General features: G+C 62.3%; 50 protein-coding genes (2 of these 50 only partly in view). 24 read left to right on the top strand and 26 right to left on the bottom strand.

From position 1 onward, the window contains the following. Positions 1–274 carry the 3' portion of a putative natural product biosynthesis protein gene (locus BOP93_RS15135; protein WP_104503279.1) on the top strand. It extends 272 nt beyond the left edge of the window, so only the last 274 of its 546 coding nucleotides appear in the window; its start codon lies off the left edge, out of view; its stop codon occupies positions 272–274. Between the two features lie 85 nt (positions 275–359). On the opposite strand, the gene BOP93_RS15130 is transcribed toward BOP93_RS15135, so the two are convergent. Next, on the bottom strand, positions 360–836 hold the full coding sequence (locus BOP93_RS15130; protein ID WP_104503278.1) for a hemerythrin domain-containing protein: 477 nt from the start codon (positions 834–836) through the stop codon (positions 360–362). A gap of 279 nt (positions 837–1,115) precedes the next feature. On the opposite strand from BOP93_RS15130, the gene BOP93_RS15125 reads away from it, so the two are divergent. Then, complete coding sequence (locus BOP93_RS15125) at positions 1,116–1,310, top strand: hypothetical protein (RefSeq protein ID WP_104503277.1); 195 nt, start codon at positions 1,116–1,118, stop codon at positions 1,308–1,310. Between the two features lie 64 nt (positions 1,311–1,374). On the opposite strand, the gene BOP93_RS15120 is transcribed toward BOP93_RS15125, so the two are convergent. After that, entirely contained in the window at positions 1,375–1,935 is a 561-nt protein-coding gene (locus BOP93_RS15120) for a type 1 glutamine amidotransferase domain-containing protein (protein ID WP_104503276.1), read from the bottom strand. Between the two features lie 30 nt (positions 1,936–1,965). After that, on the bottom strand, positions 1,966–2,469 hold the full coding sequence (locus BOP93_RS15115; protein WP_104503275.1) for a DUF4142 domain-containing protein: 504 nt from the start codon (positions 2,467–2,469) through the stop codon (positions 1,966–1,968). Between the two features lie 196 nt (positions 2,470–2,665). Here BOP93_RS15115 and BOP93_RS15110 point away from each other — a divergent pair, with 196 nt between their 5' ends. From BOP93_RS15110 to BOP93_RS15100, 3 genes are read left to right on the top strand one after another with little or no spacing between them, the layout of a single operon-like run. After that, positions 2,666–2,875 carry a hypothetical protein gene (locus tag BOP93_RS15110; protein ID WP_104503274.1) on the top strand — a complete coding sequence of 70 codons (210 nt, stop codon included), beginning with the start codon at positions 2,666–2,668 and terminating at the stop codon, positions 2,873–2,875. A 2-nt stretch (positions 2,876–2,877) separates the two neighbouring features. Then, positions 2,878–3,309 (top strand): DNA methylase, encoded by a 432-nt coding sequence (locus BOP93_RS15105; protein ID WP_104503273.1) that lies wholly within the window; start codon positions 2,878–2,880, stop codon positions 3,307–3,309. After that, entirely contained in the window at positions 3,306–4,034 is a 729-nt protein-coding gene (locus tag BOP93_RS15100; protein ID WP_104503272.1) for a DUF72 domain-containing protein, read from the top strand. The genes BOP93_RS15105 and BOP93_RS15100 overlap by 4 nt, the downstream gene beginning before the upstream one ends. On the opposite strand, the gene BOP93_RS15095 is transcribed toward BOP93_RS15100, so the two are convergent. Next, positions 4,002–4,784, bottom strand: a complete 783-nt coding sequence (locus tag BOP93_RS15095; RefSeq protein ID WP_104503271.1) for a DeoR/GlpR family DNA-binding transcription regulator — start codon at positions 4,782–4,784, stop codon at positions 4,002–4,004. The genes BOP93_RS15100 and BOP93_RS15095 overlap by 33 nt on opposite strands. A gap of 120 nt (positions 4,785–4,904) precedes the next feature. On the opposite strand from BOP93_RS15095, the gene BOP93_RS15090 reads away from it, so the two are divergent. Continuing rightward, entirely contained in the window at positions 4,905–6,062 is a 1,158-nt protein-coding gene (locus BOP93_RS15090) for an alpha-hydroxy acid oxidase (RefSeq protein WP_104503270.1), read from the top strand. 194 nt (positions 6,063–6,256) lie between these two features. Here the strand turns inward: BOP93_RS15090 and BOP93_RS15085 are convergent, their stop codons facing one another. Continuing rightward, positions 6,257–7,183, bottom strand: coding sequence for an alpha/beta hydrolase (locus tag BOP93_RS15085; RefSeq protein WP_104503269.1), 927 nt, complete (start codon positions 7,181–7,183; stop codon positions 6,257–6,259). Between the two features lie 180 nt (positions 7,184–7,363). Between BOP93_RS15085 and BOP93_RS15080 the strand changes: the two genes are divergently transcribed. The 7 genes from BOP93_RS15080 to uvrA all read left to right on the top strand — a co-directional run bounded on the left by BOP93_RS15080 (position 7,364) and on the right by uvrA (position 18,750). Then, positions 7,364–7,951 carry an NUDIX domain-containing protein gene (locus BOP93_RS15080; RefSeq protein ID WP_104505295.1) on the top strand — a complete coding sequence of 196 codons (588 nt, stop codon included), beginning with the start codon at positions 7,364–7,366 and terminating at the stop codon, positions 7,949–7,951. Positions 7,952–8,558: 607 nt separating this feature from the next. Continuing rightward, a complete protein-coding gene (lexA, locus tag BOP93_RS15070) occupies positions 8,559–9,176 on the top strand; it encodes a transcriptional repressor LexA (RefSeq protein WP_104503267.1) in 618 nt (205 codons plus the stop codon). Then, entirely contained in the window at positions 9,176–9,790 is a 615-nt protein-coding gene (imuA, locus tag BOP93_RS15065) for a translesion DNA synthesis-associated protein ImuA (protein ID WP_065891791.1), read from the top strand. The genes lexA and imuA overlap by 1 nt, the downstream gene beginning before the upstream one ends. Positions 9,791–9,797: 7 nt before the next feature. Next, positions 9,798–11,213, top strand: a complete 1,416-nt coding sequence (locus BOP93_RS15060; protein ID WP_104503266.1) for a Y-family DNA polymerase — start codon at positions 9,798–9,800, stop codon at positions 11,211–11,213. A gap of 136 nt (positions 11,214–11,349) precedes the next feature. Continuing rightward, entirely contained in the window at positions 11,350–14,421 is a 3,072-nt protein-coding gene (locus BOP93_RS15055; RefSeq protein ID WP_104503265.1) for an error-prone DNA polymerase, read from the top strand. A 100-nt stretch (positions 14,422–14,521) separates the two neighbouring features. After that, positions 14,522–16,234 (top strand): ATP-binding protein, encoded by a 1,713-nt coding sequence (locus tag BOP93_RS15050; RefSeq protein ID WP_065936986.1) that lies wholly within the window; start codon positions 14,522–14,524, stop codon positions 16,232–16,234. After that, the gene (uvrA, locus tag BOP93_RS15045; protein WP_104503264.1) at positions 16,231–18,750 is read left to right on the top strand and encodes an excinuclease ABC subunit UvrA; all 2,520 of its coding nucleotides are present in this window, start codon (positions 16,231–16,233) and stop codon (positions 18,748–18,750) included. Before BOP93_RS15050 ends, uvrA begins: the two co-directional genes overlap by 4 nt. 1,287 nt (positions 18,751–20,037) lie before the next feature. Here uvrA and BOP93_RS15040 read toward each other — a convergent pair. Continuing rightward, positions 20,038–21,120, bottom strand: coding sequence for an LLM class flavin-dependent oxidoreductase (locus BOP93_RS15040; RefSeq protein ID WP_104505294.1), 1,083 nt, complete (start codon positions 21,118–21,120; stop codon positions 20,038–20,040). A gap of 282 nt (positions 21,121–21,402) precedes the next feature. Here BOP93_RS15040 and glsB point away from each other — a divergent pair, with 282 nt between their 5' ends. Further along, positions 21,403–22,311 (top strand): glutaminase B, encoded by a 909-nt coding sequence (gene glsB, locus BOP93_RS15035; RefSeq protein ID WP_065884751.1) that lies wholly within the window; start codon positions 21,403–21,405, stop codon positions 22,309–22,311. Positions 22,312–22,850: 539 nt separating this feature from the next. Here the strand turns inward: glsB and BOP93_RS15030 are convergent. From BOP93_RS15030 to BOP93_RS14995, 8 genes are all read right to left on the bottom strand, one after another. Then, on the bottom strand, positions 22,851–23,090 hold the full coding sequence (locus BOP93_RS15030; protein ID WP_104503263.1) for a DUF6124 family protein: 240 nt from the start codon (positions 23,088–23,090) through the stop codon (positions 22,851–22,853). Between the two features lie 374 nt (positions 23,091–23,464). Further along, positions 23,465–25,105: a BatD family protein gene (locus BOP93_RS15025; RefSeq protein ID WP_104503262.1), complete on the bottom strand. Its 1,641-nt coding sequence runs from the start codon at positions 25,103–25,105 to the stop codon at positions 23,465–23,467. After that, a complete protein-coding gene (locus BOP93_RS15020; protein ID WP_104503261.1) occupies positions 25,102–26,841 on the bottom strand; it encodes a tetratricopeptide repeat protein in 1,740 nt (579 codons plus the stop codon). The genes BOP93_RS15025 and BOP93_RS15020 overlap by 4 nt, the downstream gene beginning before the upstream one ends. Then, the gene (locus BOP93_RS15015; protein ID WP_104503260.1) at positions 26,838–27,926 is read right to left on the bottom strand and encodes a vWA domain-containing protein; all 1,089 of its coding nucleotides are present in this window, start codon (positions 27,924–27,926) and stop codon (positions 26,838–26,840) included. The genes BOP93_RS15020 and BOP93_RS15015 overlap by 4 nt, the downstream gene beginning before the upstream one ends. Beyond that, a complete protein-coding gene (locus BOP93_RS15010) occupies positions 27,919–28,413 on the bottom strand; it encodes a DUF4381 domain-containing protein (protein ID WP_065891781.1) in 495 nt (164 codons plus the stop codon). The genes BOP93_RS15015 and BOP93_RS15010 overlap by 8 nt, the downstream gene beginning before the upstream one ends. Beyond that, positions 28,410–29,342 (bottom strand): DUF58 domain-containing protein, encoded by a 933-nt coding sequence (locus BOP93_RS15005; RefSeq protein ID WP_065887789.1) that lies wholly within the window; start codon positions 29,340–29,342, stop codon positions 28,410–28,412. Before BOP93_RS15005 ends, BOP93_RS15010 begins: the two co-directional genes overlap by 4 nt. A gap of 5 nt (positions 29,343–29,347) precedes the next feature. After that, positions 29,348–30,307: an AAA family ATPase gene (locus tag BOP93_RS15000; protein WP_104503259.1), complete on the bottom strand. Its 960-nt coding sequence runs from the start codon at positions 30,305–30,307 to the stop codon at positions 29,348–29,350. Between the two features lie 464 nt (positions 30,308–30,771). Beyond that, a complete protein-coding gene (locus BOP93_RS14995) occupies positions 30,772–31,125 on the bottom strand; it encodes a hypothetical protein (RefSeq protein WP_104503258.1) in 354 nt (117 codons plus the stop codon). A 484-nt stretch (positions 31,126–31,609) separates the two neighbouring features. Between BOP93_RS14995 and BOP93_RS14990 the strand changes: the two genes are divergently transcribed. Beyond that, on the top strand, positions 31,610–36,478 hold the full coding sequence (locus tag BOP93_RS14990) for an NAD-glutamate dehydrogenase (RefSeq protein ID WP_104503257.1): 4,869 nt from the start codon (positions 31,610–31,612) through the stop codon (positions 36,476–36,478). Between the two features lie 70 nt (positions 36,479–36,548). On the opposite strand, the gene BOP93_RS14985 is transcribed toward BOP93_RS14990, so the two are convergent. The 4 genes from BOP93_RS14985 to BOP93_RS14970 form a co-directional block, all read right to left on the bottom strand. Beyond that, positions 36,549–37,538, bottom strand: coding sequence for a tetratricopeptide repeat protein (locus tag BOP93_RS14985; RefSeq protein WP_104503256.1), 990 nt, complete (start codon positions 37,536–37,538; stop codon positions 36,549–36,551). Positions 37,539–37,658: 120 nt separating this feature from the next. Continuing rightward, entirely contained in the window at positions 37,659–38,342 is a 684-nt protein-coding gene (locus BOP93_RS14980) for a GntR family transcriptional regulator (RefSeq protein WP_104503255.1), read from the bottom strand. A 17-nt stretch (positions 38,343–38,359) separates the two neighbouring features. Next, positions 38,360–39,061, bottom strand: coding sequence for a FadR/GntR family transcriptional regulator (locus BOP93_RS14975; RefSeq protein ID WP_065952375.1), 702 nt, complete (start codon positions 39,059–39,061; stop codon positions 38,360–38,362). A gap of 100 nt (positions 39,062–39,161) precedes the next feature. Continuing rightward, the gene (locus BOP93_RS14970) at positions 39,162–40,472 is read right to left on the bottom strand and encodes a C4-dicarboxylate transporter DctA (RefSeq protein ID WP_104503254.1); all 1,311 of its coding nucleotides are present in this window, start codon (positions 40,470–40,472) and stop codon (positions 39,162–39,164) included. 230 nt (positions 40,473–40,702) lie between these two features. Here BOP93_RS14970 and BOP93_RS14965 point away from each other — a divergent pair, with 230 nt between their 5' ends. Continuing rightward, entirely contained in the window at positions 40,703–41,332 is a 630-nt protein-coding gene (locus tag BOP93_RS14965) for a DNA-3-methyladenine glycosylase I (RefSeq protein WP_104503253.1), read from the top strand. Between the two features lie 15 nt (positions 41,333–41,347). On the opposite strand, the gene BOP93_RS14960 is transcribed toward BOP93_RS14965, so the two are convergent. After that, on the bottom strand, positions 41,348–42,502 hold the full coding sequence (locus tag BOP93_RS14960) for a DUF1624 domain-containing protein (protein WP_104503252.1): 1,155 nt from the start codon (positions 42,500–42,502) through the stop codon (positions 41,348–41,350). A 96-nt stretch (positions 42,503–42,598) separates the two neighbouring features. Between BOP93_RS14960 and BOP93_RS14955 the strand changes: the two genes are divergently transcribed. After that, positions 42,599–43,150: a DUF924 family protein gene (locus BOP93_RS14955; protein WP_104503251.1), complete on the top strand. Its 552-nt coding sequence runs from the start codon at positions 42,599–42,601 to the stop codon at positions 43,148–43,150. 115 nt (positions 43,151–43,265) lie between these two features. Continuing rightward, a complete protein-coding gene (gene yfcF, locus BOP93_RS14950; RefSeq protein ID WP_104503250.1) occupies positions 43,266–43,898 on the top strand; it encodes a glutathione transferase in 633 nt (210 codons plus the stop codon). On the opposite strand, the gene BOP93_RS14945 is transcribed toward yfcF, so the two are convergent. Beyond that, a complete protein-coding gene (locus tag BOP93_RS14945) occupies positions 43,873–44,145 on the bottom strand; it encodes a hypothetical protein (RefSeq protein ID WP_104503249.1) in 273 nt (90 codons plus the stop codon). The two genes, yfcF and BOP93_RS14945, sit on opposite strands and share 26 nt — an antisense overlap. Positions 44,146–44,287: 142 nt before the next feature. On the opposite strand from BOP93_RS14945, the gene BOP93_RS14940 reads away from it, so the two are divergent. Both BOP93_RS14940 and BOP93_RS14935 read left to right on the top strand, forming a co-directional pair. Then, positions 44,288–44,932 carry an ATPase gene (locus BOP93_RS14940; RefSeq protein ID WP_104503248.1) on the top strand — a complete coding sequence of 215 codons (645 nt, stop codon included), beginning with the start codon at positions 44,288–44,290 and terminating at the stop codon, positions 44,930–44,932. A 45-nt stretch (positions 44,933–44,977) separates the two neighbouring features. Further along, positions 44,978–45,319: a hypothetical protein gene (locus BOP93_RS14935; protein ID WP_104503247.1), complete on the top strand. Its 342-nt coding sequence runs from the start codon at positions 44,978–44,980 to the stop codon at positions 45,317–45,319. A 133-nt stretch (positions 45,320–45,452) separates the two neighbouring features. On the opposite strand, the gene BOP93_RS14930 is transcribed toward BOP93_RS14935, so the two are convergent. Both BOP93_RS14930 and BOP93_RS14925 read right to left on the bottom strand, forming a co-directional pair. Then, positions 45,453–46,199 carry a creatininase family protein gene (locus tag BOP93_RS14930; protein ID WP_104503246.1) on the bottom strand — a complete coding sequence of 249 codons (747 nt, stop codon included), beginning with the start codon at positions 46,197–46,199 and terminating at the stop codon, positions 45,453–45,455. Between the two features lie 31 nt (positions 46,200–46,230). Continuing rightward, positions 46,231–46,959, bottom strand: a complete 729-nt coding sequence (locus BOP93_RS14925; RefSeq protein ID WP_104503245.1) for a murein L,D-transpeptidase catalytic domain family protein — start codon at positions 46,957–46,959, stop codon at positions 46,231–46,233. A gap of 39 nt (positions 46,960–46,998) precedes the next feature. Between BOP93_RS14925 and BOP93_RS14920 the strand changes: the two genes are divergently transcribed. After that, on the top strand, positions 46,999–48,600 hold the full coding sequence (locus BOP93_RS14920) for a L,D-transpeptidase family protein (protein ID WP_104503244.1): 1,602 nt from the start codon (positions 46,999–47,001) through the stop codon (positions 48,598–48,600). 124 nt (positions 48,601–48,724) lie between these two features. On the opposite strand, the gene BOP93_RS14915 is transcribed toward BOP93_RS14920, so the two are convergent. Beyond that, the gene (locus tag BOP93_RS14915; protein ID WP_104503243.1) at positions 48,725–50,116 is read right to left on the bottom strand and encodes a sensor histidine kinase; all 1,392 of its coding nucleotides are present in this window, start codon (positions 50,114–50,116) and stop codon (positions 48,725–48,727) included. Beyond that, positions 50,094–50,777, bottom strand: a complete 684-nt coding sequence (locus BOP93_RS14910; RefSeq protein ID WP_010564812.1) for a response regulator transcription factor — start codon at positions 50,775–50,777, stop codon at positions 50,094–50,096. Before BOP93_RS14910 ends, BOP93_RS14915 begins: the two co-directional genes overlap by 23 nt. Positions 50,778–51,120: 343 nt before the next feature. On the opposite strand from BOP93_RS14910, the gene BOP93_RS14905 reads away from it, so the two are divergent. Then, a complete protein-coding gene (locus BOP93_RS14905) occupies positions 51,121–52,026 on the top strand; it encodes a hypothetical protein (protein WP_104503242.1) in 906 nt (301 codons plus the stop codon). Between the two features lie 222 nt (positions 52,027–52,248). Here BOP93_RS14905 and BOP93_RS14900 read toward each other — a convergent pair whose 3' ends face one another. Further along, positions 52,249–53,157, bottom strand: a complete 909-nt coding sequence (locus BOP93_RS14900; protein ID WP_104503241.1) for a MurR/RpiR family transcriptional regulator — start codon at positions 53,155–53,157, stop codon at positions 52,249–52,251. A gap of 82 nt (positions 53,158–53,239) precedes the next feature. Beyond that, the gene (locus tag BOP93_RS27455; protein WP_157943506.1) at positions 53,240–53,443 is read right to left on the bottom strand and encodes a hypothetical protein; all 204 of its coding nucleotides are present in this window, start codon (positions 53,441–53,443) and stop codon (positions 53,240–53,242) included. Between BOP93_RS27455 and BOP93_RS14895 the strand changes: the two genes are divergently transcribed. Next, positions 53,442–55,379, top strand: a complete 1,938-nt coding sequence (locus BOP93_RS14895; RefSeq protein ID WP_104503240.1) for a bifunctional 5-dehydro-2-deoxygluconokinase/5-dehydro-2-deoxyphosphogluconate aldolase — start codon at positions 53,442–53,444, stop codon at positions 55,377–55,379. The genes BOP93_RS27455 and BOP93_RS14895 overlap by 2 nt on opposite strands. An 85-nt stretch (positions 55,380–55,464) precedes the next feature. Beyond that, positions 55,465–56,046, top strand: partial view of a myo-inosose-2 dehydratase gene (gene iolE / locus BOP93_RS14890; protein WP_104503239.1) — the 5' portion only. 306 nt of this gene lie beyond the right edge of the window; only the first 582 of its 888 coding nucleotides appear in the window; it begins with the start codon at positions 55,465–55,467; its stop codon lies beyond the right edge, outside the window.

Genomic DNA, 56,046 nt, shown 5'->3' with positions numbered 1-56,046 from the left:
GTGCCGCTGGCTGCTGAGTTCACCCTACCGCGCTCAGGTCGACGCCGATTTTATTGACGCCTTCATGACTGCCGCCGCCGCGCGCTGGATTCTCACGGACGACAGCCAGGCGCTGGGGATCGTTCTGAGCTGGCGTGGTGGTAACTTGTTCGATTGGAAAGTCGACAAACCGAGCGCCGCAGAGCGGCAAGTATTACCTGTATCCACCTGGGACTTCGCCTGGTGCGCCTTGAGTGAACGAGGCGCGTTCAGTGGGTGGTTGCCGGTGCCGTGAAACGTTGAGATGGATAACGCGACAGGGCCTGTAAACAGGCCCTGTCGCGGGTAATCAAAGCAATGACCGAGGTGATCTATAGGCCTTACGCGGCCATTGGCTTGCTCGTCATGGCTTTTTTATGAGCCGCTTTCATCGCTTCCATCTCTGCGCCCAGGTCGTCGAGCATCGCCTTGCCCAGGAGTTTCTTCGCCTGGGGAAACATCTCGGTTTCTTCTTCTTCGATGTGGTGTTCCAGCAGCTCCTTCACCACCTTCACTCGACCGGAAAACTCGGTGGAGGCAGGGTCGGTCTGCTTCAGGTCGGGCAGCACCAGTGAATCCACGGTGCGGTGCTCTTCCTTGGCCTCGTGGTACATGATGTCCTGTTCCTTGCCGCCGGCTTTTCTGAAGGCAGGGTAGAGAATTTCTTCTTCCAGCCTGGTGTGCAGGGTGATTTCCATCTCCAGCTTGGCCAGCAAGTCGGTGCGTTTTTTCACCCCGCGTTCGGTGGATTCGCTCAGTTGGGTCAGCAGGGTCTTGACACGTTCGTGGTCGGCTTTGAGAAGGTCGATGGCATTCATGTGGAACCTCACGGGTAGTCGTCGGGCATGTCGAAACGCACGCCTCGTGAGTAGGTACTCTGCATCATGCGTACCAACTGTTTCGTCTGAAAATTTATCTTCAAAATCATGGTGTTGCAGTTTTAATGCCGGTTCGTTGTCGTGCAGCTTGCATGATCGGGCCTTGCCGGGATTGCACAAAGCACAACCGTCGCCGCTGTTGGCGTGAGATGCTGAACAATCGGATGGAACCCTTGGCGCATTTGCTTGACCTAACCCTTAGACTTCAGGAGGTGAAGCATGCAAATCGAAACTATCTGGATCGTACTGGCGGTGGTTCTGCTGCTGCTGGAACTGTGGGCAATCAATATCGTATTGCGCAGCACCGGCGGCTGGGAGACCAAGGGGTTGTGGGTGGTGGTGCTGATCTTCGTGCCACTGTTGGGGCTGATCGCGTGGGCGATGTTCGGGCCCAAGCGTGGCGCAACAGCGTAAACACTGAGCGTTCAGCCAGGAAAAAGGCGCCCCATGGGGCGCCTTTTTTATTGCTTTGCAATGATCAGCCCGCGACAGCCTGGGCGATCGCCTCATTGAACGCTGGCAAATCGTCCGGCGTGCGTGAGGTGATCAAGGTCCAGCCATTGGCTTTGCATTCCTGCACCTGAGCATCGACCACGCTGGCGGCGCCGGCGTTTTCCAGGTCGATACGCACGCTTTTATACGCGGTCAACGTCTTGCCTTTGACCACGCCCGCGTCGATCAGCGTCCAGGGGCCGTGGCAGATTGCGGCAATGGGCTTGCCGGCCTGGGCGAACTCGCTGATCAAGCGCAGCGCGGCGCTATCCTGGCGCAGGGTGTCGGCATTTACGGTGCCGCCGGGGATGACCAGCGCATCGAAGTCGGCGCCGACCACGTCTGACAGTTGCACGTCGGACGCCACGGTCTGGTCCTTTTCCGTATCGCCCACGAAGGTCTGGGTGATGCCGCCTTTGCTGGAAGCGTGCGTCACGGTCGCGCCATAACCACGCAAGGCTTGCAAAGGCTTGAGCAGTTCGTCGCGCTCGATGCCGGTGTTGGACGTGATGATCAGGATTTTCTTACCGTTGAGTTGCGCACTCATAAGCGGATATCTCCTGTGTGGGTGAGTTGATTACTTGGCGTATTTGCTTTGCAGCGCCTTGGCTTTTTCCAGATGAGCTTCCAGAGTTGGCAGGGTCTTGGTGGCGAAAGCCTTCAACTCGGCGTTGTCCGAGGACTCAGCTTCCTTCTTGAACAGTGCCACGGTTTTTTCGTGAGCTGCCACTTGGTTGTTGGCGTAGGCCTTGTCGAACGATTCATCGCGCATTTCCAGGATGGCTTTCTTCGCCTTGTCGGTCAGGGCGGCGTCATCCGGTACTTCGATATCGAGTTTTTTTGCCAGCGCCATCAGGTCCTGATTGGCCTTGGTATGGTCGGTAATCATGTGCTGCGCGAAGGTTTTCACGTCGGCCGAGCTGCTTTTTTCCAGCGCCAGTTTGCCGGCTTCCACTTCGGTGATACCGCCTTGGGCGGCATTCTCGACAAAGTCGTTGGAGGTTGCGGCCATCGCAGTGGAAATCGAGCCTGCAACCAGCGCGAAGGTCAGGCCCATTTGTTTCATCAGTCGAGTCGTCATGGTGTCTCTCCTTGGAAATGGCGTGATGCCGTTACGTGACTGTTGAACCGATGCCTGGGCGAAAGGTTTAATTTTTTTTTGTGCGCATTGACCGAACGGCAGACGTGGCAATTTCCTTGAACTAATCCAAATTCGCAGGGTTCTGCTGCATAGGGTCGTCGCTGTGGGCGGCCTGTCATTACCAGGAGATTGCACCGTGACTGATCACAAGCCCGCCGATAAAACCCCCGAACCTATCAGCTCCGAAGACGCACAAAAGGGCAATGCTGATGGCACTAAAGGGCAGACCCTGGAACGTCCGAACCCCAAGACCGAAACCATCGACAAAGTCCTGACGCCGACCTCGATCAAGGACCTCGAACGCCAGACGGATGCTATCAACGAGAAGCTCAGCAAGGGGCAGTGAGCATGGCCCGTTCCATCAGCGCATCGGAACTGGGCATCGAGCTCAAGGCTGACGATGACAGCAGCCTGTTCAAGTGGTTTATCGCCAGCTTTCTGATGGGCAAGCGCATTCAGGCACCTATTGCTGCGCAAGCCTACAAGGTGATCGTTGAAGAGGAGGGCCGCGACACGCCGCGCAAATTACAGCACTGTACGTCGCGGCAGTTGGTCGCCATGTTGGGGCGCGCGCATTATGTGCGCTACGACGAAACCACCGCGCAGCGCCTGCTGGACCTGAGTGCCAAGCTCAATGCCGATTACAGCGGCAAGATCACGCGGATGCTTGAGGCCAGCGATGGCCGCCAGGCGTTCGAAAAGCGTCTGGGTGAGTTCGACGGTGTCGGGCCCAAGACCATCGAGATCTTCATGCGCGATGCCGCCACGGTGCTGTTTTGAGCGCACCGTTGTATGTGGGTTGTGCCGGCTGGAGTTTGCCCCGCGACCATTGGCCGGCCTTCGTTGAGCAAGGCAACCATTTGCAGCGCTACGCCTCGCGTTTCAGTGCGGTGGAAATCAACAGCTCGTTTTATCGACCCCACTTGCCGAAAACCTATGAGCGCTGGGGAGAGTCCGTGCCTGCGGGGTTTCGTTTTTCAGTCAAGGTGCCCAAGCGGATCACTCACGAGTTGCGTTTGCGACAATGTGAAACCGCTTTGGACGAATTTCTCGCGCAATGCCTGCAGCTGAACGACAAACTCGGTTGCCTGTTGGTCCAGCTCCCGCCATCCCTGAGTTATGAGCCGCTGATTGCCCGCGCCTTTTTCGAGGCGCTGCGCCAGCGCTTTGCCGGTGCCGTGGTGCTGGAACCGCGCCATGCCAGTTGGCTCGCGGCTGGGAGTTTGTTGCAGGCATTGGAGATCGGTTGGGTCATCGCCGACCCCGCAGTGATTGCCGCAGGCGACGCCTGGCAGGGCGTGCGTTATTGGCGCCTGCATGGCTCACCACGGATTTACCACAGCGCCTATGGGCCCGAGCGGATGCAGGCGTATGCGCGTTTGTTGCGCCAATCGATTGAAGAGGGCATTCCCACCTGGTGCATCTTCGATAACACGGCCAGCGGCCATGCGGTCGCCGATGCCCTGCACTTGCTAGACCTCCACCCGTCGCACCTCCAGGCCTGATTGCACGTAAGCCTCCATGTTCGGCGCATCCCATTCGGTAATCAGTGTATGGATACGGCTGCATGGCGCCACCACGAATGGCTCCACCGCGCCGAGTTTGTCCGAGGTGGTCACGGCTACCACGTGGGACGCGCTGTCGAGCAAGGCTTGCTTGACCGCTACTTCAGCAAAATGCACTGACGTCATGCCCACTTGCGGGTGCAGTGCGCACACGCCGGTGAACAACAGGTCGGCCTTGATACTCTGGATCAGACGCACCGCTTCATGGCCGCCGGTGGAAAGGGTGACGGGATTGAGTTGGCCACCCGCCAGAATCACCGTCACGTGCGGATGATCCGCCAGGGCGATGGCAATCATAGGCGATGGGCTGACCACGGTCAGGTGGAGTGAGTGGGGCAATGAGCGGGCGATTTGCAGGGTGGTGGAACCGGAATCGAACAGCACGATCTGGCCGTCTTCTACCTGGTCCGCAGCCAACTGTGCCAGGCGGCGCTTGGCCTCGTCGGTCTCGCCGACCCGGGTGAAGAAATCCTTGCCGGTGTCCTTGGGCCGGGGCAGGGCGCCGCCGTGTACGCGTTGCAACAGCCCGGCGGCGGCGAGTTCGCCGAGGTCGCGGCGGATGGTGTCCGGGGATACGGCGAAATGCTCGACCAGTTCTGACGCGGTCACTTTGCCGTCGCGCTCCAGCAACAGCAGAATTTTTTGTTTGCGCAAGGAAGGCAGGTCGACAGGGTGATGAGTGCTTTGCATGTTTGTGCGCTTTATTGCGGTTTTATGCAAGATTAAGCGTCGAGGGCTATAAATGCAACGGCTGGCTGGCTGAGCGATCGCCGGTTACTCTCAGTGTTCAGTTCAGGGAGAGGTGACCCGATGTCGTTGATCACAACCATCGAAGACTTACGCAAGCTTGCGCAAAAACGTGTACCCCGGATGTTCTACGACTACGCCGATTCCGGTTCCTGGACTGAGAGCACCTACCGCGCCAATGAAAGCGACTTTGCGCGTATCAAGTTCCGTCAGCGCGTGGCGCGCAATATCGATGAACGTTCGATTCGAGCCAGCATGATTGGCCAGGACATGGCCATGCCGGTAGCGCTGGCACCTACGGGCCTGGCGGGCATGCAGCACGCCGATGGCGAGATCCTCACCGCGCGCGCCGCTGCGGCATTTGGCCTGCGCTATACCTTGTCGACCATGAGCATCTGTTCGCTGGAAGACATCGCCGAGCATGTCGGCCAGCCCTTCTGGTTCCAGTTGTATGTGATGCGCGACCGGGGGTTTATCGAGCGCTTGATCGAGCGCGCCAAGGCGGCGGGCGTTGATGCGTTGGTGTTGACGCTGGACTTGCAGATCCTCGGGCAGCGTCACAAGGACTTGATCAATGGCCTGTCCGCGCCGCCCAGGCTGACCCTGCCGAACATCCTCAACATGATGACCAAGCCGCGCTGGGTGATGGGCATGCTCGGCACCCGGCGCCGTGGTTTCGGCAATATCGTCGGGCATGTAACGGGCGTGGCCGACATGAGTTCGCTGTCGGCGTGGACCGCCCAGCAATTCGACCCGCGCCTGAGCTGGGACGATGTGGAGTGGATCAAAAAATGCTGGGGCGGCAAGCTGATCATCAAGGGCATCCTCGATGTGGAGGACGCCCGCCTGGCGGCCAATACCGGCGCCGATGCGTTGGTGGTGAGCAATCACGGTGGCCGCCAGCTCGATGGCGCGCCGTCGAGCATCAGCCAATTGCCGGCGATTGTCGAGGCGGTGGGCAATCGCATGGAAGTGTGGCTCGATGGTGGCATTCGCTCCGGCCAGGACGTACTCAAGGCCATGGCGCTGGGCGCCAAGGGCACGATGATCGGGCGCCCGCACCTGTATGGCTTGGGGGCGATGGGCGAAGCGGGCGTGACCAGAGCGCTGGAGATCATCGCCCGTGAGCTGGATGTGTCGATGGCGCTGTGTGGCTATAACGATATACGCGATGTGAATCGCGAGATCCTGCTGCCTGGCACGTTTCCTGACGGCGTTTGATGGGCAAAAAAAACTGAAAAAGTAAAAAGAGTTGTCCACGAAAACCGTGGGTATCTCTGTGGATAACTTTGCAAGGGCCCGGCAGCGTTGGCGATTTAAGCAGCGGTCAATATTTGATCAACTTTCAATGACGGCCAATATGGGCAGGGTTTGCGCTTGACAGGCATTGGCCAAACCAGTGCCGAAAAGCGCATTTATGAGTCGCCATCTCGGCCTGTGGAGTGGGTGACCACTGGTGATGGCATCGTCGTTTGCATGAGCTTGTGCAGTGCCAGGCCATAATTGCGTCCGGCCAGGCTCATGCTGTTGTTATGGCCGGCACCCGGTACCAGTAACAGCCGTTTGGGTTCCTGGGCGGCTTCAAATAATTGCTGGCTGAAACGTGGTGGTACGTAGCGGTCATCGAGACCATGCACCACCAGCAATGGCATATGGATATCAGCCATCTTGTCGATGGAGTCGAATTTCTGCGACAGCAACCAACGCACCGGCAATGAAGTATTGGCAACGGCGGTGGCGACATCCCCCAGGGAGGTGAATGTGGATTCGATCACCAGTCCGCGTACCGGCAGCGGTACCTGCCGGCTCAACTCTGCGGCGAGGTCGATGGCCACCGCACCACCCAGGGAATGGCCGTAGATCAGGCGTTTGCCAGGGTCCGGTTGCAAGGTTTGAAAGCGCTCCCAGGCGATGCGCGCGTCTTCATACACCGTGGTTTCCGAAGGCAGGTCGCCCTGGCTTTTGCCAAAACCGCGATAATCGATGGCCAATACCGAATAGCCCAGGGCATGCAACTGTTCGATGCGAAACAGCTGGCCGGTGAGGTTCCAGCGCACGCCGTGCAAGTAGAGGATGGCGGGCGCGTCTTTCTGCGCGGCCGGGTACCACCAGCCATGGATATTCTGGCCGGATTTGAACGCGGCGGGCTTGATATCGAACTCCTGCACGGTGCTTGGCAGGCCGGTGTACCAGCCTGCGGTGCCCGGCTCGATGCGAAACACCAGTTCGCGCTCCTTGTGTTGCAGCACGGCGCAGCCGACCGGCAGGCCGACGATCAACAGGGCCATGCACAGCAGCACAAACCTGCGCAGGCCCCGGCGGGGCATAGAACGAGATGACATGAAGGTTCCAGGACAAAGGCGAAGCACGGGTTGTATCAGATGGCCTGACCCTGAGAGAAATTAATGCGACGGCCGTAACGCGCGATTGCTTGCAAAGTGTTGCAGCGACGCACGCGGGCAACCTGCTTGACGCTGCGTGACCTGCACGAGATGCTCCGCGTTTTGAACAAAGGCCCGACCATGGACAACAGCCCCGTGCGCATCACCGCCGAAGAAACCCTTTCGGACAACTGGTACCTCTTGAAGAAATACAGCTTCGACCTGCGCCGTCGCGACGGCAGCTGGCAAGCCCAGACCCGCGAGGTGTATGACCGGGGCAACGGTGCAACCATCCTGTTGTACAACCGTGAGCAACGTACGGTGCTGTTGATCCGCCAGTTCCGCATGCCCACGTTCGTCAATGATTACCCCGGTTACCTGATCGAAGCGGCGGCGGGATTGCTCGACAACGCCAGCCCTGAAGAACGCATCCGCCTGGAAGCCGAGGAAGAGACCGGCTATCGCGTGGGGCATGTCGAGAAAATCTATGCGGCGTTCATGAGCCCGGGGTCGGTGACCGAACGCATTCACTTCTTTATCGGCGAGTACCAGGCGGGCGACCGGGTCGGCGTCGGCGGCGGCTTGGCGGAAGAGGGCGAGGATATCGAAGTGCTGGAGCTGGGATTCGAGCAGGCGCTGGGGATGGTGGCCAGCGGGGAAATTGTGGATGGCAAGACCATCATGCTGTTGCAGCATCTGGAACTGCGCATGTTGAAAGAACGGTGGTAGCTCGATCGAGTATGAAGATCAAAAGGTGGGAGAGGGCTTGCTCCCGTGGCGGCCTATAGCTATCTGACTGATGCCCCGCGTTCCAAATGTGGGAGGGGGCTTGCCCCCGATGGCGGCCTGACAGCCGACCAGGATGTTGGATCAAGGCGAGTACATATCCGTTGCTGCGGTAACGGCGGCTTAGGGTTCCGCCCTGACGGCGGCTCACTTTTGAAAAGCGCAAAAGTAAGCAAAACGCTCTTGCCCCACCACTCGGCACCTCGCTTAGGCTCGGTGTGCCCGTAATCCGATATTGATTTGGGGGGCCGCCGCCACGCGCCATCCATGGCGCGGGGCGGCTACACCGGCATCCCTGCCGGTTTACCCCCCAAATCATTATCGGATTACGGCCAGCGTGGTTTAACGGGGCGCTTAAGATCAAGAGCCAGATCAAGAGCGACTCGCTTCGCATCGTGGTTACCGTAAGCTGCTACACAGTTGTGTAGATACCCATGGCCATCGGGGGCAAGTCGAATCGTCGCACCGCCCTCCCACATTCGGACCGAGGTGTATCAGTGGGTCACCGCCGACTGATGGCTATTGTCAGAAATTTCCCACAGGAGTACAAATGTACTCCATGACGACCCTGACCCCCCGCCGTACCGCCATCCTGACCTTCATCCGCGACCGCATCGCGCAGCAAGGCCAGCCCCCCAGTCTCGCCGAGATCGCCGAGGCATTCGGCTTTGCCTCGCGCAGTGTCGCGCGCAAGCATGTGGTGGCCCTGACCGAAGCCGGTTTTATCGAGGTCAACCCCAACCAGGCCCGTGGTATTCGCCTGCTCAACCAACCGCCGCGCCCGGAGTGGCTGGATATCCCGGTGCTCGGCCGTGTGGCCGCGGGCCTGCCCATCGGTGCGGATGCCGAAGTGCACAATCGGCTGCAACTGGACCCGGCCACCTTCGCCAGAACCCCCGACTACCTGCTGCGCGTGCAGGGCGATTCGATGATCGAAGACGGCATTCTCGATGGCGACCTGGTAGGCGTGCGCCGCAGTGCCGAGGCCTTGAACGGGCAGATTGTGGTGGCGCGCCTGGACGGTGAAGTCACCATCAAGCGTTTCGAGCGCACGGGCGACAAGGTGCGCCTGCTGCCGCGCAACCCGGTGTATCAGCCTATCGTGGTCGGGGCCGATCAGGACCTGGCCATCGAAGGGGTGTTCTGCGGCCTGGTGAGGCAAGGCTGATGGGCGCCGTGGTTGCCCTGGACTCGCTGTTCAATGGTGGGCGCGTCTGGAAGGGCCGGCCCGCCGCGCCACCGGCCAGTGTGCATCCCACAGGGCTGGCGGCGCTGGACGCGGTGCTGCCCAGTGGCGGCTGGCCGGAGGCGGCCTTGAGTGAAATCCTGATGGCCCGGGACGGCGTGGGCGAACTGCAACTGGTGCTGCCGACCCTGGCGCGCTTGTCGGCGCTGGGCGAGCGCATTGTGCTGGTGGCGCCGCCCTACACGCCGTACCCCCACGCCTGGCAGAACGCTGGGGTGGATGTGCGCCAGCTCGCGGTGATCCAGGCCCAGGAGCGCGATGCACTGTGGGCGGTGGAGCAATGTCTGCGTTCGGGCAGTTGCGGCGCGGTGCTGTGCTGGCCGCACAAGGCCGATGACCGGGCCTTGCGCCGTTTGCAGGTGGCGGCGGAAACCGGGCAGACCCTGGCGTTTGCCTGGCGCTCCTTGAGTGAGGCGATCAATCCATCACCGGCCGCCTTGCGCCTGGCGGTCGAGTCACGGCCGGCACAAGTGCGCGTGCTCAAATGCCGGGGCGGCCTGGCCCACCCGGCGCCGATTGCCCTGGCGGGGCATTGAGGTTGCCATGCGCTGGGTCTGTATCGTTTTCCCGCAATTGGCGCTGGACGCCGTGCTGCGTGCCCATCCCGAGCCCGATCAGCCGCTGGCACTGCTGGCCGGTACGCCGCAGCGGCGCGTGCTGCAAACCGTCAATGCCGCCGCCCGTGCCCTGGGGTTGCGTCCCGGCCAATCGCTGACGGCGGCGCATGCGCTGACCAAGGCCTTTGCCTGCGCTGAATACGACCCGCTGGACATCGAGCGCTGCCAGCAATTTCTGGCCGCCTGGGCCTACCGCTTCAGTTCCCAGGTCAGCGTGTATTACCCGCGCGCCTTGCTGTTCGAGATCGAGTCGAGCCTGGGCCTGTTCGGGCCCTGGCCGCAGTTCGAAGCGCGCTTGCGCCAGGAGTTGACCGAGCTGGGCTTTCGGCACCGCATCGTCGCCGCGCCCAATCCAGCGGCGGCGCGGGTGTTGGCCAATCGTTACGATGGCCTGGCGGTAGCCGATGACATCGCCTTGATGCAGGCCCTGGCGCCGCTGCCGGTCGACCGCGCCGGGATTGACCCGCAGGCCGCCACCGCCTTGTCGCGCATGGGCCTGCGCACGTTGGCCCAGGTGCAGGCGCTGCCCCGGCATACCCTGGCGCGGCGCTTTGACGCCAGCCTGCTCAAGCACCTCGACGCCCTGGCCGGGCAGCGGCCATTGGCCCTGGGTTTCTATCAACCGCCGGACCGGTTCGATGTGCGCATCGAGTTGAATTTCGACGTGCAATCCCACCAGGCCTTGCTGTTTCCCTTGCGCCGCCTGACCGCTGACTTGTCCGCCTTCCTGTGCGGGCGTGACAGTGGCGTGCAGCGTTTCGACCTGCACCTGGAGCATGCCCAGGCGCCCGACAGTGTGATCAAGGTCGGCCTGCTGAGTGCCGAGCGCGAGCCTTCAATGCTGTTCGAACTGGCCAGGGGGCGCCTGGAGCAGGTGCAAGTCACGGCACCGGTGCGCGGCTTTCGCCTGGTGGCCCAGGACTTGCCGGTGTTCGTGCCGCAGCGCCAGGACCTGTTCGATGACCGCCCGCACCAGACCCTGCCCTGGGAGCAACTGCGCGAACGCCTGCGCGCGCGTCTGGGCGATGAAGCGGTGCAGGGCCTGCGCTTTCACGCCGACCATCGTCCTGAATGCGCCTGGCAAACTTCAGTCGACCGCCAGCCATGCCCGACCTTGAACAAGGTGCGGCGCCCTGGCTGGTTATTGAGCCAGCCGACCTTGTTGGCGGAGCAGGGCGTACAGATCCTGATGGGACCGGAACGCATCGAATCCGGTTGGTGGGATGGCGCCGATATTCGCCGCGACTATTACCTCATCCAGACCCGCACCGGCCAGCAAGGCTGGGCCTACCGCACGGTGGGGCAACAGGATGGTTTGTGGTTGCAAGGCTGGTTTGCATGAATACCAACAGGCCACCATCCCCTGTAGGAGCGAGCTTGCTCGCGAAGAGAGTTAACGATAACGCGGGGCACCTGAATGAATGCGGTGCCCTTGGGTTTTTCGCGAGCAAGCTCGCTCCTGCAGGGACGGGGCAAGCATGAGTTACGCCGAGCTGCATTGCCTGTCCAACTTCAGCTTCCAGCGCGGTGCCTCCAGTGCGCTGGAATTGTTCGAGCGCGCCAAACGCCAAGGCTACAGCGCCCTGGCGATCACCGACGAATGCACGCTGTCGGGCATCGTGCGCGCCTGGCAGGCGGCCAAGGCGCTGGAGTTGCCGCTGATTATCGGCAGTGAAGTGCGCATCGAGAACGGGCCGACACTGGTGCTGCTGGTGGAGAACCTGAGCGGTTACCAGCACCTGTGCCGCTTGATCACCCTGGCCCGACGCCGCGCCGAAAAGGGCAGCTACCGCCTGCTGCAGGAAGACTTCGAGCAACCGCTGCCCGGTCTGCTGGCGTTGTGGGTGGCGCAGGACAGCGACACCCAGGCCAGCATCCAGTGGCTGCGCCGCACCTTTGCTGAGCGCCTGTGGCTGGCGGTGCACCTGCACTGCGGGCAAGACGATGCGCGCCATCTGGAGCAACGCCTGCAACTGGCGGCCAGCCTGCAGATCCCGGCGGTCGCCTGCGGTGATGTGCACATGCATGCGCGCGGCCGTCGTGCCCTGCAAGACACCATGACCGCCATCCGCCATCACGTCCCGGTGGCCGAAGCCGGCCTGCAATTGCACCCCAATGGCGAGCGGCACCTGCGCAGTCTCGATGCCCTGGCCGCGCTGTACCCCCAGGCCCTGCTCGATGAAACCCTGGCCATCGCACGGCGTTGCACCTTCGACCTTGGCCAGTTGCGCTATCACTACCCGCGTGAGCTGGTTCCCGCAGGCCATGATGCCGAATCCTGGCTGCGCACCCTCACCCGGGAGGGCATTGCCCAGCGCTGGCCCGAAGGCATCGACTCCAAGACCCTGGAGCAGATCGACAAGGAACTGGCGCTGATCAGCGAGCTGGGCTACGAAAGTTACTTCCTTACCGTGCACGACATCGTGCGCTTTGCCCGCAGCCGTTCGATCCTGTGCCAGGGACGCGGTTCGGCGGCCAACTCGGCGGTGTGTTTTGCCCTGGGTATCACCGAGATCAACCCGAGCCTGAGCAACGTGCTGTTCGAACGTTTCCTGTCCAGGGAGCGCAACGAGCCGCCGGATATCGACGTGGATTTTGAACACGAGCGCCGCGAAGAAGTGCTGCAATACGTCTTCCAGCGCTATGGCCGCACGCGTGCAGCGTTGACGGCGGTGGTCAGCAGTTACCACGCGACCGGCGCGGTGCGCGATGTGGCCAAGGCCCTCGGGCTGCCGCCTGACCAGGTCAACGCATTGGCCGACTGCTGCGGGCGCTGGAGCGACGACGCGCCGCCATTGGAGCGCCTGCGTGAAAGCGGCTTCGACCCGGACAGCCCGCTGCTGCGCCGCGTACTGACCCTGACCGGGCAATTGATCGGCTTTCCCCGGCATTTGTCCCAGCACCCCGGCGGCTTCGTGATTTCCGAATACCCGCTGGACACCCTGGTGCCGGTGGAGAACGCCGCCATGGCCGAGCGCACCATCATCCAGTGGGACAAGGACGACCTCGACGCCGTCGGCCTGCTCAAGGTGGATATCCTCGCCCTGGGCATGCTCAGCGCGATCCGGCGCTGCTTCGATTTGCTGCGCCGCCATCGCCACCAGGATTGGAGCCTGGCAACTATTCCCAAGGAAGACCCGGCCACCTACGCGATGATCAGCAAGGCCGACACCATCGGCGTGTTCCAGATCGAATCGCGGGCGCAGATGTCGATGTTGCCCAGGCTCAAGCCGCAAACCTTCTACGACCTGGTGATCGAAGTCGCCATCGTGCGGCCGGGGCCGATCCAGGGCGGCATGGTGCATCCGTATTTGCGGCGCAGGAACAAGGAAGAACCCACCACGTATCCGTCGCCTGAATTGAAAGTGGTGCTGGAGCGCACCCTGGGCATCCCGTTGTTCCAGGAACAAGTGATGCAGATCGCCATGGTCGCCGCCGACTACAGCCCCGGTGAGGCCGATCAGTTGCGCCGCTCCATGGCCGCCTGGAAACGCCACGGGGGCCTGGAGCCACACCAGCAGCGGCTGCGCGACGGCATGCTCAAGAACGGCTACACCGAAGCCTTTGCCGCGCAGATTTTCGAGCAGATCAAAGGCTTTGGCAGCTATGGTTTTCCCGAGTCCCACGCGGCCAGTTTTGCCTTGCTGACCTACGCCAGTTGCTGGCTCAAATGCCATGAGCCGGCGGCTTTCGCCTGCGCGCTGATCAACAGCTGGCCAATGGGCTTCTACAGCCCGGACCAGATCCTGCAGGACGCGCGCCGTCATCGCCTGCAGATCCGCCCGGTGGACGTGCAGGCCAGCGACTGGGATTGCAGCCTGGAACCCATCGACGGCGCGCAACCGGCGATTCGCCTGGGGCTGCGCATGATCTCGGGCTTTCGCGAAGACGATGGGCGGCGCCTGGAGGCCGTGCGCCAGCGCCGGGTGTTCAGCGACATCGCCGACCTCGACGCCCGCGCCGGCCTGGATGCGCGTGCCCAGGCCTTGCTGGCGGATGCCGGCGCCTTGCGCGGCTTGGCCGGTAACCGGCATCAGGCCCGCTGGGAGGTGGCCGGTGTGCAGACCCAACTGGGCCTGTTTGCCGGCCTGCCGAGCCCCGATGAAGCCGATGTGGCATTGCCTCAACCCACGGTGAGCGAGGACTTGCACGCCGATTACGCCACGCTCGGCACTACCCTGGGGCCGCACCCTTTGACGCTGCTGCGCGCGGAACTGCGCAAGCGCCGCTGCCGCAGTTCCCAGGAACTGCTGAGCGTGGAGCATGGGCGCAATGTGAGCGTGGCCGGGCTGGTCACCGGGCGCCAGCGTCCCGGCACCGCCAGCGGTGTGACCTTTGTCACCCTGGAAGATGAGTTCGGCAACCTCAATGTGGTGGTCTGGCGCGACCTGGCCGAACGTCAGCGCAAGGCCCTGGTCGGCTCGCGACTGCTCAAGGTGGACGGGCGCTGGGAGGCGGTGGGCGAGGTGCGGCATTTGATCGCCGGGCGCCTGACCGACCTGTCGCCGCTGCTCGATGGCATGGTGGTGCGCAGCCGGGATTTTCACTGAGGCCAGTGGTTTATTCAGCTCAAGTTCGACAAGATGAAACCATCTACCGCCGCCGCGCTCCAAAAGTTGCAACAGCCTTGCCATTGCCCAGAGCCCGATCATGCAATTTTTATCCAACTCCCACGGCTGTGAAGGCTGGGCCGGTGAAATGGCCCAGCGAATTCGCGCGTTTGACTGGTCAGGCACCGACCTCGGCCCGATCGATCGCTGGTCCACCAGCCTGGCCTGTACCGTGCAGATGATGCTCGCTTCGCCCGTGCCGATGGTGATGCTGTGGGGGCGCGCCGGTTACATGATCTACAACGACAGCTACTCGGTGTTCGCCGGCGGTCGCCATCCGTACCTGCTGGGCACGCCGGTGGAGCTGGGCTGGCCGGAAGTGGCCGAGTTCAACCGGCATGTGGTGGACACCTGCCTGGCTGGCGGCACCTTGTCGTTCAATAACAAGGAGCTGGTGTTGTCGCGTCATGGCAGGCCGGAAACCTTGTGGCTGGACCTCTACTACAGCCCGGTGGCCGGGGATGACCAGCAACCGGCCGGGGTGCTGGCGATCGTGGTCGAGACCACTGAACTGGTCAAGTCCGAGCGGGTGCGCCAGGAGCTGACCCATAATCTGGAGCAGCGCGTAGCGGCCGAAGTGCAGGCGCGTTCCGCTGCCGAGGAGCAGTTGCGCCAGTCGCAGAAGCTGGAAGCGATTGGCGGCCTGACCGGCGGCGTGGCCCACGACTTCAACAACCTGCTGCAAGTGATCGCCGGCAACCTGCACCTGCTGGCCCGCCATGAACCGGACAACGCGCAAGTGCAGCGGCGCGTCTCCGCCGCGATTGCCGCCGTGGAACGCGGGGCCACCTTGTCCTCGCAACTGCTGGCGTTTGCGCGGCGTCAGCCCCTGTCGCCGGCGGTGTACAACCCGCAACGTATCTATGCCGGCCTGGGTGAGCTGCTGCAACGCGCGCTGGGTGAAACCATCCATATCGACGTGCAGTTGCCGCAGGATTCCTGGTGCATCAACGTCGACCGCAACCAGCTGGAAAACGCGCTGCTCAACCTGGCGATCAATGCCCGCGATGCCATGCAAGGCGAAGGCGTGATTCGCATCACCGGCGAAAACATCATTCTCAACCCGGCCGAATGCGCGGGCAAAAGCATCAAGCCCGGCGAGTATGTGCGCCTGGCGGTCACCGACACCGGCGTGGGCATGCCGTCGACGGTACTCAAGCGGGCGTTCGAACCGTTTTTCACCACCAAGCGCGAAGGGCAGGGCACTGGCCTGGGGCTGAGCATGGTGTTTGGTTTTGTCCGCCAAAGCGGCGGGCATGTCGACATCTGGAGCGAAGAGAACAAAGGCTCGGTGGTGCAGATGTATTTCCCGCGCAGCCTGGAACCGGAACATGCCGAACCGGACATTGGCCTGGAGAGCCCTTGCACCGGCCAGGAAACCATTCTGGTGGTGGAGGACAACGAAGGCGTGCGCCTGACCGTGGTGGAGCTGCTCAAACAGTCGGGCTACACCGTGCTGACCGCCGAAGACGGCGATCAGGCCATGGCCAAACTGCAGTCCGGCCTGCAACCGGAACTGATCTTTACCGATGTGGTGATGCCCGGCCGCATCAAGAGCATCGACCTGGCCAACTGGGCGCGTGAGCAGGTGCCGCCGATTCCGGTGCTGTTCACCTCCGGCCACACCCGCGACATTCTTTCCTCCAATCATCTGCTGAGCGCCGACATTAATCTGTTGAGCAAACCCTACAGTCCCGACGCCCTGACGCAACGGGTACGCAGCGTTCTCACCGCCAGACAAGGTTGTTCATGACTTCACAGCACAACACTCCTCCATCGACCGTCCAGCACACCGGCTTCGTGCGGGTGCGCGGCGCTCGCGAACACAACTTGCGTAACGTCGACGTGGATATTCCCCGCGATGCCCTGGTGGTGTTTACCGGTGTGTCCGGTTCCGGCAAGTCGTCCCTGGCGTTTTCTACCGTGTATGCCGAGGCCCAGCGTCGCTATTTCGAATCGGTGGCGCCCTATGCGCGACGCCTGATCGACCAGGTCGGCGTGCCGGATGTCGACAGTATCGAAGGCTTGCCGCCCGCCGTGGCCCTGCAACAGCAGCGTGGCACGCCGAGTGCGCGGTCCTCGGTGGGCAGCGTGACCACCTTGTCGAGCCTGATCCGCATGCTGTATTCCCGCGCCGGCCGTTACCCGCCGGGGCAGGCGATGCTGTACGCCGAGGACTTTTCGCCGAACCTGCCCCAGGGCGCGTGCCCGCAATGCCATGGCCTGGGCCGCGTGTATGAAGTGACCGAAGCGCTGATGGTGCCCGACCCGTCCCTGACCATCCGCCAGCGCGCGGTGGCGGCCTGGCCGCTGGCATGGCAGGGCCAGAACCTGCGGGACATCCTCGTGACCCTGGGTTACGACGTGGATATCCCGTGGCGCGACCTGCCGAAAAAACAGCGCGACTGGATCCTGTTCACCGAAGAAACCCCCACCGTACCGGTGTACGCCGGCTTCACCCCGGCGCAGACCCGCGATGCCTTGAAACGCAAGCTGGAGCCCAGTTACCAGGGCACTTTCAGCGGTGCGCGGCGCTACATCCTGCACACCTTTGCCCACACCCAGAGCGCGCTGATGAAAAAGCGCGTGTCGCAGTTCATGCAAGGCAGTGCCTGTCCGTTGTGCGAGGGCAAGCGGCTGACCCGGGCGGCGCTGTCGGTGAAGTTTGCCGGGGTGGATATCGGTGAGCTGTCGCAACTGTCCCTGACCCGCCTGGCCGAGCTGCTGCGGCCGGTGGCGGCGGGGCAGGACAAGATGAAACTGTCGGTGGAAAAGCGTTTGGCCGCCCAGCGCATCGCCGAGGATCTGCTCGAACGGGTCACGACCTTGATCGAGCTGGGCCTGGGCTATCTGTCCCTGGAGCGCAGCACGCCGACGCTGTCGTCCGGGGAGTTGCAGCGTTTGCGCCTGGCCACGCAACTGGGCTCGCAATTGTTCGGAGTGATCTACGTGCTGGACGAGCCTTCGGCGGGCCTGCATCCGGCGGACGGCGAAGCCTTGTTCAGCGCGCTGGCGCGTTTGAAAGCGGCCGGCAATTCGCTGTTTGTGGTGGAGCATGACCTGGAAACCATGCGCCGCGCCGACTGGTTGATCGATGTCGGCCCGGCCGCCGGCGAGCACGGCGGGCAAGTCCTGTACAGCGGCCCGCCTGCGGGGTTGGCGGATGTCGCCGCGTCGCAGACCCGTGACTACCTGTTTGCCCAACCGCGGGCCTTGAACCCCACCCGGCGGGAACCCAGTGGCTGGCTGAAGCTGCAAGGGGTGACGCGCAACAACCTGAAGAACCTTGCCGTGGATTTCCCGCTGGGCTGCTTCACGGCGGTGACCGGGATTTCCGGTTCGGGTAAATCCAGCCTGGTCAGCCAGGCGCTGCTGGAACTGGTCAGCAGCGGCCTCGGGCGCGTGCTGGAAAGCACCGACGAGCCCAGCCTGGAAGACGCTGCGCCTGTCGCCAGCGAAGGGCGCATCAGCGCCGGGCTGGAGCAGATCCGGCGTCTGGTGCAGGTGGACCAGAAACCCATCGGCCGTACGCCGCGCTCCAATCTTGCGACCTATACCGGGCTGTTCGACAACGTGCGCAAACTGTTCGCCGCCACGCCGGCGGCGAAGAAGCGCGGCTACGACGCGGGGCAATTTTCCTTCAACGTCGCCAAGGGCCGGTGCCCGAACTGCGAGGGCGAGGGGTTTGTCAGCGTCGAGTTGCTGTTCATGCCCAGCGTGTATGCGCCATGCCCGACCTGCCACGGGGCGCGTTACAACCCCGAGACCCTGGCGGTCAAATGGCAAGGCTTGAGCATCGCCCAAGTGCTGGGCCTGACTGTGGAGGAAGCAGTCGAGGTGTTTGCCGAACAGCCCGGCGTGCTGCGCGCCCTGCAGGTGCTGCGCGATATCGGCCTGGGCTATCTGCGCCTGGGCCAGCCGGCCACCGAGTTGTCGGGCGGTGAAGCGCAGCGCATCAAGCTGGCCACCGAGCTGCAACGCACGGCGCGGGGCGCCACCTTGTACGTTCTGGACGAACCGACCACCGGGCTGCATCCCAGGGATGTCGACCGCTTGCTCAGCCAGCTCAATCAATTGGTGGAAGCGGGGCATACCGTGGTGGTGGTCGAGCATGAAATGCGCGTGGTGGCGCAGAGCGACTGGGTGATCGATATCGGCCCCGGCGCCGGCAATGCGGGCGGGAAGGTGGTTGCCAGTGGTACGCCGCAGGCCGTCGCCGGCAGCAAGGACAGCCGCACGGCGCCGTTTCTGGCGCGTGAACTTATCTAGGCGGTTCAAGGTGGGAGGGGGGCGCCGATAGCGGTGGGTCAGGTAAATGGATAGTGACTGATCCGCCGCCATCGGGAGCAAGCCCCCTCCCACAATTTGATCGCGTTCAGGCCGAAGGCTTCATGCATTCGATAAAGCGATCCACCCTGGTCTTGGCAACCTCCAGCAAATGCCACCCATCCCAATGTTGAAATACAGACAAATGTGGGAGGGGGCTTGCCCCCGATAGCGGTGGGTCAGGTAAATGGATAGTGACTGATCCGCCGCCATCGGGAGCAAGCCCCCTCCCACAATTTGATCGCGTTCAGGCCGAAGGCTTCATGCATTCGATAAAGCGATCCACTCTGGTCTTGGCAACCTCCAGCAAATGCCACCCATCCCAATGTTGAAATACAGACAAATGTGGGAGGGGGCTTGCCCCCGATAGCGGTGGGTCAGGTAAATGGATAGTGACTGATCCACCGCCATCGGGGGCAAGCCCCCTCCCACAATTTGATCGCGTTCAGGCCGAAGGCTTCATGCATTCGATAAAGCGATCCACCCTGGTCTTGGCAACCTCCAGCAAATGCCACCCATCCCAATGTTGAAATACAGACAAATGTGGGAGGGGGCTTGCCCCCGATAGCGGTGGGTCAGGTAAATGGATAGTGACTGATCCGCCGCCATCGGGAGCAAGCCCCCTCCCACAATTTGATCGCGTTCAGGCCGAAGGCTTCATGCATTCGATAAAGCGATCCACCCTGGTCTTGGCAACCTCCAGCAAATGCCACCCATCCCAATGTTGAAATACAGACAAATGTGGGAGGGGGCTTGCCCCCGATAGCGGTGGGTCAGGTAAATGGATAGTGACTGATCCGCCACCATCGGGGGCAAGCCCCCTCCCACAGTTTGATCGCGTTCAGGCCGAAGGCTTCATGCATTCGATAAAGCGACCCACCCTGGTCTTGGCAACCTCCAGCAAATGCCACCCATCCCAATGTTGAAATACAGACAAATGTGGGAGGGGGCTTGCCCCCGATAGCGGTGGGTCAGGTAAATGGATAGTGACTGATCCGCCACCATCGGGGGCAAGCCCCCTCCCACAGTTTGATCGCGTTCAGGCCGAAGGCTTCATGCATTCGATAAAGCGACCCACCCTGGTCTTGGCAACCTCCAGCAAATGCCACCCATCCCAATGTTGAAATACAGACAAATGTGGGAGGGGGCTTGCCCCCGATAGCGGTGGGTCAGGTAAATGGATAGTGACTGATCCGCCACCATCAGGGGTAAGCACCTCCCAGCTATTTCTCAAGCCACTTGCCTGGCCTGTTCGCGTTCGGCGATCAATTGACGGGTAAGCGGTATCAGTTGCTTCCCATAGTCGATCGCGTCGTTGAGCGGATCGAAGCCGCGAATCAGAAACGTGGTGATGCCCAGGTCGTAGTAATCCAGCAGCGCCTCGGCGACTTGTTCGGCAGTGCCCACCAGTGCCGTGGAGTTGCCCTGCGCGCCGAGCAAGCCGGCAATCCCGGTCCACAGGCGCTTATCCAGCCGGGAGCCTTGCGCCGCCGCTGCCAGCAAGCGGCGCGAGCCCTCATTGGGCGGTTCGCGCCGCACAAAGCCGCTGTTGTCGGCCAGCGCCGTGGCTTGCTGCAAAATGCTGTCCGCCCGCTGCCAGGCCAATTCTTCGGTCTCGGCCAGGATCGGCCGCAATGACAAGCTGAAGCGAATCGTGCGTCCATGCCGTGCCGCTTCGGCACGCACCTGCGCCACCACTTCGCGCACTTGCTCATAGGTCTCGCCCCACAGCGCATACACATCTGCATGCTTGCCCGCCACCGCGATCGCCGCCGCCGACGAGCCGCCGAAGTACACCGGGATATGCGGCTGTTGCGGTGACTTCACGCTGGAGTGCGCACCTTCGACCTTATAGTAGGTGCCGGCGAAGTCGAAGGGCGTGTCGCTGGTCCATTCCTGGCGCACCACGCTCAGGTATTCATCGGTGCGCGCGTAGCGCTCGTCCTTGCCGATATGGCTGCCATCGGCGCGCAGTTCACGGTCGTCGCCGCCGGTGATGATATGCACGGCGGTACGGCCACCGTTGAACACATCCAGCGTGGCGAACTGGCGCGCGGCCAAGGTGGGTTGGGCAAAACCCGGGCGATGCGCGATCAAAAATTTCAGCCGCTGAGTCACGCCCGCGGCATGGGCGGCGATCAAGGTGCTGTCCGGGCTGTTGGAGTGGAAGGCCACCAGGGCGCGGTCGAAGCCAGCCTCTTCATGGGCGCGCGCCACGCGTTCGACGTAGTCCGGTTGCAGCGTCGGGCCGCTGCGCGGGTGAATCTCGGAGGCGTGGTGGCCGCCGATGTAGCCGATGAATTCGATGCTCATGGTCAGGTCCTTGTTGAAGTCGGTAAACAAGCCTCCACCGGGCAGGGGTCGGTCCGTAGCGTGAACATAGGACGCACGGCCGCGTCTGTAAAATGCCGTTTGGTTCTAACCTAATTATTAAAATTGTGAATTAATATTTTTAACTATTATCAGAAGTTTGCATTTAAGGCTGTCTTGAGTGTTCGTTGCTGGAAAACGAGAGAGGTGTGGGGCTTTCGCACCCAGTGAAGTATCCTGCGCGCCTCGTTCACCACAGATCCAGAGAAGATGACAGGACAAGACATGCAGGCGCTGCTGGAGTCGATCCTCGACGAAGTGCGGCCTCTGATCGGCCTCGGCAAAGTCGCCGATTACATTCCCGCCCTGGCCGACGTACCCGCCAACCAGCTTGGCATCGCGGTATACGGCAACGACGGCGCGGCCTATTGCGCCGGCGACGCCGACACGCTGTTTTCGGTGCAGAGCATTTCCAAGGTGTTCAGCCTGGTGCAGGCCATCGACCACGGCGGCGAAAGTATCTGGGAGCGCCTGGGCCATGAACCGTCGGGGCAACCGTTCAACTCCATGGTGCAACTGGAATTCGAACGCGGCCGACCACGCAATCCTTTTATCAACGCCGGCGCGCTGGTGATCTGCGACATCAACCAGTCGCGCTTCGCCGTGCCGATCCTGTCGATGCGCGATTTTGTGCGGCGGCTGTCGGGCAATCCGCAGATCCTGGTCGATAGCGTGGTTGCCGAATCCGAAGCCCGGCATGGTGCGCGTAATGCGGCCATGGCCTACCTGATGAAAGCCTTTGGCAACTTCCATAACGATGTGGACGCGGTGTTGCACAGTTACTTCAACTACTGCGCCTTGCAGATGAGCTGCCTGGACCTGGCCCGGGCGTTCAGCTTCCTGGCCAACGAAGGCGTGAGCGCCCACAGTGGCGAGCAGATCCTGACCGCGCGCCAGACCAAACAGGTCAACTCGATCATGGCCACCAGCGGGCTGTATGACGAGGCGGGCAATTTTGCTTATCGGGTAGGGTTGCCGGGCAAGAGCGGGGTAGGCGGCGGGATTGTCGCGGTGGTGCCGGGGCAGTTTACCGTGTGCGTGTGGTCGCCGGAGTTGAACGCGGCGGGGAACTCGCTGGCGGGGATCAAGGCGTTGGAGTTGTTGAGTGAGCGGATTGGGTGGTCGGTGTTCTGAGCGTGTCACCAGACCAAACTGTGGGAGGGGGCTTGCCCCCGATGGCGGCCTCTGGGCCGACCAGGATGCTGGGTTGGATTGAGTACATATCCGTTTCTGCGGTAACGGCTGATATAGGTTCCGCTTTTACAGCGGCTCACTTTTGAAAAGCGCAAAAGTAAGCAAAACGCTCTTGCCCCACCACTCGGCACCTCGCTAATGCTCGGTGTGCCCGAACGCAGGCTTGAATCCGTGGGCCGCCGCAATGGGCCATCCCTGGCCCAGTGCGGCTAACCCGGCGTCCTGCCGGGTTACCCACGAATTCAAGCCTGCGTTCGGCCAGCGTGGTTTAACGGGGCGCCTGAGATCAAGAGCAAAAGCGCGGCGGCCTTAGAGCCGACCGGTATCATGTGTCGATCCGCGATCCAAATGTGGGAGGGGGCTTGCCCCCGATGCGGTGTGTCAGTCAGCGCTGTTGTCGCTGACCCACCGCTATCGGGGGCAAGCCCCCTGCCACATTTGGATCTCCAGTGTTTTGGGGGATTGTATACGCTCCAGATTTACGTGGCTGGGCAGGCCTCATCCAGCACCTTGTCCACCATTAGCTGCACGCCTTCAAGCATCCGGCAGATGCCCAGCGCAACATTGCGATGGGTTCCGTCGATTTCGAAAGCGAGGTGGGTGGCGATGTCGGTGATGGATGCCAGGTCCTGGGAGGCGTTGACCAGCAAGGTTTCCGTGCCCAGGTTGGGGCGTACGGTAAAGAGTTGTTCTGGAAGATTGGGGGTGTCTTTGATCATGGTGAAACTCCTTTAAGAATGGAGCTGCCACGATTCGCGGTCAATCGAAGAGGGTGGCAGCAATACGCGGGTTGACCGACCGGTCAAAAGGAGCAAAACCGGCATACCCGAAGGTATCCCGCGTATAGCTGCCGCGACACGATACATCAGGCGTAAAAAAAACGCCCAGATCGGTGTTGGGGCAGTTGCTCTTTTGAAATCGGACGGTCAAATCCGGTCGCTGAATTGGCAGCGACGGCGAGGAGGTTAGCCAGCGAAGTTCCGAGGGACAACCTGAAACGGTTGTGGGATATATCTGAGTGGGCACCATCCTGTGGGAGGGGGCAAGCCCCCTCCCACATTTGGATCTCCAGTGTTTTGGAGGATTGATCGTTTTACTTGGGATAGAGCGGCGGCAGGCTGGTGGTGTCCAGGGCCGGGTCTTGTTCGCGCTCGGCCACGGGAATGGCCTTGATCGCCCGCCACAGGTCTTCGCCCAGCCAATACTGGCCGCTCTCGCTGTACAGCGCGCCATTGAGCCCGTCCAGGGCATCCGACAGCGGCACGAAGCGCGCCGCCATGTCGGCCAGGGTTTCCGGTTGTTGGCGCGCCCAGGCGTCGAGGGCCTGGCGGGTGGCCTGGGGGTCGTTGGCCTGGGTGGCGCGCTTGAGGTCGTCGAGCAGGGTGCGCGGGCTGGGGCCGGTTTGTGCGGCGCGTTGCACGGCGGGCTGGCGGCGGGCGCGCCACCACAGGCCGAAGCCCAGCAAGGTGGTGCAGGCCAGCAGCAGGGTGCTCAGTTGCCACAGCCACAGGCGTTCGTCATCCGGTGCGGTGATGACAGTCGGCATGGCCGGAGTGTCCACTACCAGGCTCGGGTTGACCGCCACTTGCAGGGTGCGGGCCGGCAGGGTGGTGCGTTCAAGGTGGTCTTCGTGGGTGTTCCACCACACCACTTCCACGGCGGGCAGTTCCAGCGCTCCGGCACGGGTGGGCACCAGGGCTTCGCGGTCTTCACGGCTGCCGATCAGGCCGCGGTCGCGGGTCTCGTTGCCCAATACCGGTTGGTCCGGGTAGCGCCGCAGGCCGTTGACCTCGGTACTGGGCAGCGCCGGCAGTTGCGCGCTGGACAGGCCTTCGACCTTGACCGTGAGGCTGCGCGTCAGCGAGTCACCGACCTGCACATGCTCCGGCGCGGGGTTCCAGGCTTCGTTCAGGCTCAGGCTGCGCGCCGGCAACCACGGCGCGTCGGCGGGGTAGAACTCGGGCTTGGGCTTGACCGTCAGCGCCAGGGGCGCCGAGCTTGCGTGGATCAGCTTGCCCGGCTTGGTGCCCTGCAGGGTGTTCTCCTGCGGCGGGCGCGACTCCACCAGCGTGGCGCTGAACGTCTGCGCCGCAATTGCCAACGGCCCGCTGCGCTGCGGGTAGATCGCGTAGCGGGTTTCGATCACGCCATGGCGAATGCTGTTGATGACTTTTTCATAGGTGCGCGACTCGCCCAGTTGCTCCACGCGTGCATCGGGGATTTGCAGGGGCGTGAGGCTGCTGTCGTCGTACAGCGACACCGAGTGATACACGCGTACGGTCAACAGGGCCTGGGCCTGCACGTAGACGCTGGTCTGGTCGAGGCTGGCTTCGACAAACACCGGCGCCAGTTCGGCGCTGGTGTTCTGGCTGGCGGTCTCCACCACCTGCAGGGTAATCGGCTGGGTCTTGAGCTCGCCCACCTGCAGCGGCGGGATCACCACCGTGCCGTTTTCCCTGGGCAGCAGGGTGATGATCCAGCGCGTGGTCGCGTGGTTATCGCCGCCCAGGGTGGTGAGTTGGTTGATCTGGCGCGTGCCGCTGACTTCGAACTGCGCATCCAGGGGCGACAGGTCGGGCTTGCCGAACTGGGTTACGTCGCTGGATTCCACCGTCAGTTCCACCGTTTCCCCGGAATTGAGGCGGCTGCGGTCCACGCTGGCGACCAGGTTCGCCGCCTGGGCGTGGCCTGCCGACAAGGCGAGCAGGAGCAGAAGGGTGGTGCGGCGGCTCATCGAGTCTTGTCCTGATGCTGTTGCTGTTCGTACCAGAATTTGCGCCGCAGCAGCTCCCCGGGGTTGTCCGGGATCTGCTGCAGCCATTGCTCCAGCGCCTGGCGGTGTTCGCCTTCAAGGCTGGTATCGGCGGGGCGCAGCGGTGGCGTGGTGGTGTGCTCGTCGCCCAGTTCGCTGCCGGGCACGTCGTCGCTGCCGGCTGGCGGCGCGCTGGCCGTGTCGGTCGCGCCGTTGCCGGTCTGGCCCTGGCCCTGAGTGGATTGCTCGCCACCCTTGGCATTTTGCCCGTCGGCGCCCGGTTGCGCAGTTTGGCCGGGTTGGGTAGTTTCGTCATCCTGGTTTTTTTCGGGTTCGTCGGGCTTGGGCTGCGCTTGTTGCTGCAGCAGGCTTTCCACCAGCGCCTTGTTTTTCAGGGCTGGTTGCAGATCGGGCTGAGCTTCGAGTGCCTGTTCATAGGCGTCGACGGCAGCTTCCAGCGCGCCGGACCGGGCCAGAGCGTTACCCCGATTGTAGTGGGCGTAGGCATTGTCAGCTTCGGCAAAACGCTTGATGGCCTCGGCATAGTTACCCGCTTCATACAGGGCCACGCCTTGCCATTGCGGGTCCTGGAAGCGTTCGGCGGCTTCGGCGGGGCGTTTTTTCTTCAGCAGATACTGGCCCTGCTGGTCGGGGCGCAGCCACAGGTCCTGGAATTCGAAGGCGTAGCTGGGCTGCGGTGCGGCCATCAATAGCAGCGGCAGGCAAAACAGCCAGCCGCGCCGTCCGGCGCAGGCGGCCAACAGCAGCAGCGGCAGGAGCAGCCAGTAACCCTGGTCGGCCCAGGTGTCCAGGCGCAGCAGTTGGCCGTCGTCGCGCAGGGCCTGGGGTGGGTCAAGTACGCCCAATTGCCGCAGGTCTTTCTCGTCCAGGCGCGCCGCTCGGTAGCGGCCGCCCATTTCGCTGGCGAACGCCTTGAGGGTCGGGCTGTCGAGGCGCGGAATCAGGATCGCGCCCTGTTCGTCCTTGAGGAATTCACCGCTTTCCTGGGTGACCGGGGTGCCTTCACGGCTGCCGATGCCGAGGATCGACAGGCTCGGCGCCTGGTTACCTTGCAGCAGCAGACGAATGCCCTGGCGTTCCTGCTTGGACAGCGACGAGCCGATCAGCAGCAGGCGCCCCTGGCCGAGGCCGCCGTGCTTGAGCAGGGCCAGGGCTTTGTCCACCGCCAGGTCGGCGCGGTGGCCGGGCTCGGGCATGATCGAGGGGCGCAGCGCTTCAAGCAGGTTACGGCTGGTGGCCAGGTCATCGGACAGCGGCACCAGGGTGTGGGCGCTGCCGGCATACACGACGATGGCGGTTTGCGCATCCGTGCGCGCCTGCAACAGGTCGTACAGCTTGCGCCGCGCCTGCTCGAGGCGATTAGGCGGGCTGTCGGTGGCGAGCATTTCGGGGGTGAGTTCCAGCAGTACCACCAGTGGGTCGGAAGGCTTTTGGCTCTGTTGTTCAACCCGCTGCCAACTGGGGCCCAGCAGCGCCAGCACGGCCAGCAGCCAGGCGATGCCCAGCACGACCCAGGGGGATTTGCTTTCGCGACCGTTGCCGCCGCTGAGCAGCACAGCGTGGAAGGCCGGCGGCAGGATGATCTGCCAGCGTCCGGCGCGCTTTTGCCGGTGCCACAGTTGCCACAGCAACCAGCCGAGCAGCGGCAGCAGCAACAGCCACCAGGGACGCAGCCAATGTGGCCACAAAGCGATCATCGACGCCTCCGCAAGCGCAGGCGCTTGAGGCGCTCGCGCCATTCAGGGCTCTGCGGCAGGAACAGGCGCTTGCTCGACAGCTTGTCGTACAGCCGCTGCAAGGCGTTGTTCGGCCAGCGCTCCTGCACCACCAGCAACAGGCTCAGCAGCAACGCCAGGGCCAAAGGGCCGCTGTACAGCGCGTGAGCGGGGCGGGCGCGGGTGGGTTGCTGTTCGACGGGCTCCAGGGTGTCGAGGGTGGTCTTGATCTGTTCCAGCTCCTTACCGTCACGGGCACGGAAATACTGGCCGCCCGTGGCCTCGGCGATGGCCTTGAGCGCCGGTTCGTCGAGGTCCAGGCTCGGATTCACGCCAAGAATGCCCAGGGAACCGGTCTGCTCGGGATCGGCGCCGATGCCGATCGGGTAGATTTTCACCCCTTCTTCAGCGGCCAGGCGCGCGGCGGTGAGCGGATCGATCTGCCCGGCATTATTGGCACCGTCGGTCACCAGGATCAGTACGCGGCTTTGCGCCGGGCGCTGACGCAAGCGTTTCAAGGCCAGGCCGATGGCGTCGCCGATCGCGGTGTTCTTGCCGGCAATGCCGATGCGCGCTTCATCCAGCCAGGTGCGCACGGTGCGCCGGTCGAAGGTCAGCGGCGCTTGCAGGTAGGCCTGGCTGCCGAACAGAATCAGGCCCACGCGGTCGCCCTCGCGCGCTTCAAGAAAGTCTCCCAGCAGGTGCTGGACCAGGGCCAGGCGACTGACGTCCTCGTCCTGCCAGTGCATGTCGGGAAAATCCATGGAGCCGGAGACATCCACGGCCACCAGCAAGTCGCGGCCACTGGCGGCAATCGGCAGCGGCTCGCCGAGCCATTCCGGGCGTGCGGCGGCGGTCAACAGCAGCAGCCACAGCACCACGAAGGGGGCCTGCTGGCGCCAGCCCGGCAGGTTAATCCGGGCGCGGCGCCGGGCCAGGCTTTCGAGGTCGGTGAGGTAGCTGACCTTCAAGGCCGGTTCGCCGCTGTCGGCCACCGGCAGGATGAGGCGCATCAGCCACGGCAACGGCAACAGGGCGAAGATCCACGGCCAGGCGAACTCAAACATGTTTGCGAATCCAGGTGTCGACGGCTTGGGTCAGGCCGGCGATGGCCTTGTCGTCGAGTTTGCATTCGGGCTTGTAGGCGCCTTCGACCAGCACCATCCAGCGCGTGAGACCGGCGGCGGGGCAGCGGTTATCCAGGAACGCCAGCCATTTGCGGCCGTTGAGGGTGTGGCTTTGGCTGTAGGGGTAGTCATTGCGGCACAGGCGCTTGAGCAAGCCATTGAGTTGTTGCAGCCAGGCACCGGCGGGCGCGCCGTCATAGGGCTTGGGCATCAGCGCCAGCTCCGCCAGGGCCGCGATGCGCAGCGGGTCCAGGGGTTGTTCGGCGCGGGCGATAGGTTGGCGGGCGGGCAGCCAGCGCCGCAGCCGCCAGGCGCCCCAGCCGAGCAACGGGATCACCAGCAACAGCAGCCACCAGCCCGGCGCGGGTGGCCAGAAGCCGATGGCCGGCGGGGCGATCAGCGGTTGCAGTTGGTCGAGGCTGCTCATTGTTTTTTGACCGGGCGTTGCGGGTTGAGGTATTCGCGCAGTTGCTCGACCATTTCACTTTGGGTGCTCAATGGCATCAATAGCACCCGTAGCTTCTGCGCGAGCAATTCCCAGCGGGCGATGCGCGCTTCGGCCTGGGCCTTGTAGGCCTGGCGCAAATCGAAATTGAGCGTGTCCAGTTCCAGTTGCGCGCCGCGTTGCGCAAAGCGCAGCAACCCGGCGGCGGGCAGGGCGTGGTCCAGCGGGTCGGAGATGGGCAACAGCAGCAGATCGCAATGGCGCGACAGCAGGCTCAACTGTTGCTCGGCGCCTTCGGTGAGCGCCCGTTCATCACAGATCACAATGCCCAGGCTGCCCGGGCGCAGCACTTCGCGGCCACGGCGCAAGGCCATGCCCAGGGCATCGGCTTCAGGAAGGCTTTCGGTGGTGAGGCTCTGGTTGACCCGCACCAGGCGGTTAAGCAGTTGCAGCAGGCTTTGCTTGCTGCGCCGGGGTTTGATTTCGTAGTGCTCGCTGTCGCCGAACACCAGGCCGCCCACACGGTCGTTATGCCCCAGTGCCGCCCAGCCGATCAGGCTGGCGGCTTGTGCGGCGAGCACCGACTTGAACATCTGCCCGGAGCCGAAAAACAGCCGGCAGCTTTGCTCGACCATGATGAAAATCGGCCGTTCGCGCTCTTCGTGGAACAGTTTGGTGTGGGGCTCCTGGGTGCGCGCCGTCACGCGCCAGTCAATGGTGCGCACGTCGTCCCCGGCCTGATACACGCGCACCTGGTCGAAATCTACGCCGCGCCCGCGCAGCTTGGAGTGATGCAGGCCGATCAACGGGCTGCGCTGGCCGGGGGTGGAAAACAATTGCACTTCCCGCACGCGATGACGCATCTCGATCAATTCACTGAGCGTGACGTGGATACCCGCGCTCGCGTTCATCGACTTCAAGCGACGGCAACGACGTCAAGGATGCGTTGCACCACGCGGTCCTGGTCTACACCCGCGGCCTCGGCTTCGAACGACAGGATGATGCGGTGGCGCAACACGTCGAACAATACCGCCTGGATATCTTCGGGGCTGACGAAGTCGCGACCGGCCACCCAGGCATGGGCACGCGCGCAGCGGTCCAGGGCGATGGAGCCGCGCGGGCTGGCGCCATAGGCAATCCACTCGGCCATCTCCGGGTCGAACTTGGCCGGGGTGCGCGTGGCCATGACCAGTTGCACCAGGTATTCCTCCACCGCATCGGCCATGTACAGGCCGAGGATTTCCTTGCGGGCGGCAAAGATCGCCTGCTGGCTGACGCGGCGCTCGGGCTTGGTTTCGCCGTTGAGCGCTTCGCCACGGGCCTGTTGCAGGATGCGCCGTTCGACGGCGGCATCCGGGAAGCCGATCTTGACGTGCATCAGGAAGCGGTCGAGCTGGGCCTCAGGCAACGGGTAGGTGCCTTCCTGCTCGATGGGGTTCTGCGTGGCCATGACCAGAAACAGCGGCGACAGCTCATAGGTGCTGCGCCCCACGCTGACCTGGCGCTCGGCCATGGCCTCGAGCAGTGCCGACTGGACCTTGGCCGGCGCACGGTTGATTTCGTCCGCCAGCACCAGGTTGTGAAAGATCGGGCCTTGCTGGAACACGAAGCTGCCGGTTTCCGGACGATAGATTTCGGTGCCGGTGATGTCGGCGGGCAACAGGTCGGGGGTGAACTGGATACGATGGAACTGCGCTTCGATGCCTTCAGCCAGCTCTTTGATGGCCTTGGTCTTGGCCAGGCCCGGTGCGCCTTCGACCAGCATATGGCCGTCGGCGAGCAGGGCGATCAGCAGGCGATCGATGAGTTTTTCCTGGCCGAGAATCTGCGTAGAAAGAAAGGTTCGCAGCGCTAGCAGCGCTTCACGATGTTCCATCGATGACGGTTCCTGGAAAAGATGAGCCTGGGTGTCAGGAAAAAACACCGGCCTGGGGGGCTTACTTTAATGCATCGCGGGGTGTGGCGACTAACGGCGTGACGGGTATTTTTGGCAAAACTTGTAGGAATTTTGTGTAGGGGGGCTTGCTGGGGGGAGCACAGTCGAGGTGGGAGGGGGCTTGCTCCCGATGAGGGCGTGTCAGTGCATGCACCTTTGCCGGCCCACCGCCATCGGGGGCAAGCCCCCTCCCACATTGGATTGGTGTATGGCTTGGAGCTCGCGTACCACCCGAAGACCAATCCAGTCACCGCGGGTCTGCAGGTGAATGCATTCCTCCTGATGCATCGAGTTCAAATGTGGGAGGGGGCTTGCCCCCGATGCGGTGTGTCAGCCAGCGCTGTTGTCGCTGACCCACCGCCATCGGGGGCAAGCCTCCTCCCACATTTGATCTTGGGTGCAGCTTAAATCCGGGTGAAGGTGCCGGTGCCTTTGAGGATGTTCTGCAGGGTCTGCTCGACCTCGTTCAGGTCGGATGCGGCCGTGGCATGCGTGATCTCAAGGTGGTCATCGCCCCCCAGCGCATCGGCATCGCCGGCGGCGAGTTCGACCCGCAGGCTCGTGGCCCCCAGGGTAATTTTCAGCCCGGCCAGCGTCGATGGCTCATAATCCCAGGTCAACTCCACGTCGTCTTCGTCCGGGTAACGGCTGAGCATGAACATCTCGCCGTTCTTGCCGTGGCAGCAGAGCATGGCCATGTTGTCTTCTTCGTCGTCGCACGGCGTGGCCATCAGGGCGTCGGTTTTCAGCTGCGGCATGGGGAATCCTGTGTGGAGGAGGGGCGTTGCGCGGGGCAATTGTGCCACTGCGCCGAATTTTATGCTGCACGATGTGTCAGAAACCAGGGCATGACCTGTCGAGCGGTATCAGTCATTTTCGGCACTCACGGGCTTGAGAATAACCGGATTTTTACCCGGAAAAACCCGGTTGCCCAAGTTGCAACCCGGCGCCTGCTTACCGATGACCGAATATGTCGCAGCACCGCAAGCAGTGCGCTTCCCACACTCGTTAAGCTGCGCAACGGATGTGCTCCATGCCTGGCGCCTGACCTGCCCGTCGTACCGTCACCCGGCAAGGTGCGCATCCGGTGGAAGTTGTATGTGACCTGACTGTCTTGTCCAGCTTCACCCACCTGTCACTCTGAATCGTTTATCGTGACCGACGAACAGAGCTGACGGTCTCCCCGCAGGGGGATAACACGCGACGCTTCCATCAATAACAAGCCCAAGCGGAGTACCACAGATGGCGTTCTTCACCGCAGCCAGCAAGGCCGACTTCCAGCACCAACTGCAAGCGGCACTGGCGCAGCACATCAGTGAACAGGCACTGCCACAAGTGGCGCTGTTCGCTGAGCAATTCTTCGGCATCATTTCCCTGGACGAACTGACCCAGCGTCGCCTTTCCGACCTGGCCGGTTGCACCCTGTCTGCCTGGCGCCTGCTTGAGCGCTTCGATCACACCCAACCGCAAGTGCGGGTCTACAACCCCGATTACGAACGTCATGGCTGGCAATCGACCCACACTGCGGTCGAAGTGCTGCACCATGACCTGCCATTCCTGGTCGACTCGGTGCGTACCGAGCTCAACCGCCGCGGCTACAGCATCCACACCCTGCAGACCACCGTGCTCAGTGTGCGCCGTGGCGGCAAGGGCGAACTGCTGGAAGTGCTGCCCAAGGGCACCCAGGGCGAAGGCATCCTGCAAGAATCGCTGATGTACCTGGAAATCGACCGCTGCGCCAACGCCGCCGAGCTGAACGTGCTGAGCAAAGAGCTCGAGCAGGTGCTGGGCGAAGTGCGCGTGGCCGTGGCCGATTTCGAACCGATGAAAGCCAAGGTCCAGGACCTGCTGGCCGGTATCGACGCCAGCGCTTTCGCTATCGACGGCGAAGAAAAAGCCGAGATCAAGAACTTCCTCGAGTGGCTGGTGGGCAACCACTTCACCTTCCTGGGCTACGAAGAGTTCGTGGTACGTGACGAGGCGGACGGCGGTCATATCGAATATGACGCCAGCTCCTTCCTCGGTCTGACCAAGCTGCTGCGCGCCGGCCTCACCGCCGAAGACCTGCGCATCGAAGACTACGCCGTCGCCTACCTGCGCGAACCGACCGTGCTGTCGTTCGCCAAGGCTGCCCACCCGAGCCGTGTGCACCGCCCGGCGTATCCTGACTATGTGTCGATCCGCGAAATCAGCGCCGACGGCAAGGTCATCAAGGAGCACCGCTTCATGGGCCTGTACACCTCCTCGGTGTACGGCGAAAGCGTGCGGGTGATTCCTTACATCCGCCGCAAGGTCGCGGAAATCGAGCGCCGCTCGGGGTTCCAGGCCAAGGCGCACCTGGGCAAGGAACTGGCCCAGGTGGTTGAAGTGCTGCCCCGTGACGACCTGTTCCAGACCCCGGTCGATGAGCTGTTCAGCACGGTGATGTCGATCGTGCAGATCCAGGAACGCAACAAGATCCGCGTGTTCCTGCGCAAAGACCCGTACGGCCGTTTCTGCTACTGCCTGGCCTATGTGCCACGCGACATCTATTCCACCGAGGTGCGCCAGAAAATCCAGCAAGTGCTGATGGATCGCCTGAAAGCCTCGGACTGCGAGTTCTGGACCTTCTTCTCCGAGTCCGTGCTGGCCCGCGTACAACTGATTCTGCGGGTCGACCCGAAGAACCGCCTGGACATCGACCCGCTGCAACTGGAAAAGGAAGTGGTACAGGCCTGCCGCAGCTGGCAGGACGACTACGCCAGCCTGGTGGTGGAAAGCTTCGGCGAAGCCCACGGCACCAATGTGCTGGCGGATTTCCCCAAAGGCTTCCCGGCCGGCTACCGCGAGCGTTTTGCCGCGCATTCGGCCGTGGTCGACATGCAGCACCTCAACAGCCTGACCGAAGCCAACCCGCTGGTGATGAGCTTCTATCAGCCGCTGGGCCAGGTCTCCGGCCAGCGTGAGCTGCATTGCAAGCTCTACCACGCCGACACCCCGCTGGCGCTGTCCGACGTGCTGCCGATCCTGGAGAACCTCGGCCTGCGCGTGCTGGGTGAGTTCCCGTACCGCTTGCGCCATGCCAATGGCCGCGAGTTCTGGATCCATGATTTCGCGTTCATCGCCGCCGAAGGCGTGAACCTGGATATCCAGCAGCTCAACGACACCCTGCAGGATGCCTTCGTGCACATCGTTCATGGCGATGCCGAAAACGATGCGTTCAACCGCCTGGTACTCACCGCCGGTCTGCCATGGCGTGACGTGGCGCTGCTGCGTGCGTATGCCCGTTACCTCAAGCAGATCCGCCTGGGCTTCGACCTCGGCTACATTGCCAGCACCCTGAACAACCACACCGACATCGCCCGCGAGTTGACCCGGCTGTTCAAGACCCGCTTCTACCTGGCGCGCAAGCTCACCGCCGACGACCTGGAAGACAAGCAACAACGCCTGGAGCAAGCGATCCTCACCGCACTGGACGACGTCCAGGTGCTCAACGAAGACCGCATCCTGCGTCGCTACCTGGACCTGATCAAGGCGACCCTGCGCACCAACTTCTACCAGAGCGACGCCAACGGCCAGAACAAGTCGTACTTCAGCTTCAAGTTCAACCCGCATGCGATCCCCGAGCTGCCCAAGCCGGTGCCGAAGTTCGAGATCTTCGTCTACTCGCCACGCGTCGAAGGCGTGCACCTGCGCTTTGGCAACGTCGCCCGTGGGGGCCTGCGCTGGTCCGACCGTGAAGAAGACTTCCGTACCGAAGTGCTGGGCCTGGTAAAAGCCCAGCAGGTGAAGAACTCGGTGATCGTGCCGGTGGGCGCCAAGGGCGGCTTCCTGCCGCGTCGCCTGCCCTTGGGCGGCAGCCGTGACGAGATCGCGGCCGAGGGTATCGCCTGCTACCGCATCTTCATTTCCGGTCTGCTGGACATTACCGACAACCTGAAGGACGGCGCCCTGGTGCCGCCGGCCAACGTTGTGCGTCATGACAACGATGACCCGTACCTGGTGGTGGCAGCGGACAAGGGCACTGCGACCTTCTCCGATATCGCCAACGGCATCGCCATCGACTACGGCTTCTGGCTGGGCGACGCGTTCGCCTCCGGTGGTTCGGCCGGTTACGACCACAAGAAAATGGGCATCACCGCCAAGGGCGCGTGGGTCGGTGTGCAGCGTCACTTCCGTGAGCGCGGCATCAATGTGCAGGAAGACAGCATCACCGTGGTGGGCGTCGGCGATATGGCCGGTGACGTGTTCGGTAACGGCTTGCTGATGTCCGACAAGCTGCAACTGGTCGCGGCCTTCAACCACTTGCACATCTTCATCGACCCGAACCCGAACCCGGCCACCAGCTTCGTCGAGCGCCAGCGCCTGTTCGAGCTGCCGCGTTCGGCCTGGACCGACTATGACACCAGCATCATGTCCGAAGGCGGCGGGATCTTCTCGCGCAGTGCCAAAAGCATTGCCATCTCGGCGCAGATGAAAGAACGCTTCGACATCAAGGCCGACAAGCTGACCCCGACCGAACTGCTCAATGCCTTGCTCAAGGCACCGGTGGACCTGTTGTGGAACGGCGGTATCGGCACCTACGTCAAGGCCAGCACCGAAAGCCACGCCGATGTGGGCGACAAGGCCAACGACGCGCTGCGCGTCAACGGTAACGAGCTGCGCTGCAAAGTGGTGGGCGAGGGCGGCAACCTGGGCATGACCCAGCTGGGCCGTGTCGAGTTCGGCCTCAATGGCGGCGGTTCCAACACCGACTTCATCGACAACGCCGGTGGCGTGGACTGCTCCGACCACGAAGTGAACATCAAGATCCTGCTCAACGAAGTGGTGCAGGCCGGTGACATGACCGACAAGCAACGCAACCAGTTGCTGGCGAGCATGACCGACGAAGTCGGCAACCTGGTGTTGGGCAACAACTACAAGCAGACCCAGGCCCTGTCCCTGGCTGCGCGCAAGGCTTACGAGCGCGCCGCCGAGTACAAGCGCCTGATGAGCGACCTGGAAGGCCGTGGCAAGCTGGACCGCGCCATCGAGTACCTGCCGACCGAGGAGCAGCTTGTCGAGCGCGCCTCGACGGGCAAGGGCCTGACGCGTCCGGAGCTGTCGGTATTGATCTCCTACAGCAAGATCGACCTCAAGGAAGCGCTGCTCAAGTCCCAGGTGCCGGATGACGAGTACCTGACCCGTGACATGGAGACCGCGTTCCCGCCGAGCCTGGTGGCCAAGTTCTCCGAGGCCATGCGTCGCCATCGTCTGAAGCGCGAGATCGTCAGCACCCAGATCGCTAACGACCTGGTCAACCACATGGGCATCACCTTCGTTCAACGACTCAAAGAGTCGACCGGCATGAGTCCGGCGAACGTGGCCGGCGCCTATGTGATCGTGCGCGATATCTTCCATCTCCCGCACTGGTTCCGCCAGATCGAAGCCCTGGACCACCAGGTGTCGGCCGACGTGCAACTGGAGCTGATGGACGAGCTGATGCGCCTGGGCCGTCGCGCCACGCGCTGGTTCCTGCGCAGCCGTCGCAACGAACAGGACGCCGGGCGTGACACTGCGCACTTCGGTCCGCACCTGGCGGCGCTGGGTCTCAAGCTCGACGAACTGCTCGAAGGTCCGACCCGTGAAGGCTGGCAGAACCGCTACCAGGCCTACACCCAGGCCGGCGTACCGGAGTTGTTGGCACGCATGGTTGCAGGCACTAACCACCTGTACACCCTGCTGCCGATCATCGAAGCCGCCGACGTGACCGGGCATGACGCCGCCGAAGTGGCCAAGGCCTACTTCGCCGTCGGCAGCGCCCTGGACCTGCCGTGGTACCTGCAGCAGATCAGTGACCTGCCGGTGGCCAACAACTGGCAGGCCCAGGCCCGCGAAGCGTTCCGCGATGACGTGGACTGGCAGCAACGGGCGATCACCATTTCGGTTCTGCAAATGGCCGACGCGCCGCAGGACATGGAAGCCCGCGTGGCCCTGTGGCTTGAGCAGCATCAGGATATGGCGGATCGCTGGCGCGCCATGATGGTGGAAATCCGTGCTGCGGTCGGCACGGACTACGCCATGTACGCGGTGGCCAACCGTGAGCTGCTGGACCTGGCGTTGAGTGGTCAGTCGGTGTTGCAGCCGGCGTGATCAAGCGCTGAAACAAAAGCCCCCGTAGCGTGAGCTGCGGGGGCTTTTTCATTGGCGGGGTTGCCCGGTATCAATCCGGCAAACCTATAAGGATCATCGGTTCAAGCACGCTGAATATCGGCGGTGTGGACTCCTGTAGAGCCTCAAGGATCGCTGCATAGTCTTGGGTGTTTGGCATCTGATGCATCAACGCCCAGTAGTCCGCTTCGACCTGTGGCAGTGCCATCGCGTCGGCTGTTTCCCTCAGTACCAGTTTCAGTAATGCGCAGGCTTTGGGCAGGTTTCTTTCAAGCCCGTAGGTGCGATGGGTTTTGGCTTTGTCTTGAGACAGGCCTGCCAGGGCGTAGCCGTACTCAAGCAGCCCCTCCAATTGACCCATCTCAGCCAATTGAATGATCCGTTTTTGTTTTTCTTCGGTACTCACCGTTCCGTCTTGAGCAAAGGCGAGTTCATACACGGCTGGTGGATGCCCGGCGTCGGCAGAACGTTGGATGAGGTCCGCGATCCTTGCTTCGTGCTCTTGACGATCGGCGATCAATTGCGGCCTGTTCCGCAAAGCCAGGGCGAGTTTAAACAGCGCTTCTGGGGCGCCTGTGGCCGCCGCTCTGTTCAGCCACTCGATGTCCTTGGTCATCATGTACAGATAGCTCATGGCATCGGTGTCATGGGCGTTTGCGGCATTGGTTGCCAGTTCCCTGGCTTTTGCGAGTGATTCGACGTCACCCAGCCTCATCAGAGCAGGTATGTGGTTCTGGGCGGCAGCCAGGGTAAGCCATTGCCTGGTTGCGGATGTCGCGCGGCGTGCTCCTCCGTCCAGCACCGATTGACACGTGGCCATTGCGTATTGCGCATCTACATCGCCGGCGGCACCGACGATGGTCAGGTGAAACCTGGCCTTTTTGTATCTGCGTAATCTGAACAGCGCGAATCCGGTGTCTTTGGCGGCTTCTGTCAACTCAGTCAGGGCCGAGTTCAATTGGGCCGGTAGCGCCTTGGCTTCGTTATGCAGTTGTGTGATCAACGCGGACAGAGGGGGCAGCACTTGTGATTCGGTGGACATGACTCATTCCTGTAAGGCGCACTGGATTGTGCGCGGTACAGGTTATGGAGAGCGCCTGGGCTCAAGGCGCTAATTACTTAGCGCATCGCTCGCCCACATTGGGATCTGCGCGCTTTCGGATCAATGATGCATGAGCAATTTGCTCTCAAGATGGTCCAGATGCTGCGTCATCAGTGCCACTGCGGCGGTGCCGTCACGCTGCTCTACAGCCTCCACAATCACCTTGTGTTGCTGCCACGTGCAATAGGTGCAGGCTGTCGTTTCGTAGTGAGCAATGACTAACGAGGTCAATGGCACCAGACGGTTGAGGAACTGCACCAAGGGCCCGTTCCCGGCGATAGCGGCCAGTTGCAAATGGAATTCACCGGACAACCGAATCGCCGGCCCGCGCTGGTCGCGCTCGATGCAGTCACGTTCGCGGGCGATCAATTCGCGCAGCTGGCGTACCTGTGCCGCTGTCGCCTGGGCGCAGGCCAATTGCACCACGGTCATTTCTGTCATGCGCCGGGCTTCGAGAATCTGCCGGGTCTGCTGGGCATCCGGCGCCGCTACCTGGGCACGCTGGTTGGGGCGCAGGATGATCACGTGCTGCTGTGACAACTTGGCCAGGACGCGGCGGATCACGCTGCGGCTCACGCCAAAGAGCTCCCCCAGGCTTTCTTCGGTGAAGCGGCTGGCGGGGGCGATGCGTTGCTCGAGGATGGCGTCGAACAGCTGTGGGTAGATTTCATCTGCCGAGGGCCTCTTGCCCGGCACCCGGCGCAGGCAGGGCAAGGGGTCGCGTTGCAGGGCGTGGACGTTCATGGCCTGTCTCCAATTATTCAGCTGCCCAGATGGTCATCCGGGATGTTCAGGCGAATGCCCATGCGCAAACCTTCCTGCAGAATGTGTCGACGCATTTCGGCACTGGCCAGGGCGCTGTTCTTGTTGCGGATGGCGCGCACCACGGCTTCGTTTTCCTGCAGGCGTTCGGCCAGGTGCTCCGGGGAATTGCGCAACACCTGGGCGCTTTGCTTGAGCGCCGTGCTGGTTTGCTGCACCACGTTCTGGAAGATCGGGTTGGAGGTCAGGGCAAACAGCTCTTCGTGAAAGTCGATGTAGGCATTCATGCCAGCCTCGGCGTCGCCCGCCTCCAGGGCTTCGCGCATGTCCATCAGGGTCAGGCGCAGTTGGCCGATTTCCTTGCTGCTGATGGATTGGGCGACCAGGCCGACGATGAAGGGTTCGAGGGTATAGCGCAGTTGCAGAATGTCTTCGAGGCTGGCATCGGCCACGGCGTCGCTCGACTGCGGCTCGCTGACGCTGCTTTCCAGCACCACCACGCCTTTGCCGGGCATGGAGCGCACCAGGCCGAGGGTTTCCAGCACGATCACCGCTTCGCGCAGGCTCGGGCGGCTGATGCCCATCTGCTCGGCCAGTTCACGCTGGCCGGGCAGCATTTCACCACGCCGCCATTGGCCGCGTGCCAGGGCGGCGCGCAGTTTTTCTACGACTGAATTGACGACGGTTGAGGTGCTGATCACGTCTCCTGCACTCCTTAAAATTGCGAACACGATAGTCAAGCTGTTGAAGATCACAGTGTGGGAGGGGGCTTGCCCCCTCCCACATTTGTCTATGCCGCTTTCAAAATTCCTGATGCGCCGGCAATACCGGTTTCTTGGCCTGGAAGGCATAGCCTTGCTGGCCGTCGAGGACCTTGTTGGCGCGCTGGATATCAATGTCTTTTTCCCAGCGGGCGATGGCCACGGTGGCGACGCAGTTGCCGATCAGGTTGGTCAAGGCACGGCCAATGCCCATGAACCAGTCCACCGCGAGTACCAGCACCAGGCCGACCACCGGAATCGCCGGAATGGCCGTGAGCGTGGCCGCCAGAATCACCAGCGCCGAGCCCGGAATGCCGTGGGCGCCTTTGGAGGTGATCAACGATACCAGCAGGATGGTCAGCAGGTCGGTCATCGACAGCGGCGTACCGGTGGCGTTGGCGATAAATACGATGGCCAGGGTCAGGTAGATCGAGAAACCGTCAAGGTTGAACGAGTATCCGGTAGGAATCACCAGGCCCACGGTGGAGCTGCCAACCCCCAGGTGCTCGAGCTTGCGCATGATCTGCGGCAGCACCGCGTCGGACGACGCCGTGCCCATCACGATCAGCAACTCTTCGCGCAGATACTTGAGCAGCGGCAGCATGCGCAGGCCCGACAAGCGCATCACCAGGCCGAGGATCAGCGCGACGAAGGCCAGGCAGGTCAGGTAGAACAGGCCCACCAGGCTGCCCAGGTGTTGCAGGGAGTCCAGGCCGTAGGTGCTGGTGGTGAACGCGATCGCGCCGAATACGCCGATCGGCGCCAGGCGCACGATCATGCCCATGATGCGGAAGATCACATGGCTCAGCTCGTTGATCAGCCGCGAGATGCCCGAAGCCGCTTCACCTACCAGATTCAGCGCGCTGCCGAACAGCACGGAGAACAACAGCACCTGCAGCACGTTGTTGTCGGCAAAGGCGCCGATCACCGAGTTGGGGATCAGGTCCATCAGGAACTGGCTGGTGCCCTTGAGGTGCTGGCCCTTGTCGGCGAGTTCATTCAAGCCGGCGGACGAAAGCTGCTCAAGATGGATGTTGGCGCCGCTGCCGATACCGGTGCTGAAGGCCATGATCAGGCCGAGCACCAGGGCGACGGTGGTCAGCACTTCGAAATAGATCACCGACTTCAAGCCAATGCGCCCGACTTTCTTCAAGTCGCCGGCGCCGGAAATGCCGCTGACCACGACGCAGAAGACAATCAGGCCGATCAGCATTTTGATCAGCTTGATAAAGCCGTCACCCAGGGGTTTGAGTTGCGAGGAGAATTCAGGAAGGGCCAGGCCGCAAATGATGCCTAGCATCAGGCCGATCACGACTTGCAGGAAAATCGAACGCGAGCACCATCTGAGCATGGGAAGGATCTCTATTCGGTGCCCTGGTGGTTCCAGGGCTTAATTGTTGTGGTCTTACCGGTAAGTCCAGTGCGCGGCCAGTCTACGCCCGGTTTTTTTCAAACTACAAGTAAATATTCGGTGGTCAACCGGACCCGGTCTGACCAGTGGGTCGACAAGTGCCACGCTTGAGCGGTTGACGCCATGGAATTTTTTTTGCGTATCATCCGCGCTCGGACACGAGGTGATGAATGGACCAGTCAGGACTGACAACGGATGAAGCCGGGCGCACCCATTGCGCCTGGCGCAACGCCGCGCCGCAATACCCGCATTACCACGACCATGAGTGGGGCGTGCCGGTGGCGGACGACATCCGGTTGTACGAGAAAATCTGCCTGGAAGGTTTTCAGGCGGGGATGGCGTGGATCACCATTTTGCGCAAGCGCGACCACTTTCGGCAGGCGTTCGACGGTTTTGATTTTCGCAAGGTGGCGCAGTATGGCGAGGCGGACATCGAACGCTTGATGAGCGACCCGGGTATCGTGCGCAACCGGGCCAAGATCCTGTCCACGGTCAACAATGCCCGTCGCGCCTGCGAGCTGGTGAGTGAAACCGGTTCGCTGGCGCGCTGGGTATGGTCTTTCGAGCCCGGCCCGCAGGAGCGCCCGGCGGTGGTGGACATGGCGTACTGGAAAGCCAACCCGACCTCGCCGGCGTCGATGCGCTTGTCCAAAGCGCTGAAGAAACGTGGCTGGACCTTCGTCGGCCCGACCACGATGTATGCGCTGATGCAGGCGCTGGGGATGGTCAATGATCACCTGCAGGGTTGCACTTGCCGAGAGCGCATCGAAGCGCTGCGTCGTCAGTTCGTACGACCTTGAGTGCCGCCCGCGTGCTCAGAAATATTTAAGCCAGGTGATATCCCTGCGCCGCGCCTTGAGTCCGGCAAACCATCGCACCGGCACATACAACGCCAGTGGCAGCGCCAACGCCGCCAGCCACACGGCGCCGATGCTGTCGAACCCGAAATAATTGCCGTGATCGAGCCCAAACACCGCGACACACGCGACGTAGAGTATTTTGAGCACATACAGGTGCAGCAGATAAAAAAACATCGGCGCCGCGCCAAATACCGCCAATGTGCTGATCCAGCGCTTGTGCCCGGCACGTTCGAACGCCAGCAGCAACAGCAGGCCGATGCCCAGGGTCAGCGCCAGGAACAACAGCGAAGGTGGGTATTTGGTGATGTTGAAGAAGCTCATCACAGTCTGCACCCCGCTGTCATAGGCCTGCCAAGGCTTTTCGCCATACCCGTTGGCCGCCCGCAACAACACAAAACCCAGCAATGCGCCGACGATCGCCAGCAGCAGATAACGCTGGCGCACGGCCGGCAGTGCAGCGTTCGAAAACCATGGCCCGAGGCCGTAGCCCAGAACAATCACGCCGATCCACGGCAGCACCGGGTAGGTCACGCGCAGGCGCAGGGTGTCCGACCCATCGATCCAACTGCGCTCATGCAGGATCGACCACGCCACCTGCGAGGCCGACCCCGCAGTGAAATGCACACCATCAAGCAGGTTGTGCCCGCCAATGATCGCCACCGCCAAGGTTATCAGCAGCGGGCGGGGCAACCATACCAGCGCCGCGAGGGCGATCATGCTCACCCCGATCGCCCAGATAACCTGCAGGTAAATCACACCCGGCGGCAACTGGAAGGTCCAGGCGAAGTTGACCAGCGTGAACTCCAATACCACCAGAAACAGTCCACGCTTGAACAAAAAAGCCGACACTGCGGGCCGTCCCTGGTATTTCTGAGCATACAGCCAGGCCGACAAACCGGTGAGCAACACAAACACTGGCGCGCAAAGATGGGCGAGGGTGCGGCTGAAAAACAGCGCCGGCTCGGTCGCGTCGATGCTCATCGGGTCGCCCACCTGGCGGTGCAGCAGAAACGTTTCGCGCACGTGGTCGAGCAACATGAAGAGGATCACCAGGCCGCGCAAGGCGTCAATGGAAAGCAGGCGTGGGCGTAGCGCAACAGCATCAGTCATGGGGCGATTCACAAGGCTGGGCAAAAAAGAAGCGTTATCCTATAACATTAATCAGCATATTGCCGCGCCGCACAGGCGAGCTTATCGGAGGTACGGATGACACGCGTGAACCCACCCTCGGCCGAGGCGGTGATCGAATTCTGGAAACAGGCTGGTCCAAAGCATTGGTTTGCCAAGAACGATCAGTTCGACGCGACCTTTCGCGAGGCCTTCTATGCCAGTCATCTGCAAGCGGCACGGCGCGAGCTGGACGATTGGCTGGCCTCGGCTTACGGCGCGCTGGCCTTGCTGATCCTGCTGGACCAATACCCACGCAACGCCTTTCGCGGCACCGCGCATATGTTCGCCACCGACCCGCTGGCACGCCTGTATGCGCAGCGAATGGTCGATGCAGGATTGGACGCATTGATCGAACCCGAACTGCGGGCGTTTTGTTATCTGCCGTTCGAACACTCCGAAGACCCTCGCGACCAGCAACGCTCCATCGCGCTCAATCAGCATCTGGACGCCAGCACCTACCACTGGGCCAAGGAACATGCCCGGATTATTCAGCGGTTTGGGCGCTTTCCCCATCGCAATGCGGTGCTGGGGAGGGAGACCACCGATGAAGAGCAGGACTTCCTCAACGCCGGAGGCTTCGCGGGTTAGTCCTACTGAGCCGCCATGCTCACTATTCCCGCCAGGAATGCCCCCATAAAAACACCGCATTGTCTTTATCGCCCGGGATCTCGTAGCGTTGAGCCTCATTTCAAGGAGATGGTCCATGAGCCACGGTCCGCTGCGCCTCTACGTTGATTCGCTGTTTACCAGCCCCTATGCCATGTCGGTGTTCGTCGCCTTGCGGGAAAAGGGCCTGGCGTTCGAGACCGTACCCCTGGACCTTGGCGCCGGCCAGCACCAGACCGTGGATTACGCGCGACTGTCACTGACCCAGCGGGTGCCGACACTGGAGGAGGGCGAGTTCTCCTTGTCGGAGTCTTCGGCGATTATTGAATACCTGGACGAGGCCTATCCCGAGACCCGCGTTTATCCGCTCGACCCGCAGCAGAGGGCGAGGGCGCGGCAGGTGCAGGCGTGGTTGCGCAGCGATTTACTGCCGATTCGCCAGGAGCGCTCGACGCTGGTGGTGTTCTGCGGTCAGAAGATGCCGTCGCTGTCGCCGGTAGCCGAGGCGGCAGCGGGCAGGTTGATCAGTGCGGCGCACGCTTTGCTGGCGGATTATCGTGAGTACCTGTTTGGCACCTGGTCAATTGCCGACGTGGACCTGGCGGTGATGCTCAATCGCCTGATCCTCAACGGCGACGCCGTGCCTGCGCAGTTGGTGGCTTACGCTCAACGCCAATGGCAAAGGCCGTCAGTGCAGGCATGGGTCAACCAGCCACGCCCTCGGGTGTAGGGCTCTCGTTCATTTGCGCGACGCGCCGGTCCAGGTCTTCCCAATCGGCCATACCCAGCACGCGCGTGGTGTTCAGGCCGCGCAGGTAGCCACGCAGTTGCTGGGCGCTGGCCGATTGGGCGCCGGCATCGCTTGTCTCACTCAACAGGACGTCTTCATATTCGACCAGGTAATCGGCGACTCGCTCGCGAAACTCCGGCAATACGGCTTCGCGGATGCGGTCGAAGGTTTTCTGGTGACGCTTCATGGCATGGTCCTTATAGGTTTTATGGGTTGGGCTACCTGATACTATCGGTTCAAATGATAGTCACCATCAAGGATCGCAAGTTCTGTTTTTACGGCAAAAGCGCAAAATCCGCTCATCGAAACGCTGCTCAAGGAAATGCGCGATGAGGACTCTACTCCAGCTGGCTTTGATCACCCTGATGCTCGGCACCGCCGTGCTGACCAACCCGGCCGTCGCCGATGAGCCGCGTACGGGCCATTTGCTGCCACTCGCCACTGGCGTAAACTCCCTGCAGCGCGCCCAATCGGTGGGGGTGTTGTACAGCGAAAACACGCGTGACAACCTCAGCTACCTTGAGCGCTACCACGCCATGGCCTTGAATGGCGCCAAAGATGCCCTGGACGGGCGTATTCGCGAGGCGTTCGTCAACAGCTCCGATCCGGAGCTGGCCATCGACTGGCTGATGAACTCGCTGCAAGGTACGTTTGTCTCGGTGACGGTGTATGGCAGCCTGGATGCCCTGGTGCAGGCGCATCCGGACGTGGTGGTGGTGCTCGATACCCATAACCAATTGCTGACCCCGCGTAACGACGTGGTCGAGGCGCGTTTTACCGCGCGGTTCTATGACGCCGACCTGCAATACATCGCCAAGGCCGAAGGCGCGGTGGACAAGCAGGTGCCATCGGTGTGGGTGCATGACAAGTCAGCATTCGAGATTGCCGCGCAGATCGAGCAGCAGCGAGATGTACAACAAGATGCCTTGAAGCAGTTTGACGCATCGCTCAAAGCCCTGGTCCGCGCCGGCTGATACGCGGATCCACAGGCACCTATTTTGTTATTTTCAGGAATGTTTATGCGCGCTTTTTTCGCCCCGGCCCTGGCCTTTACTTCCCTGGCGCTGACCGGTTGTATCACGGCCCCCAATGCCCCCTCGCTGACCCTGCAAACCGCCAAGACCCCCGAAGCCTATGTGCAATGCGTACTGCCCAAGCTTGAAAAGCACGGCATTACTTCGACCGTGACGCAGAACTCGCGTCACGCGAAGGTGCTGTTGACCAGCAAGATCGCGGCCGATGACGTGCTGGAAGCCTACAAGTCCCAGGATGGCACCAAGGTGTTCCTGTATGAGCGCAAACCGCTGGCTTCGGCGATCAAGGCGTCGCGGCTCGAGCAGGCGGCACAGGATTGCCAGTAGCCTGTGCAAGAATGAATACAAATCAAATGTGGGAGGGGGCTTGCCCCCGATAGCAGTGTGTCAGTAACAAATAAGCTGACTGACCCACCGCTATCGGGGGCAAGCCCCCTCCCACATTTGGATAGTGTTCGACTCAGGGTTTTGACTCATTGCTGAAGGCATTCACGGTCTTGACCAGCCCCTGCGCCGCCAGCGCGACCAACTCACCGCCTTTGTCCACCGTTGCCAATGCCGGGTCCGAGCCCATGCGTCCGTCGGGGAAGCGTGCGCGGAAGTCCAGGGCTTCGCGGATCGGGCCGGTGTTGGCGATTTGCGGCGAGTAATCGGCTGACTTGATCGAGTCCGGATAGGCCCATTGCGTCACGGCAATCTCCGACGGCGTGGCGTGGCTGCCATGGCCCACCGGGAATTGGCGCTGCGCCAGGTCGGTGACGCCCTCCAGGTCCCACCAGTTGACCAGCTTCAATGCGAACCCGGCCGGGCGGCGGGCAAAGCTGGCTTCGGCGTAGAGTTCGGAAAACGCCGCTTCGATGGTGGCGATATTGCCGCCGTGGCCGTTGAGGAACAGGATCTTGTCGAAACCATGCCCGGCCAGCGAGCGCACCCAGTCACCGATCGCGGCGATAAAGGTGGAAGGGCGCAGCGAAATGGTGCCGGGAAAGCCCAGGTGGTGCTGGGCCATGCCGATGTTGAACGTCGGGCCGACCAGGATATCGGCATTCTTCTGCGCCTCGAGGGCGATGATCTCCGGGCACATCCAGTCGGTGCCCAGCAGGCCGGTAGGGCCGTGTTGTTCGTTGGAGCCGATGGGGATCACCACCGTGCGGCTGCGCTGCAGAAACTGCCCGATCTCGATCCAGGTGGACTTATGTAGAAGCATGCGACGCTCTCTTTTATCGGTGGGAGACAGGCTATCCGCCACGGATTGTACGACTACTGGCCACCTGTTGGGGTTTGCAATTGAGATAGGTCGAAGACTTCAACCAGCGCTGGTCGGGGTACCACGAAAACATGAATTGTCCGTCCTTGAGCTTGTCCACCACTTGGCGCGCGACTTGCGGGCGCACCGCCGGGCAGCCCTGGCTGCGACCGATACGGCCTTCGCGCTTGCTCCATAACGGGCTGACGTAGTCGGCGGCATGAATCACGATGGCGCGGTCGCGGGCCAGGTCATTGAAGCCAGGCTCCAGGCCGTCCATGCGCAGCGAGTAGCCGTGGGTGCCGAGGTAACTTTCCTGGGTGCGGAACAGGCCCAGGCTGGACTGGTGACTGCCTTCAAGGTTGGAAAACGCGGTGGCGAAGTTTTCGCCGGACTTGGCACCGTGGGCCACCAGGTCGCGCAATACCAGGGTTTTTTTGCGCAGGTCGAAAATCCATAGCCGACGGGCGGTAGAAGGCTGGGAGTAGTCAATTACCGCCAGGCGATCGGAACGTTCCTCGCCGTTATTGACCGCGCACTGCACCGCGCTCAGGGCGCTTTTCAACACGATGGGATTGAGTTCTGGAGCCGAGCGCGCCAGGCTGCTATACAAGGAAGGAGCGGGGCCATTGGCGGCGAGCGCAACATTGCTCAATAACGCCAGGCTCGCGGTAATCAGGCCCAGGTTGGTTAAACCGAGCCGGCGCATAAAAGTCAGCATCTACAGTCGAGTCCCCGCTGTGGAGTGGAGCTAAGTCAATTGTTCAAAAAACACGCATGTTACTTGAGCATTTGCCTGCTCGTTACACCACTGGTCGCCACAGCCGAAGCGCTGCCGCTGGAGCCGTTGCCCGTCACGACCCCGGCACCGGTCGACCTGGCTCCGCTGCAACAGGCCCTGGCGCAGTTGCCCAGTGTCTGCCCGCAGCTCGCGCCGCGTATCGACGCCAGCGCGCAACTGCGCCTGCAAGCCTTTTACCAGCAGCAGGGCGATGCGCCGCTGTGGTCGGCCGACGAGCGTCGGCAGGCCTTGCACGACCAGTTGCTGATGCTGGCCGACGACGGCCTGGACCCCACCCACTATAGCTTGCCCACCACAGACGCCACGGCCAATGTGCTGTGCAGCGATATCGCGATCAGCCAACAGTACCTCCAGGCCCTGCAGGATTTGCACTTCGGGCGTCTGCAGCAATCGCGTTTCGAACCGCTTTGGCACGCTCAACCGCCTGCCGACGAACCGGACACCGCCGTGCTGGCCTTCGCCGCCACCGGCTTGCAGGACATGGTCCGCGCGTTCGACCAGGCGCGCCCGAGCGCGGATTTGTATCGCAGCCTGCGCAACGCTTATTCCAGTGCGCGCCAGCAGCCGTTGCCGCAGTGGGAGGCGGTGGGCAGTGGGCCGCTGTTGCGTCCGGGCATGGAAGACCCACGGGTGCCGGAACTGGCGCGGCGCCTCTACCGCGGCGGTTACCTGACCTCTGAACCCAAGGGCAGCGCCCGGCAGTACGGCCCCGAGCTGGTCGCTGCGGTCAAAGCCTTCCAGCTCAGCCACTCCCTGCAGGCCGACGGTGTGATCGGCGCCGGCACGGTGGCCGAACTCAACATCAGCCCGGCGATGCGCCGCGACCAGTTGCGCATCAACCTCGAGCGGTTCCGCTGGCTGGCCCGCGATCTGGAGCCCGAAGGCGTGGTGGTCAACGTCGCGGCCGCGCAGTTGAGCGTGTATCAGAGTGGCATCCCGGTATGGCAGACCCGCCTGCAAGTGGGCCGCGCCGAGCGCCAGACACCGCTGCTCAAATCGCGCATTACGCGCCTGACCCTCAACCCGACATGGACCATCCCGCCCACCATCATGCGCGAGGACAAGCTGCCGGCCATCCGCCTCAATCCGGAGTATCTGCGCCAGCAGAACCTGCAAGTGCTTGACGCCGAAGGCCACCCGCTGACCCCGGAGCAGGTCGACTGGGCGCGTCCCGGCAATATCCTGCTGCGCCAGGAGGCGGGGCCGCGCAACCCGTTGGGCAAGATCGTGATGCGTTTCCCCAACCCGTATTCGGTTTACCTGCACGACACGCCGAGCCAGCCACTGTTTACCAAGGGGCCACGGGCGTTCAGCTCGGGGTGCGTGCGGGTCGAACAACCGCTGCTGTTGCGCGACCTGCTGGTGACCCCGGCCGAACGTACGCGCACCGACGAGCTGCTGGCCACCGGCATCACCCATGAATTCAGGCTGGCCACGCCGGTACCGGTGCTGCTGGGGTATTGGACGGTGGAAGTGGATCGCCAGGGAAGCCTGGTGTATGCGCCGGATATCTACGCGCGTGATCCGGTATTGATCAAGGCCATGGGGAGTGTGTTGTAGAGCTGAATGGCTTGGTACCCATGTGGGAGGGGGCTTGCCCCCGATGAGGGTGTGTCAGCTACAGATTGAGCTGGCTGACACACCGCTATCGGGGGCAAGCCCCCTCCCACATTTGGATCTTTACCTATTCGGGCATCAACTGCTGACGACACTCCAGCACCAGCCGCGCGCCGCCCAGTTCGCTGGTGGCCACGTCCAGCTTGAAGCCGTGCAGGTTGATGATCGCCGCGACAATCGACAGGCCCAGGCCGAAACCGCCTTGCTGATCACTCTCATCGACCCGGTAGAAGCGCTGGAACACCGACGCCCGTTCGGCGGCAGGAATCCCCGGCCCGGAGTCGAGCACTTCGATCCGTGTGCTGCCCACATCATTGACCGCGCGCAGGATCACCTTGCCGCCGGGCGGGGTGAACTTGATCGAATTGCTCAGCAGGTTGGCCAGGGCCTCGAACAGCAGGGCGCGGTCGCCGGTAATCCAGGGCAGTGAATCCGGGGTCTGCAGCAGCAGTTCCAGCTCGCCTTCCTCGGCCAGGGGCAGGTAGAAGTCATGCAGCTCGCGCAACAGCGGCAGTGGGTCCATCAGCAAAAAGCCCGACCGTCGCTGGTGGTCTTCCAGTTCCGAAATCCGCAGCAGGCCGCGAAAACGCGCCATCAGTGTGTCGGTTTCGGCAATCGCGTCATCGAGCTTCACCGCATGGGCCGAGTCTTCCTCCGCTTGTTGCTTGATGCGGTAAAGCTGCGCACGCAGGCGCGTCAGTGGGGTGCGCAGATCGTGGGCGATGTTGTCGCACACGCCCTTGACCTCGTTCATCAGCTTCTCGATGCGGTCGAGCATGGCGTTGACGATGGCCGCGAGCATGTCCAGCTCATCGCGCCGGTTCGACAGCGGCAAGCGGTGCGTCAGGTCGCCGGCGACGATGGCCTCGGCGCTCGCCTGAATGCCGCGAATGCGTCGCAGCGGACGGCGGCGCAGCAAGTGCCAGCCGGCGACGCCGGGGATGATGGTCAGAGACAGCGCCCACAGCAGGGCATGCCAGATGATCCGGGTCACGCCGAACAGCGAACCGTTGGCGCGCACCAGCACCAGCCAGCGGCCGTCTTCGGTGTGGGTGGCCACGGCGTCGCAGCTGTCCTTGGGCAGTTTCGGGTCGTCGGAATCGACACAGTTGGCCAGGGCGTGGATCTTGCCATCGAGCGGCAAGTCGGGCGGCACGGCGCGGATCGGCCCGCTCAAGGGACGAAACTGTTCGTCGAACAGGCCGTAGGCATCCACGCCTTTCATGTCGAACGTCATGCTGGTGGTCAGCGCCTCCACCAGTTCTTCACCGTCGAAGCGCTGGAACAAATGCTGGCGCTGCATCAGCGAATGGCGCGACAGGTCGCTGAGGTAACCCGACACCTCATAGTACAGCACCCCCATGAGGATGCAGCTCCACGCCACGAACAGCGAACTGTACAGCGCCAGCAACCGACTGCTGGAAGAGCGCCAGCCCTTAGAGGGGTTCAGCAATGACATATCCCGAGCCTCGTACCGTGCGAATCAGCGGCGTGAGGCCCGGCGGGTCGATTTTCTTGCGCAGGCGACCGATGTGCACGTCGATCAGGTTGGTGCCGGGATCGAAGTGATAGCCCCAGACTTCCTCGAAGATCATCATCCGCGACAGGATCTGCCCGGTGTTGCGCATCAAGAATTCCAGCAGCTTGTACTCGGTGGGCAACAGGCTCAGCGGCTGATCGGCGCGGCTGGCTTCGCGGCTGATCAGGTTCAGTTCGAGGTCGGCCACGCGCAGGGCGGTTTCGAATTCCTTGACCGTGCTTTTACGTCGCAGCAGCACCTCGACGCGGGCGGCCATCTCATCGGACGCGAAGGGCTTGGTCAGGTAGTCATCGCCGCCGGCGCGCAGGCCGCGCACGCGTTCGTCCACGTCGGAGAGGGCGCTGATCATCAGGATCGGCGTGGATACGCCGATGGTGCGCAGGGTGGTGACGATGGCCAAGCCATCGAGTTCGGGCAGCATGCGGTCGAGGGTGATCAGATCGTAATCACCACTGACGGCACGGACCAGGCCTTCGCGGCCATTGTCCACCCAGTCTACGTCCAGTCCATGGCTACTCAGCTCGGCGACGATCTCGCGGGCCGTTACGGCGTCATCCTCGATGGTCAAAATGCGGGTCATAGGATTACCTGGTGAGCGTTCACACTAGAAGTGGGGACATTTTGCCAAGAAGTTGCTGAATGTTTCCTAAATAAAACTTCATCTAGGGGTAGGGCAGTTTGTCAATGCTTACCAGACACACCGCAATCGGGGGCAAGCCCCCTCCCACATTGGGTGTTCAACAGGAGAATGCATAACGCCCGCTCTCTACAGACCATTCTTGCAACTTGCATGACTTTAAGAAGTTCAATTTAGTTAACTTGTTGAAATATAAGCAGTTTGTTTTTTTTAGGGCTGGCACGCTGCCTGCACTGTCCTTTTTGAGACTTGTAACACTATTTTTCATGCCTGGAGCAAAACAACAATGATCACATCCTCATCCACGCTGCAAGAGTCAAGCGCGCTCTCCGGGGTTTCCTGGGGGGCGATTTTTGCTGGGGCCGCGGCCGCAGCCGCACTGTCCCTGATCCTGGTGCTGCTGGGTTTCGGCCTGGGCTTTTCGGCGGTGTCGCCGTGGGCCGACAGCGGCATGAGCGCCAAGGGGCTTGGCATTTCCACGATTGTCTGGTTGGCATTCACCCAAATCGTTGCGTCGGGCCTGGGCGGTTACATTGCCGGCCGGTTGCGCGTGAAGTGGGCCAATATGCATGGCGATGAGGTGTACTTCCGTGACACCGCACACGGCTTCCTGGCCTGGGCGGTCGCGACACTGATCACCGCAATGCTGGTGGTCGGTTCGGTCAGCAGCGTGGTCAGCGGCGGCGTCAAAGCCGGTGCCAGCGTTGCATCGGGCGCCGCCAGCGGCATGTCCCAGGCCGCCGGCAGCATGACCAAGGGCGCCCACAGCGGCGACTTCGGCTACTACGTCGACAGCCTGTTCCGCGACGATCGCCCTGCAGCCGTCGGCGATGACGCCGCCCATGCCGTGGTCGGTCGCATCTTTGCGCGTACGTTGAGCAATGACGGCCAACTGGCTCCGGAAGACCGTACCTACCTGGCCCAGTTGATCAGCCAGCGCACCAACCTCAGCCAGGCCGATGCCGAGGCACGCATCGACAAGGTCTACGGCGATGCCCGTAAAGCTGTCGAAGACGCCAAGGTCAAAGCCAAGCAAGCCGCCGACACCGCTGCCAAAGTCGCCGCCTACACCTCGCTTTGGACCTTCGTCGCGCTGCTGATCGGTGCCTTCTTCGCCAGCTTCGCCGCCACCTTCGGCGGTCGCCGCCGGGATGCCGTGGTGTACGTCGAAACCGAAAACTACATTCGTTAAATCAAGGAGAACATGATGCGCTCATTACTGCTGTGGTTCCTCGGCGTGCCAATTCCGCTGATTATCCTGATCGCCATTTTCATGCACTGATCCGGATTCATCGCGGTCCATTGTGGGAGGGGGCTTGCCCCCGATAGCGGAGTGTCAATCAGCTGATTCGGCGACTGACACCCTGCTATCGGGGGCAAGCCCCTCCCACATTTGGTTGGCGGTAAACCAGCCTTAGTCGTCGAACCCCACCTGCTCGTGAATCTCGTCCACCTTCAACTCCAACCGATACGCCACTGCAATGAACAATGCCTGGCACAGGCACAGCGTGGCGCTCAGTGAGCGGAAGGCGAACGAGGAGCCTTCGTTGACCAACAGCACCGCGTTCGCCCGCTTGGCCAAGGGCGACAGGTTGCTGTCGGTGATAATCAACGTCTTGGCCTGGTGATGCTGGGCGATACGCAGGCAGTGCTGGGTCTCCTTGCCGTAGGGCGTGAAGCTGATCGCGATCACCAGGTCATTGGCGCGCACGCTGCGCATCTGTTCGCGATAGCTGCCACCCAGCCCCGAAACCAGGTGAATGCGCTTGTTGGTGTGCTGCAGGTTGTACACCAGGTAGTCGGCCACCGCGAATGAGCGGCGTACGCCGACCACGTAGATGTTGTCGGCATTCACCACCAGGTCCACGGCCTTGTCGAAGGCCGTGTCGTCCAGCTCAAGCCCCAGCCGTTCGATGCCGGATAACGTGGCGTTGACGCACTCACGCGCCAGGTCGCCGCCGCTGGCCTTCTGCGACTTGTTGGCGATCATGCTGCGGATGCGCTGCTGGTAGTTCTGCACTGGCGTGGTCTTGTGGGTATACGCCTCGCGAAACAACGCCTGCATCTCACTGAACCCGCTGAAGCCGAAACGCTGGGAAAACCGCACGATGGCCGAGGGGTGCACTTCGCATTCACGGGCGATGTCGCTGATGCGGTCGACCATGATCCGGTCGCTCTGCTGGCTCATGTAGCTGGCGATGCGCTTGAGTTGACGCGGCAGGCTTTCGTATTCCTCGGTGATCAGCTGCAACAGGCGTTCGGCATTGATCGCAGGGCTGGCGATGGGATCTTCCAGGGTGGTCTCGGGATCGGTGCGGGACATGGGCAATCCTTCTGGCGTGTTCGTCTGGTGCGCTGATGGGTGGCGCAAGTCTACAGGGTAGGCACAAAAAAATACCTCGGCATCAAGGCCTGCGCGGGCTGCTGAAACGATGCACGACGGCTGCCACAGGATTATGCTGGCTTATTGGAAAAAATATTCCACTAAAAATAATTATGGAATAAATATTGATTGACGCCGCCGGACGTTCTAGTCTGCTCCCACCAAGAGCGTTTGCCGTCGCCACGGCGGCACAGCGCAGGCTGATAAAAATAACAGGAGCCAGCATGGGCCAGACTCGTTTTGCCAGTGGGCGTCAATTGGATCTGATTTGCCTCGGACGCCTGGGCGTCGACCTCTATGCGCAGCAAGTAGGAGCGCGGCTTGAGGACGTGTCCAGCTTCGCCAAATACCTCGGCGGTTCTTCCGCCAATATCGCCTTCGGTACGGCGCGACTGGGGCTGAAATCAGCGATGCTCAGCCGGGTGGGCGACGACCATATGGGCCGCTTCCTGGTGGAATCCCTGGCCCGTGAAGGCTGCGACGTCAGCGCTATCAAGGTCGACCCGGAACGCCTTACCGCCCTGGTGCTGCTCGGTCTCAAGGACCGTGAAACCTTCCCCCTGGTGTTCTACCGCGAAAACTGCGCCGACATGGCTCTGCGCGCCGAAGACATCAGCGAAGCCTTCATTGCTTCCAGCAAGGCGCTGCTGATCACCGGCACGCATTTCTCCACCGACGGGGTGTACAAGGCCAGTATCCAGGCACTGGACTACGCGGCTAAACACAACGTCAAGCGCGTGCTCGATATCGACTACCGCCCGGTACTCTGGGGCCTGGCCGGCAAGGCCGATGGCGAGACCCGTTTCGTTGCCGACCAGAATGTCAGCCAGCATGTGCAGAAGATCCTGCCGCGTTTCGACTTGATCGTCGGCACCGAAGAAGAATTCCTGATTGCCGGCGGCAGTGAAGACCTGCTCGGCGCCTTGCGTACGGTGCGCGCACTGACGCCCGCCACCCTGGTGGTCAAGCTCGGCCCGCAAGGCTGCACGGTGATTCACGGCGCTATTCCCGAACGCCTCGAAGACGGTGCGATCTACCCTGGCGTGCGCGTGGAAGTGCTCAATGTGCTGGGCGCCGGCGATGCCTTTATGTCGGGCTTCCTCAGCGGTTGGCTCAACGACGCCACGGATGAGCGTTGCAGCCAGTTGGCCAATGCCTGCGGTGGCCTGGTGGTGTCGCGCCATGCCTGCGCGCCGGCCATGCCGACACCTGCCGAGCTTGAGTACCTGTTCAATAGCCCGGTGCCGATCACCCGGCCTGACCATGACGCGACCCTGCAACGCCTGCACCGCGTCAGCGTGCCGCGCAAAACCTGGAAGCAACTGTTCGTGTTTGCCTTCGACCATCGCTGGCAACTGGTCGACCTGGCCCAGCGCGGCGGCCAGGATCTGGCGCGCATCAGTGCGATCAAGCAATTGTTTATCCAGGCCATCGAGCGCGTGGAGCGCAAGCTGGGCGAGCAGGGCATCGAGGCCGATGTGGGCCTGTTGGCCGACCAGCGTTTCGGCCAGGATGCGCTCAACGCCGCGAGCGGCCGCGGCTGGTGGATCGCGCGCCCGGTGGAGGTACAGAACTCGCGGCCGTTGGCGTTCGAACACGGCCGCTCTATCGGCAGCAACCTGATCGCCTGGCCTGCGGAACAGATCATCAAGTGCCTGGTGCAATTTCACCCCGACGACGAACCGCTGCTGCGCCTGGAGCAGGAAGCGCAGCTCAAGGCACTGTACGAGGCGTCCATTGTCAGCGGCCATGAACTGCTGCTGGAAGTCATCCCGCCCAAGGACCATCCCTCCACCTATCCCGACGTGCTCTACCGCAGCCTCAAGCGCCTGTACAACCTGGGCATCTACCCTGCCTGGTGGAAGATCGAGGCGCAATCGGCCGCGGACTGGAAAAAGCTCGACGAACTGATCGAAGAACGCGACCCGTACTGCCGGGGTGTGGTGCTGCTGGGGCTGAATGCGTCGGCGGAATTTCTCGCTGACGGCTTCAAGCAGGCCAGCCAGAGCACCACCTGCCGAGGGTTTGCCGTGGGCCGCACGATCTTCCAGGAACCGAGCAAGGCGTGGATGGCGGGGGAGATTGATGATGAGACCCTGATCCAGCGGGTGCAGGCGACGTTCGAGCAACTCATTACTGCCTGGCGCAGCGCGCGAAATTAAATCAGATCAAATGTGGGAGGGGGCAAGCCCCCTCCCACATAAAGCAGATTTTCAGTGTTAGTTGAAAACAATAAAAGGTGCAGCCATGCCCGCAATCCGAATTGGCATCAACCCGATCTCCTGGAGCAACGACGACCTGCCGGCGCTGGGCGGTGAAACGCCGCTGAGTACCGCGCTCAGCGAAGGTAAAGAGATCGGCTACGAAGGGTTTGAACTCAACGGCAAATTCCCCAAGGACGCCAAAGGGGTCGCCGATGTGCTGCGCCCCTATGACCTGGCGCTGGTCTCCGGCTGGTATTCCAGCCGCCTGGCGCGGCGTTCGGTGGCCGAGGAAATCGAGGCCATCGCCGGCCACGTCGAGTTGCTCAAGCACAATGGCGCGACGGTGCTGGTGTATGGCGAAGTGGCTGATTCGATCCAGGGCTCGCGCGTCCGTCTGATCGAACGCCCACGCTTTCACAGCGAGCAGGCGTGGCAGGCGTACGCCGACAAGCTCACGGAGCTGGCGCGGTTCACCCTGTCCCAGGGCGTGCGCCTGGCCTACCACCACCATATGGGCGCGTATATCGAATCCCCCGAGGATATCGATCAGCTGATGCGCCGCACCGGCCCGGAAGTCGGTCTGTTGTTCGACTCGGGCCACTGCTACATGGGCGGCGGCGAACCC

Origin of the sequence: Pseudomonas orientalis (assembly GCF_002934065.1) — a bacterium.
GTDB lineage: Bacteria > Pseudomonadota > Gammaproteobacteria > Pseudomonadales > Pseudomonadaceae > Aquipseudomonas > Aquipseudomonas orientalis_A.
Note: the sequence above shows the minus strand (reverse complement) of the source record. Positions and strands in the feature narration are given on the sequence as shown.

Bases quoted from the DNA above. Each gene is read 5' to 3' on its own strand.
- BOP93_RS15105 (WP_104503273.1), top strand. From the start codon at position 2,878: ATGGCCCGTTCCATCAGCGCATCGGAACTGGGCATCGAGCTCAAGGCT.
- BOP93_RS15025 (WP_104503262.1), bottom strand. From the start codon at position 25,105: ATGAGCCGCCGCACCACCCTTCTGCTCCTGCTCGCCTTGTCGGCAGGC.
- BOP93_RS15020 (WP_104503261.1), bottom strand. From the start codon at position 26,841: ATGATCGCTTTGTGGCCACATTGGCTGCGTCCCTGGTGGCTGTTGCTG.
- BOP93_RS15015 (WP_104503260.1), bottom strand. From the start codon at position 27,926: ATGTTTGAGTTCGCCTGGCCGTGGATCTTCGCCCTGTTGCCGTTGCCG.
- BOP93_RS15120 (WP_104503276.1), bottom strand. From the start codon at position 1,935: ATGAGTGCGCAACTCAACGGTAAGAAAATCCTGATCATCACGTCCAAC.
- BOP93_RS14970 (WP_104503254.1), bottom strand. From the start codon at position 40,472: ATGCTCAGATGGTGCTCGCGTTCGATTTTCCTGCAAGTCGTGATCGGC.
- BOP93_RS15010 (WP_065891781.1), bottom strand. From the start codon at position 28,413: ATGAGCAGCCTCGACCAACTGCAACCGCTGATCGCCCCGCCGGCCATC.
- BOP93_RS14955 (WP_104503251.1), top strand. From the start codon at position 42,599: ATGACACGCGTGAACCCACCCTCGGCCGAGGCGGTGATCGAATTCTGG.
- BOP93_RS14895 (WP_104503240.1), top strand. From the start codon at position 53,442: ATGGGCCAGACTCGTTTTGCCAGTGGGCGTCAATTGGATCTGATTTGC.
- BOP93_RS14905 (WP_104503242.1), top strand. From the start codon at position 51,121: ATGATCACATCCTCATCCACGCTGCAAGAGTCAAGCGCGCTCTCCGGG.
- BOP93_RS14915 (WP_104503243.1), bottom strand. From the start codon at position 50,116: ATGTCATTGCTGAACCCCTCTAAGGGCTGGCGCTCTTCCAGCAGTCGG.
- BOP93_RS14980 (WP_104503255.1), bottom strand. From the start codon at position 38,342: ATGAACGTCCACGCCCTGCAACGCGACCCCTTGCCCTGCCTGCGCCGG.
- BOP93_RS14960 (WP_104503252.1), bottom strand. From the start codon at position 42,502: ATGACTGATGCTGTTGCGCTACGCCCACGCCTGCTTTCCATTGACGCC.
- BOP93_RS15090 (WP_104503270.1), top strand. From the start codon at position 4,905: ATGTCGTTGATCACAACCATCGAAGACTTACGCAAGCTTGCGCAAAAA.
- BOP93_RS15000 (WP_104503259.1), bottom strand. From the start codon at position 30,307: ATGGAACATCGTGAAGCGCTGCTAGCGCTGCGAACCTTTCTTTCTACG.
- BOP93_RS15005 (WP_065887789.1), bottom strand. From the start codon at position 29,342: ATGAACGCGAGCGCGGGTATCCACGTCACGCTCAGTGAATTGATCGAG.
- BOP93_RS15095 (WP_104503271.1), bottom strand. From the start codon at position 4,784: ATGCAAAGCACTCATCACCCTGTCGACCTGCCTTCCTTGCGCAAACAA.
- BOP93_RS14935 (WP_104503247.1), top strand. From the start codon at position 44,978: ATGCGCGCTTTTTTCGCCCCGGCCCTGGCCTTTACTTCCCTGGCGCTG.
- yfcF (WP_104503250.1), top strand. From the start codon at position 43,266: ATGAGCCACGGTCCGCTGCGCCTCTACGTTGATTCGCTGTTTACCAGC.
- BOP93_RS15115 (WP_104503275.1), bottom strand. From the start codon at position 2,469: ATGACGACTCGACTGATGAAACAAATGGGCCTGACCTTCGCGCTGGTT.
- BOP93_RS15080 (WP_104505295.1), top strand. From the start codon at position 7,364: ATGGACAACAGCCCCGTGCGCATCACCGCCGAAGAAACCCTTTCGGAC.
- BOP93_RS14925 (WP_104503245.1), bottom strand. From the start codon at position 46,959: ATGCTGACTTTTATGCGCCGGCTCGGTTTAACCAACCTGGGCCTGATT.
- BOP93_RS15130 (WP_104503278.1), bottom strand. From the start codon at position 836: ATGAATGCCATCGACCTTCTCAAAGCCGACCACGAACGTGTCAAGACC.
- BOP93_RS14985 (WP_104503256.1), bottom strand. From the start codon at position 37,538: ATGTCCACCGAATCACAAGTGCTGCCCCCTCTGTCCGCGTTGATCACA.
- BOP93_RS15125 (WP_104503277.1), top strand. From the start codon at position 1,116: ATGCAAATCGAAACTATCTGGATCGTACTGGCGGTGGTTCTGCTGCTG.
- BOP93_RS14945 (WP_104503249.1), bottom strand. From the start codon at position 44,145: ATGAAGCGTCACCAGAAAACCTTCGACCGCATCCGCGAAGCCGTATTG.
- BOP93_RS14910 (WP_010564812.1), bottom strand. From the start codon at position 50,777: ATGACCCGCATTTTGACCATCGAGGATGACGCCGTAACGGCCCGCGAG.
- BOP93_RS14995 (WP_104503258.1), bottom strand. From the start codon at position 31,125: ATGCCGCAGCTGAAAACCGACGCCCTGATGGCCACGCCGTGCGACGAC.
- BOP93_RS14930 (WP_104503246.1), bottom strand. From the start codon at position 46,199: ATGCTTCTACATAAGTCCACCTGGATCGAGATCGGGCAGTTTCTGCAG.
- BOP93_RS14990 (WP_104503257.1), top strand. From the start codon at position 31,610: ATGGCGTTCTTCACCGCAGCCAGCAAGGCCGACTTCCAGCACCAACTG.
- BOP93_RS15060 (WP_104503266.1), top strand. From the start codon at position 9,798: ATGCGCTGGGTCTGTATCGTTTTCCCGCAATTGGCGCTGGACGCCGTG.
- BOP93_RS15050 (WP_065936986.1), top strand. From the start codon at position 14,522: ATGCAATTTTTATCCAACTCCCACGGCTGTGAAGGCTGGGCCGGTGAA.
- BOP93_RS14965 (WP_104503253.1), top strand. From the start codon at position 40,703: ATGGACCAGTCAGGACTGACAACGGATGAAGCCGGGCGCACCCATTGC.
- BOP93_RS27455 (WP_157943506.1), bottom strand. From the start codon at position 53,443: ATGCTGGCTCCTGTTATTTTTATCAGCCTGCGCTGTGCCGCCGTGGCG.
- BOP93_RS15055 (WP_104503265.1), top strand. From the start codon at position 11,350: ATGAGTTACGCCGAGCTGCATTGCCTGTCCAACTTCAGCTTCCAGCGC.
- imuA (WP_065891791.1), top strand. From the start codon at position 9,176: ATGGGCGCCGTGGTTGCCCTGGACTCGCTGTTCAATGGTGGGCGCGTC.
- BOP93_RS15030 (WP_104503263.1), bottom strand. From the start codon at position 23,090: ATGATCAAAGACACCCCCAATCTTCCAGAACAACTCTTTACCGTACGC.
- BOP93_RS14900 (WP_104503241.1), bottom strand. From the start codon at position 53,157: ATGTCCCGCACCGATCCCGAGACCACCCTGGAAGATCCCATCGCCAGC.
- BOP93_RS15040 (WP_104505294.1), bottom strand. From the start codon at position 21,120: ATGAGCATCGAATTCATCGGCTACATCGGCGGCCACCACGCCTCCGAG.
- BOP93_RS15085 (WP_104503269.1), bottom strand. From the start codon at position 7,183: ATGTCATCTCGTTCTATGCCCCGCCGGGGCCTGCGCAGGTTTGTGCTG.
- lexA (WP_104503267.1), top strand. From the start codon at position 8,559: ATGTACTCCATGACGACCCTGACCCCCCGCCGTACCGCCATCCTGACC.
- BOP93_RS14940 (WP_104503248.1), top strand. From the start codon at position 44,288: ATGAGGACTCTACTCCAGCTGGCTTTGATCACCCTGATGCTCGGCACC.
- uvrA (WP_104503264.1), top strand. From the start codon at position 16,231: ATGACTTCACAGCACAACACTCCTCCATCGACCGTCCAGCACACCGGC.
- glsB (WP_065884751.1), top strand. From the start codon at position 21,403: ATGCAGGCGCTGCTGGAGTCGATCCTCGACGAAGTGCGGCCTCTGATC.